A 56,910-nucleotide genomic window follows, 5' to 3' on the forward strand; every position below is an offset into this window, starting at 1 on the left:
CCTGTCGCTGGGCATGCAAAAGGCACAGAGTGAAAGCCAGAGTGACCAGATGACCTCGGCGGGCAGTGCGATTCAGGCCGCCCAGAATCTGAATATCTTTGCTAACGGCAGTGATGGTTCAACCCAGGATGGCGATATCGTCGTGCAGGGCAGCCAGCTTCAGGCCGGTGATGAGATGCTGCTGTCAGCCTCGCGCGATATCAGCCTGCTGTCGGCGGAAAATACCCAGATTTCCAGCAGCAGTAAAAGCAGCGGCGGCGGTGCCGTTGGTGCCAGTATCGGGGTCGGCTCTGGCGGCTGGGGCATCAGTATTTTTGCCAATGGTAATAAAGGGAAAGGTAGCGAAAATGGCGATGGTCTGACGCATAACGAAACTACCCTGGATGCCGGTAACAAGGTGACCTTGCTCAGTGGGCGCGATACCACGCTGACCGGGGCACAGATCAGTGCCGATCGGATTGTGGCTGATGTCGGGCGCGATCTGACGATCACCAGCGAACAGGACAGCAATAACTACAAGTCAAAAGATCAGAATATCAGCGGTGGCCTGAGCTTCACCTTTGGCTCGATGACCGCCAGCGGCAGCCTGTCGATCAGCAATGACAAGATCAACAGTAACTACGATAGCGTGCAGGAACAAAGTGGCCTGTTCGCCGGGGACGGCGGCTACGATGTCACGGTCGGTAACCACACCCAGCTTAATGGTGCGGTGATTGGCAGCACCGCAGAGGCGGCGAAGAACCGCCTGGATACCGGTACGCTCGGTTTCAGCGATATTCAAAATCAGGCCGATTATGCCACCTCGGGCGTCAGCCTCGGTCTGACCACGGAGTTCACCACCAAAGATAAAAAAGATGACTCGCTCCCGGCCGATCAGCAGCCGGTGAAACGCACGGTGACGGAGCAACTGGGCGATAATCTGGCGCCGAAGTCGATGTCGGCATCGCGCTCCAGCGGCAGCGGCGAGAGCACCACATACTCGGCGGTGTCGGATGGGACGCTGATTGTGCGCAACGGCGATGCGCAGCAGCAGGATGTCAGTACCCTGAGCCGCGACGTAGAACATGCGAATCAGACACTCAGTCCGATTTTTGATAAGGCAAAAGAGCAGAAGCGCCTGCAGAAAGTGCAGTTGATTGGTCAGGTTGCCAGCCAGACCGTCAGTGCGGCGATCGCCGAGCGCGAATACTGGGCGCTGGAAGCCGGTATTAAAGACGCGGGTGAAGCACCGGGTGCGGATGCCACAATAAAAGATCGCGAGGCTTACTGGAATCGGGTGCGTGGCACCGACACCTACAAAGAGATGATGGCCGACTACCAGGGTGACGGCAAAATCAAGATGGCCGCAGACGCAGCGGTGACGGCGATTACTGCGCTGGCGGGAGGCGATGCCAGTAAAGCGCTGGCCCAAGCCTCTGCACCTTATATGGCCGGGGTGATTAAAGATCTGACGCTTTCCGATCCGAAAAATCCGACGGCAGATGAGATCGCTACCAATGCCTTTGCGCATGCGATCCTCGGCGGTGTGGTGGCGGAAATGAGTGGACAGAATGTGGCTGCTGGTGCGTTGGGCGCAGGGGGCGGTGAACTGGCGATCCGCACTATTCATAACGCGCTGTATCCTGAAGTCGCTACCAGCGATCTTAACGATCAGCAGAAGGGCACGATTAAAAACCTGGCACTGATTGCGTCCAGCATCGCCGGTGCCATCGGTAGTGGCGACAGCGAAGGAGCCGCAGAAGGCTACGCGAACGGCAATAATGCGATAGAGCATAATTACCTCAGTGCCGGAGAAGCAGAGCGCAAAGCCGTACTGGAGCGTAAAGAGCGGCTGGGGACGTTGACGGCTGCTGAGTCTAATGAACTAAACGCCACCCGTACGGTAGATAAAGCCCGCGATCAGGCGATCAAAGACGTTTGTACCAACGGAAATAAGGGTGGGCCGGCGTGTACTGCGCTGGTGAGTAAGGCACAGCAGGCGCTGGACACCTACGGAGAAAGTGTCAGCGTACGTATGCTGTATGGCGAGCTGTACCCACAGGACGCTGCTAATGCCAGTGCAATTATGTCGGGAGTCGATGCCGGCAGCGTCACGCGTGACAGGGCGATTACCGCCATCGCCAGGGATTCGGGGAAAAGCTGGGATGAGATTGCTGAGCGCTACGATACGGTGATGCAGCTGCATGCTATTACGGTATCGCTGGCCAGCGTTTATATGCCGGGTAGCATGAAAACACCTGCCGTATCGACAAAAACCTCCACCAACGCGAATATCATGGAAGAGGCGGCGGCGCTGAAGCGTATTGCCGACAACAATAAGACAGCGACCGATCTCAGTACCAAAACTACCGGAATGGTGTTCCAGCAGCAGGCGCAAAATAAGATCAATGATCTGGCAGCAATGTATAATGACGCCTCACTGCCACCGAAAGACTTCACACTGTCGATGAACGGGAAAACGTTAATGGCTGATCCAACGACCAGTATCGGTGCGCCAGTATTTAAAGGCGCCTCTGAGGCTGAGGTGAAAACTTACTTCCAGCAGATTTCCGGCGCTGAAGTGTTGCCTGCGGCGAAAGCCATCCCTGGTAAAGGCACGCTGTACTCCGTTAAGGTGACCAGTGGAGCTAATGCAGGCAGTACCATGACCCTGAGAGATTTCTCCAATTCCACCGGACAGACCGGGGCGAAATGGACCATTGATGTGATTACGCCGTCGATCAATAAAGGGAAAAAAGTGGAGATGAAATTCCAGTGAACAAAGAAAGTATTTACTCGTCCGTGATCGCCAGCGCCCGTGGATTGTCACTCGGCGCCCTCTGGCAACATCTTGAGGTTGAGTGCCGCAGCATTGCGGATAACAGCGCCCTGAGAAAAGAGCTTTTCTTTGATCTGTTGCAGCAACTGATGAAGAGCGGTCAGGTCCGGCTGGCGTGCGACGGTACCTGGCTGACGGGCACGGTTGAGGAACAGCTTAAGTGTCTGAATGAGGCCTGGCCGCAGCCCGACTCTGACGATGAGTTAGACGATCTTGATGATACTGGCTTCTGGTTTCTGGCAAAAGCGCCCGCCGGGCTGGTGTGGATCACCGCTGACGGGCAGGAAGTCTGGACCTGATACTGTGGAGTAAGTCGATGCATTATCAACGGATATTACCGCTGGCGGTGCTGCTGCTCAGCGGCTGTAGCCTGCTGCCACAGCAGGAATTCTTCACCCCCCCACCTGCGGGGGCTGAGGTTGCCGGGCTGCGCATTATGGGCAGCACCGAGAGTAATGCCCTGTATCAAATGGAGAACGGTAAACTGCGCGGCGGGCTGATTCGTGAAAGCAACTGGGTGTTGCGCAATACGCAGGATCAGGGCATGCCAAAGGTCAGCGGTAAGGAAGCCACTTACACCAGTGATTATTTCGAAACGCCGATTTATGCGGGCCGAAAAACCACGGTATATCACAGCTATAATCGCGGTAAGAACCGCTGCATGAACATCGTCAGTTTTGTTCCGGAAAAGGGCCACTACTATCAGTTGAGCCAGGCGGTTGATCTGAAAATGTATCGGTGCCGTGCCTGGCCGAATGAGCTGGTCAAAAACGCAGATGGTCAGTGGGTGCTGAAACCTATTGCTAACGTCACTTACGGTAATAAATATCTGCCACAGGATGGCGGCTGGCAGAAGATGGTGCGACTTGTCACTGAAGGGTAAGTCAGACTCTGGTGGGTGGTTGACGATGACGGGTGTGCAGGCCAGTGAAAACCTCTTCTGCTGGGCCCGCTTTGTCGCTGATAGCGAGTTGTTGTGGCAGGACAGTGCGTTGGTATCGGATACCGACGCCTGGCAACGCCTGTGGTTTGAGCTGGAGATCGTCAATGGTCTGGCGCTGGCGGAGTGGGATGAGGAGGGGTGTCCGGCAGAAGGGTTGGCAAGCTGGCGTGAAAACTATCAGCAGGAGGCCAGGGCGCTGGCGAATGAACTACTGGCACTGATCTCGTCTGATAACGACAAGAAGAAGCGTTGATGTATCGCCAGATGACGCTGTCCCTACTGCTGACGTATGCCAGTGGCTGTAGCCAGTTTCCACACCATGCATTTTTCACGCCGCCTGCCGCAGGGCCGCATACGGCCTCGGTGCGGATTGTTGGCGGCACCGAACTGGCCTCCATTGAGCAGGAGGTCAATGGCCTGCCTACCGGTGGCCTGGTGCGCAGCAGTGAGTTTATCCTGACGAATACCCAGGATCGCGGGATGCCGGTAGCCCGCGAGCAGGACAAATCGTCCTGGCGCGATTATTACGAAACCCCGGTGATCGCTGGCAGACAAACCCATATCGGGCTGGTTTATAAGGGGGCCAATAGCCAGTGCAGCAGCAGCATGAGCTTTGTGCCTCAGAAAGGACACGACTATCAGTTTGGCCTACAGGTTGATCTGCGCCTGCGTCAGTGCCGTGGTTTGCCGTACGAGCTGACTAAAGATGCACAGGGAAACTGGGTCCTCCAGCGCATTAAGGATGTCATCTGGGGCGGGAAATATGGGCATGAAGACGCCAACTGGCAAAAGATGCCAGACTCGCTGGTACCCCCCAAAGTCCTGGCACCGTGAATGCGGGGAATATAGCGCTTTCCGTGCTCTCCTCGTTTTGTCCCGCACTGACGATCACTTGCTCTGCCCGGCACACGCCATGATAAACCCATCTGATGATACGAGAAGGAGCGGGCGATGAGTGCTCACGATGTGGGATTCACCCATGTAGCGTTTGAAGTGCAGGACTTACAAAAGAGTATCGATTTCTATCAGCGTTATGCCGGTATGCAGGTGGTGCATCAGCGCCAGCCGGGTATACCAGAAGCACAAGAGGTTGCCTGGCTTTCTGACCTCTCCCGCCCGTTTGCGTTGGTACTGGTGCAGACGGCTGTCAGAAGAGACACGCCGCTTGGCCCCTTCGGCCATCTTGGTGTGGCCTGCGCCACGCGTGAAGAGATTGACGCTAAAGTCGTGATGGCTGAGAAAGAAGGGGTACTGCGTAAAGCCCCGGTTGCGTCTCCCGCTCCTGTTGGGTACTGGGCGTTTTTTGCGGACCCGGATGGCAACACCCTGGAACTGTCATACGGCCAGCAGGTTGGGCTTCAGGCTATGATAGCCCGCGATATTTAGTGGTGAAATGTTAATTAACAGGCTAATTATTAGCCTGTTAACATAATGACATCGCCTTTTACAGTCTGAAGAGAACCCTGACAAAAGCGCCGTAATCTACGTCTGTCTTACATGCTATAAACAAATAATTAACATTCTTTGTGTGCCTTTAAGACAGGACTCTCTCCTATGTTTAACTGGACTTCGACTCAGCGCAACGTGGCGTTCGCCAGCTTTGGCAGTTGGACGCTGGATGCGTTTGACTTCTTTATTCTGGTGTTTGTCCTCAGCGATATTGCGGCGAATTTTCATGTCAGCATTACCGATGTGTCACTGGCGATTATGCTGACGCTGGCCGTGCGGCCTGTGGGGGCGCTACTGTTCGGCCGCCTGGCAGAAAAGTATGGTCGCCGTCCGATTCTGATGCTCAATATCATTGCGTTCACTATCTTTGAGCTGCTCTCCGCCTGGTCGCCCACGCTGATATGGTTTCTGGTATTCCGTGTCATTTATGGCGTGGCGATGGGCGGCGTGTGGGGCGTGGCTTCCTCGCTGGCGATGGAAACCATTCCTGACCGTTCGCGTGGGCTGATGTCCGGCGTGTTTCAGGCGGGCTATCCCTGCGGGTATTTGCTGGCATCGATCGTCTTTGGATTGTGCTACGGCCTGGTAGGCTGGCGCGGCATGTTTTTGATTGGTGCCGTGCCGGTTCTGCTGCTGCCGTTTATCTATTTTAAGGTGCCGGAGTCGCCGGTTTGGCTGGCTGCCCGTGAGCGTAAAGATACGGTGGCATTGCTGCCGGTACTGAAAAGTCACTGGAAGTTGTGCGTTTATCTGGTGCTGCTGATGGCCTGCTTTAACTTTTTCAGCCACGGTACGCAGGACCTCTATCCGACTTACCTGAAAGTGCAGCACGGTTTTGATCCCCACACGGTCAGCATTATTGCCATCTTCTACAATATTGCGGCGATCCTCGGTGGCATTTTCTTTGGTTCACTGTCGGAAAAAATTGGCCGTAAGAAAGCCATTATGATCGCGGCTTTCCTTGCGCTGCCTGTGCTGCCACTGTGGGCGTTTTCCAGCGGTTCATGGATGGTGGGTATCGGCGCATTTCTGATGCAGTTTATGGTGCAGGGCGCGTGGGGCGTGGTACCGGGCTGGCTAACCGAACTGGTGCCAGCCACTGCGCGAGCGGTGTTGCCGGGGTTTGTCTATCAACTGGGTAATCTGGTGGCGTCGGTGAATGCCACACTGCAATCGAAGATTGCCGTGGCCAACGGGAATAACTACGGGATGGCGATGGCGGTGGTTGCCGGAACGGTGGCGGTGCTGATCTGCCTGATTGTGGCGTTTGGTCGCGAAACGCGTGGGGTGAAGATCTCCGACAGCGCGTAGGGCCAGGCATGCCTGACCCTGTGTGCTTACAGGGCCGGGGGCTGGCAAACATCAACCCATTTGGCATCGGTCAGCTGTGCCATATACTCTGGCGAAATGCGTACTGCACTGTGGATGGCACCTGCGGCGGGCAGGACTTCCTGATAGTCCCTGAGCGAGATATCGCAATACACCGTCAGCGGATTTTCCAGACCAAACGGGCAGACGCCGCCCACCGGGTGCCCGGTGAGGCTTACCACTTCATCGGTGTTCAGCATTCGGGCTTTGGCACCCAGCGCCTCTTTCAGTTTGCGGTTATCCAACCGGGCGTCGCCACGGGTCACGATCAATACCACCTGGTCTTTCACTTTGAGTGACAGCGTTTTTGCAATCTGCCCCGGTTCAACCCGGTGGGCGGCGGCGGCAAGGGCAACGGTGGCAGTGCTTTCTGACAGTTCAATGATGTCAATTTCGGGTGCGCGATCGGCAAAAAACTGCCGTACAGACTCCAGACTCATGCTTATCTCCTGCTTTTTAAGGAGATAAAATTGCCATATTGTCAGCGGTCTGTAAAACGGAAAAACAGGTATTCACTGGTAAAGAATAAACTGAGATATTAATCATTAAAAAACTTAATTCGCGCTAATACCTTAATGGTAGGCTGTTTGGCGGGAGTTTGTATTAAAAAAAAGGTTAAGTTTTTAAAATGAATTGGCCCTAAAAAAGGCCAATTTCATTTTTAAAGTGCATCGGCGGGCTGGTTAAGCGGTTTTTTTATCATATCCTGATGAGAGAGGATGGTATTACGGCCCTGATTTTTTGCCAGATATAACGCACGGTCAGCATTGGCCAGGGCATTATCAAAGTCATCTTCAATCAACGGGGCAATCCCGGCGCTAATGGTGACATGTGTCGCTACCCGATCATTAAAACGATGAGGAATTTCCAGATCCAGTACGTATTGGCGAATACGCTCTGCCAGCTTCATCGCAATCGATTCATTAACATTCGTCAATAATACCAGGAACTCTTCACCGCCGTAGCGTGTGACGATATCGCGTGATCGCACCGCGTCACGGATAGCCACTGAAACGCGAGCCAGCGCCTGATCTCCCATCGCATGGCCATAGTTGTCGTTATAAGCTTTGAAATGATCAATATCCAGCAGCAGGACGAAGTGGCTGCCGGCATGATTATCGAGAATATTTTCCAGACGGTTTTTGAGTCCGCGTCGGTTATACAGCCCGGTGAGCGGGTCCAACATGCTCAGGTCACTGTAGGTCTCTTTCTCTTCATACAACTGGCTGACAAGGCGCCGGGTAAAGTTATCGCGCCGCCGTTGCATCAGATGGTGCAGGGTAAAGCCAAACAGCGGCAGGATGATGGTAAAGAGGATAACCAACGTATTCTGGCCGTGATCCAGCACCAGTACCGCCACAGACGCCGGGAGGGTGTGCAGACAGAAGGCGAACAGGTGATCGCCCAGCGCAATCGCACTGATAAAGAATACGCTGACCAGAGCGATCAGCAGATAGCTGCCATCAAAATAAAAGCTCTGGTGATACTTCAATACGATTTGCCATGCCCAAAGTAATCCTGTCAGCAGTGCGGCAATATTTAATAGCGGAAATTGACCTAAAGGTTTTAAAACCATCCATATTAACAACGTAATGCTCAATATTATGATGGCTGCCGTTGGTACAGTAACCATGGATGTGGCAATGCTATTAACATTAAACAGACAAAAGATGGCGGTAGCTGTGTTTAAAAAAAGAAATAGCATCAGCGATAGCCGATGCTTGCTGTGAAGCAATTCATCGTAGCTTTGTAATTTCATTATAGTTACTCGTGACTGCCCTGAAATATCAAAGTGCTGGCACGCAGACTCGACTGATATCTCGTAATTGGAATAGTTTAGAGCCGTTATTATTAGATTTTTCTGAATGGTAATCGTTGCCAATTTACCACTTAAACCTGGGGCTGTCATCCGCAGGGACAAAGTTTCAACAATGTTGCTGCAAAGTGATAAAAACTATCATATGCTATTGGTAATCATTATCATTTGAGATTGTGTGGGGTTAGCGGGATGATCGGTAAAAGACTGGACAGTGGGTGGGGTGTACTGATTCCTTGCGCCATGATGCCGCTGGTGGCGTTAATGGAGTTGTCATTCAGTGAGTGGCGTGTGCTGATGGTCGTGGCATTTCTGGCAACCGTGGTGATGCTGTTTCACAAGCGTCTGCGCCACTATATGCTGCTGCCTTCCTGCATCGCACTGGCTGGCGGTCTTGCGGCGATTTCAGTGAATTTTACGACGATCTGACCAGCGGAGATCATCCGGGCTGATAAACAAATAGCAGGGAGCGTTTTGGCGTCAGAAGTACGGTATGGATAAAGATAAGGCGGATGAATAATGAAATCAGAAGGGTATCGTGGGAGTCACTGCAGAGGGATTCAACATGGTGCGAAGAGAGGGACTTGAACCCTCACGTCCGTTAAGACACTAACACCTGAAGCTAGCGCGTCTACCAATTCCGCCACCTTCGCGTCCTGTTGAACTTTCTATTCATATCACCGCATTTGGTGCGAAGAGAGGGACTTGAACCCTCACGTCCGTTAAGACACTAACACCTGAAGCTAGCGCGTCTACCAATTCCGCCACCTTCGCGCAGATGCTGCGTAATATGAACAACGTGGTTTTTGGTGCGAAGAGAGGGACTTGAACCCTCACGTCCGTTAGGACACTAACACCTGAAGCTAGCGCGTCTACCAATTCCGCCACCTTCGCATACCCGCAACATAACAACGTTATATCGCAACCACGGAGGCGCATTCTAGAGATTTTATGAAGTACGTCAACAGTTATTTCTTATTGTCGAAACAATCGCCTGGAAAACCAACGGAAGCGGCTCATGCGGCCCTGACCCCTACGGATTCTGAGTTGAAATCCCAGGGGCGAGGCAAGCCTCGCCCGGTGCCATCATCCGACACGTCACAGAGGATTATTTCTTCGGTGGACGGCCTTTCACGGCACGGTAAACCTTGAAGCGTCCGTTCTGCAACAGCACTTCATGGCTGCCAAAGGTTTCGTCCAGCACCTGTGGGTAAGGCAGGAAGGCGTTCGCCACGATCCTAAGTTCACCGCCGGTGTTAAGGTGAGTAATGGCCCCCCGGATCAGCGTCTGTGCAGCATCCAGACTGGTCTGCACGCCGTCATGGAACGGTGGGTTGGAGAGGATCATGTCAAAGCGGCCCGGAATGTCGGAGTAGACATTACTGGCGAACACTTCACCTTCGAGCTGGTTCGCCGCCAGCGTGGCTTTACTGGCTTCAATTGCCGCCGCATTCACGTCGGTCAGCGTCAGGCGCACTTTCGGCGAGTGACTGGCCAGCAGGGCAGCAATCACCCCCGCGCCGCAGCCCATATCCAGCACTTTACCTTTGGTGTGCGGTTTAAGGGTGGAGAGCAGCAGCTGGCTGCCAATATCCAGTGCATCGCGGCTGAACACGCCAGGCAACGTTTTAATCGTGAGATCGCCGAGCGGGTATTCATCCCAGAAACTGTCAACGTCGAAGGTCGGTTGCTTGTCCAGGCGGCCATGATAGAGACCACAGCGGCGAGCGCTGTCGATCTTAGTGACCGTTGCCCAGCCTTCCAGCATCTGCTCCGCACTGCGAACGCCGCTGCGGTTTTCGCCGATAACGAAAATATCGCAGCCCACGGGCAGCAGTGACAGCAGATTCTGTAACTGGAACTGTGCTTCTGGTTTGTTCTTTGGCCAGTAATAGACCAGAGTGTTGCAGTCGGCGACCACCTCAGCGGTGGCAACCAGGCCATAATGGGCGCTTTCCCCAAGGGCACGGCTGAGGATCTGCCAGTGATGGTATTGCTGGGTATGTACCCGGCTCAGTGCCGTTTCCAACTGGGCGGGCAGGTCATCCTGCAGGTCACCAGCAAACAGCACGCGGCGTTCAGTAAACTCATCACTATGGCGCAGTATCACTTCACTGGCCGGGGTAAATGCGGACATCGATGGCTCCTTATAAATCAGAGCGGCGATTATAGTCGTTTGTTGGCGCAGTTTCGACGAATTTGCTAGCATGGCGACGCAATCAGGCGACCAGACAGGAAAAAAAGATGTCTTCCAGACGTGACTGGTTATTACAGCAAATGGGCATAACGCAGTATACGCTGCGGCGTCCGCGTGCCTTGCAGGGGGAAATTGCGGTGACCTTGCCCGCAGAAATTCGCCTGGTGATTGTGGCAGAAACGCCCCCGGTGCTGAACGATCCGTTAGTGATGGACGTTCTGCGCGCACTGAACCTGCATGAGCCGCAGGTGCAGATATTTACCCCTGACCAACTTATGATGCTGCCGGATGACGCCCGCTGTGCCAGCTGGTGTTTAGGGCTCGATGCTCCGGTGCCACTGGCCGGAACCCAACTGGCTTCGCCTTTGCTGGCGGAGCTTTATCACAATGCCGACGCCAAACGGGCGCTCTGGCTGCAGATTTGCCAACATGAATCAGATTTCTTTACTCACCCCGAACGATCTTGAACAGGCGTTTGCCATTGAGCAGCGCAGCCACGCTTTTCCCTGGTCAGAAAAAACCTTCTCCAGCAATCAGGGCGAACGTTACCTGAACTTTCGCCTGGAGGTGGACGGCGTGCTGGCCGCCTTTGCCATTACGCAGGTCGTGCTGGATGAAGCTACGCTGTTTAACCTGGCCGTTGATCCGGCGTTTCAGCGCCGTGGCCTCGGACGCCAGCTGTTACAGCATCTGATTAGCGAGCTGGAACAGCGCGGCGTACTGACGCTGTGGCTGGAGGTGCGCGCGTCTAACACGGCGGCTATCGCGCTTTATGAGCAGTTGGATTTCAATGAAGTCTCAATACGCCGCAACTATTATCCGACGATAGACGGTAAAGAAGACGCGATCATGATGGCTTTAACTATTTAACAGGGAACCTCACTGATGCTAAAAGACTGGGACTGGATTTTATTCGACGCTGACGACACGTTATTCCACTTCGATGCGTTTGCCGGTTTGCAGCGTCTGTTTCAGCAGTACGACGTGCAGTTTAGCCGTGCCGATTACGATGATTATCAGGCGATTAATAAGCCGCTGTGGGTGGATTATCAGAACGGGGCGATCAGCGCCTTGCAGTTACAGCATCAGCGTTTTGAGAGCTGGGCCGCGAAGCTGGATGTCACCGCTCAGGACCTGAACAGTGGCTTTTTGAGCGCAATGGCTGAGATTTGCACGCCGCTGGTCGGTGCCGTCGACCTGCTGAATGCGCTGAAGGGCAGGGTGAAAATAGGCATCATCACCAACGGTTTTACGGCCCTTCAACAGGCGCGTCTGGAACGTACCGGCTTCCTGGGCGTGTTTGATCTGCTGGTGATTTCTGAGCAGGTGGGCTATGCCAAGCCGCATCCGGCGATCTTTGATTATGCGCTGACCCGCATGGGCAATCCTGCGCGTGAGCGGGTGTTGATGGTCGGGGATAACCCGGATTCAGATATTCTGGGGGGGATTAATGCGGGTCTGGCCACCTGCTGGCTGAATGCTGATGGTCGGGCGCAGCCGGAAGGGATCAACCCGACCTGGCAGGTCACATCGCTGAAAGAACTCCAGGGTAAATTAGTGTAAGGGCGGACCGAAAAAAAGGCCCGCCCCCGACGTGTAGAGGCCGAACATTGTTTTCGATCGGCCCGTTTACGTTGCCCGGTCAGGTGTTTTACCGCCCCAGTTTGTCGAAATCTGATGCGTCGTGACGTTCAGGCAACTGCTCTTCCGGCGCACCCCATGTCCGGTTGACGATGCGGCCGCGTTTGACGGCCGGGCGCTGTGCGACTTCTTCGGTCCAGCGCACCAGATTTTTGTATGAGGCGGCATCAATAAACTCTGCGGCTTCATACATCAATCCCTGCACCAGCGCGCCATACCACGGCCAGATAGCGATATCGGCAATGCTGTATTCGTTTCCGGCAATGTAGCGATGCTCTGCCAGTTGCTTATCCAGCAGGTCGAGCTGACGCTTGGCTTCCATCGTGAACCGGTCAATGGCGTATTCAATTTTGACCGGGGCATAGTGATAGAAATGCCCGAAGCCGCCACCAAGATAAGGTGCCGCGCCCTGTAGCCAGAATAACCAGTTCAGCACTTCAGTACGTCCCGCCGCATCTTTTGGCAGGAAATGCCCGAATTTCTCCGCCAGATACAGCAGGATTGCACCAGACTCAAACACGCGAGTGCCCGGAACCGTGGTGGTGTCGAGCAGCGCCGGGATTTTTGAATTCGGGTTAACCGCAACAAAACCGGACGTGAACTGCTCACTTTCACCAATGCGGATCAGATGCGCGTCATATTCCGCGCCCTGCACGTTCAGTGCCAGCAACTCCTCCAGCAGGATGGTCACTTTCTGGCCGTTTGGTGTGCCCATGGAGTAGAGCTGCAACGGGTGTTTCCCGACGGGCAGGCTGGCTTCAGAACGTGCACCCGCGGTTGGGCGGTTAATGCTGCCCCAGGTGCCACCCAGACCTTTATTCTCGCTCCAGACTTTGGCTGGTTGATAGTCGTTGTTACTCATAGCAGTAATGGTCCTTTCTTAGGGGAACGGGATCGCGATGGCCTGAAAGTATGGACCATGCCGATAAATACAGTTCACATATAGCATTCTCTGCAACCCCAGGTTTATCCTCAATGAGCACTGTTGATCAAAAGGAGAGGAAAAATGGCGGCATCTGACAACGCGCATCTTGAGCAGGAGGGGCTGATAACAACCCTGGATGGACGGCGCTGCTGCGCCTGGCAGGTGACAATGCCTGACTATCATGATCGCGAATGGGGCAGGCCTGTGGTGAGCGATCGCCTGCTGTTTGAAAAAGTCTGCCTGGAAAGTTTTCACTCTGGCATGTCGTGGCAGATGATTTATAACAAGCGCGAAAACTTTCGCCGTGCGTTCGACGGTTTCGATTTCTCTCTCGTCGCGCAGTATGACGAGCAGGATGTGACGCGACTGATGGCAGATAAAAGCATTGTCAGAAACCGCGCCAAGATCCTCTCCGCGATTAACAATGCCCGCTGTGCGCAGAGACTGGTGGCAGAAGCCGGGTCACTGGCAGCCTGGTTCTGGCAGTTTGAACCGACAGCAGCCGATCGCCCACAGCGCATTGACCTGCATTACTGGCAAACGCAAAACACCTCACCGGAAGCGACAGCGATGTCGAAAGCATTGAAAAAACGGGGCTGGACGTGGGTGGGACCGGTGACCACTTACTCGCTGATGCAGGCGCTGGGGCTGGTGAACGATCACCTTGAGGGCTGCGGCTGCCGGGCCGAGTGTGAAGCTGAACGGGCGGCATTGCACAGGCCGTACTGAAGAGCAGTAAGCCTGCGCGCACGCTTTCGGTTGAATAAGCGCCGGTCAGTCATTGTGTCTGACGCCGGGATAGGCGAAAATGCCGACCATTATTGATTAATCGGCTGTGAAAACCGTCGCACGCGCTCTGCCGTGCACTGGCACAGCGCCAAACCAGAAGAAGCTTCATGTCAAATGCACCGTTTATGCAAGAGGTGGCTCGTCGCCGCACTTTTGCCATCATTTCTCACCCGGATGCCGGTAAAACCACCATCACTGAAAAAGTGCTGCTGTTCGGACAGGCTATTCAGACCGCCGGTACGGTAAAAGGCCGTGGCTCTAACCAGCATGCAAAATCTGACTGGATGGAGATGGAAAAACAGCGTGGGATCTCGATCACCACCTCGGTGATGCAGTTCCCTTATCGCGGTAGCCTGGTCAACCTGCTGGACACCCCAGGGCACGAAGACTTCTCCGAAGATACCTACCGTACGCTGACGGCGGTTGACTGCTGTCTGATGGTGATTGACACCGCAAAAGGCGTCGAAGATCGTACCCGTAAGCTGATGGAAGTTACCCGTCTGCGTGATACGCCGATCCTGACGTTTATGAACAAACTTGACCGTGACATCCGCGACCCGATGGAAGTGATGGACGAAGTTGAGAGCGAGCTGAAAATCGCCTGTGCGCCAATCACCTGGCCTATCGGCTGTGGCAAACTGTTCAAGGGCGTTTACCACCTGTACAAAGATGAAATCTACCTTTATCAGAGCGGTAAAGGCCATACCATTCAGGAAGTGCGCATCGTCAAAGGGCTGGATAATCCGGAGCTTGACGCGGCGATTGGTGAAGACCTGGCGGCACAGCTGCGTGATGAGCTGGAGCTGGTGCAGGGGGCTTCGCATGAGTTCGACCGCGATGCCTTCCTGGCAGGTAAATTAAGCCCGGTATTCTTTGGTACGGCGCTGGGTAACTTCGGCGTTGACCATATGCTGGACGGGTTGGTGGAGTGGGCACCCTCACCGATGCCGCGTGACACTGACGTACGTACCGTCAGCGCCACGGACGAGAAATTTACCGGCTTCGTGTTTAAGATCCAGGCCAATATGGACCCGAAACACCGTGACCGCGTGGCCTTTATGCGTGTGGTCTCCGGTAAATATGAAAAAGGCATGAAACTGCGTCAGGTCCGTACCGGGAAAGATGTGGTGATCGCCGATGCGCTAACGTTTATGGCGGGTGACCGTTCGCACGTTGAAGAAGCGTATCCGGGCGATATTATCGGCCTGCATAACCACGGTACCATCCAGATTGGCGACACCTTTACCCAGGGTGAGAACATGAAGTTCACCGGTATTCCGAACTTCGCCCCGGAACTTTTCCGTCGTATTCGTCTGCGCGACCCGCTGAAGCAGAAACAGCTGCTGAAAGGGCTGGTACAGCTGTCAGAAGAGGGGGCAGTGCAGGTGTTCCGCCCGGTGCACAACAACGATCTGATCGTTGGCGCTGTTGGGGTGCTGCAGTTCGATGTGGTGGTTGCGCGTCTGAAAAGCGAATACAACGTGGAAGCGATCTACGAAGCGATCAACGTCTCAACCGCCCGCTGGGTGGAGTGCAGTGACGCGAAGAAGTTCGATGAATTCCAGCGTAAAAATGAGGTCAACCTGGCGCTTGATGGCGGTGACAACCTCACTTATATCGCACCGACCATGGTGAACCTGAATATCACCCAGGAGCGTTATCCTGACGTGGTGTTCCGCAAAACCCGCGAGCATTAATCCCGCAGAGGGGCGGACCTTCTTTACCGGTCCGCCCTGAATCACCTTTACAGACTCCTCCTAAAACCCCTCTTTTTTGCTGCTTTATCCATCAAATCAACCACCATTCCCGGTGAAATCCTCATTACCGACTATATTCATGTCTACAGGACGAAAAATATGCGGCGCGATGGCTGCAACGTTCAATGGCAAAAGCAGCACGAATTGCCGACAACTACAGTCACGCCGTTTGTGACTGAAAAGCTCACCGTTGTGAGTGGTAAAAGACAAAAGGAACGAATCGATGATGAAGACTAAGATGACAAAAACCCTGATGGCGTTAGTGGTAGGTTCTGCTCTGGTAAGCGGTTCTGCTCTGGCAGAAGGCACCTTGATGAACAAAACAGAGTCTACGGCGGATAGCGCGGGTTCGAAAATCGATAGCTCTATGAAAAAAGTCGGTGGCTACATGGATGACAGCGGCGTTACCGCTAAGGTAAAAGCCGCATTGGTGGATAACGATGCGATTAAAAGCACCGATATTTCCGTTGAAACACACAGTGGTGTGGTGACACTTAACGGTTTCGTGACCTCGCAGGAGCAGGCTGAACTGGCCGTGGCCGCTGCGAAGAAAGTGGAAGGTGTGAAATCCGTTAGTGACAAACTGCACGTAAAAGACAGCACAAAACAGACAGTTAGCGGTTATGCCGGTGATGCAGCAACGACCAGCGAAATTAAAGCTAAACTGTTAGCTGATGACATCGTTCCTTCGCGCAATGTGAAAGTGGAAACCACCAATGGTGTGGTACAGCTTTCCGGTACGGTGAAAACCCAGGCGCAGTCTGAACGCGCTGAAGGCATTGCCAAAGCGATTGAAGGTGTTAAGAGCGTTAAAAACGATTTGACCGTTAAATCGTAATAAACCAGCGGCCCTGGTTTACCGGGGCCGCCAGTTGATTCATCTGCACAGAACAAACATTCCCCCTGCCTGGCAGGAGATGTGAATGATAAAAAATAGTTAGACTTCACTACTGGTAAGGAGAGACATATGTTTCGATGGGGTATTATTTTTCTGATTATTGCGCTGATTGCCGCAGTGCTGGGCTTCGGTAATTTAGTGGGTGCGGCTACAGGCGCAGCTAAGATTGTGTTTTTCGTCGGTATTATTATTTTCCTTGTCAGCCTGTTTACCGGGCGTAAAAAACTTTAGTCCCTGGCCTGAGTCGCTGAATAAGCAATAAGCGCCTCACGCACCTGACCAAGAACAGGTATCCTCTTTCTCTTTACCTTGAGAGGATACCTGGCTTGGGCACACGCATTCCGATAACCCTTGGCAATATTGAGCCACTGGCGTTAACACCCTTCCGGCCAGGCAAACTCGCTCTGGTATGCGAAGGCGGTGGGCAGCGCGGTATCTTCACCGCCGGTGTTCTGGACGCTTTCCAGCAGGCCCGCTTCAACCCCTTTGATCTGATGCTCGGCACCTCTGCCGGGGCGCAAAATCTCTCTGCTTTTGTCTGCGGCCAACCGGGCTACGCTCGCCGTGTCATCACCCGTTACACCACCCGTAAACAGTTCTTTGATCCGCTGCGTTTTGTGCGTGGAGGTCATTTGATCGATCTCGACTGGCTGATCGATGTGACCCGCAAAGAGTTCCCACTGGCCGTTGATGCCGGGGAGAAACTGTTCTCCAGCGGTCGCGAATTCTATATGTGTGCCTGCAGAAGCGACGATTATACGCCGGATTATTTTTCACCGACCGCCGATACCTGGCATGACATTATCAAGGCTTCCAGCGCCATTCCGGGTTTTTACCGGCCGGGTGTTGATCTCTCCGGCGTCAGCTATCTTGATGGCGGCATCCGCGATGCCATTCCGGTGCGCGAAGCCGCACGGCGCGGCGCGGAAACCATAGTGGTGATCCGCACGGTACCCTCGCAGATGACCTATACTCCTTTGTGGTTGAAACGCGTTGAACGCTGGCTGAGTGAGGGCGCACTGCAACCGCTGATCAACGTTTTGCAGGTGCATGAAGAGAGCTATCGCGAGATCCAGCGCTTTATCGACAACCCGCCGGATTCGCTGCGCATTATTGAAATCTATCCGCCGCGCCCACTGGCCAGCAACGCGCTCGGCAGTCGGATTGCTGCGCTCAATCAGGATTATCACCTTGGCCGCCGCTGTGGGCGTTATTTTCTTGCCACGCTCGGTCAGTGGCTAAACGACGGCAACCGTCTTATCCGGCGGCCGGTGGTGCCATTGCTGCCCGTTGCCAATGAACCGCATCGGCAGGGGATTAACCTGCCATCGTTGCCGGGTAATGATGAAGATTTTGATAAAGGATCGCTGGCATGACGCTGCGCTTTGTAGACACCCACTGCCATTTTGATTTTCCGCCGTTTGTGGGGGATGAAACGGCCAGCCTGCAACGGGCGGCTGCCGCAGGCGTTGAGCGAATTATTGCTGTTGGCGTCTCCGCAGAGCGCTTTGATGGGGTGATTGCGCTGGCTGAGTGCCATGATGCGGTTTATGCCGCGCTCGGCGTGCATCCAATGGCGATTGCAGAGCATCGGCCTGAGGATTTGCAGGTGCTGGAGCAGCATCTGCAACGGCGGCACCCGAAGCTGGTGGCGATTGGGGAAATTGGCCTCGATCTCTACATCGACAATCCGCAGTTCGAACGACAGCAGGCGCTGCTGGATGCGCAGCTTAGGCTGGCGCGTGATTATGACCTGCCGGTGATCCTGCATTCACGCCGCACTCATGACAAGCTGGCGATGCATCTGCGCCGTATCAGCCTGCCACGTTGTGGTGTGGTACATGGTTTTGCCGGCAGCGAACAGCAGGCGCTGGCCTTTATCCGTGCGGGCTATGCGATTGGCGTAGGCGGTACCATTACCTATGAACGCGCCAGTAAAACTCGGCAGACTCTTTCCCGGCTGCCGCTGACTTCGTTGCTGCTGGAAACCGACGCACCCGACATGCCATTACAGGGGTATCAGGGGCAGCCCAACCGTCCGGAGCGGGTCAGGGAAGTCTGGGAAACGTTGTGTGCCCTCCGGCCCGAATCCCCGCAACATATTGCTGATACTCTGCGAGAAAACACCCGTACGCTATTTGGCGTGTGAGCTGACTATACTTTTATCCTTCCACATAACGAAAAACAGAATGTTATAATTATAACATTTCCTTATGATGTCGCTGAACGCTGTTATTTGCCTCAGTGGCGCCTTGTTGCGTGATGAGCATCAAATTTCTTGCGAAAATGATGAAACAAGAATCCTTTTATTGTGAAATCACCCACAAAATAGTCTAATGCTGACTGTTATAATTTTAACATTACAGGGCGTCGCGGGTTGAGTATATGTCGACCCCGCCCTCATAAAACCTGTCTGGAGAGAACGATGTCCGATGTGAAATCTCAGGCGCTGCGTGCGCTGCAACTGATGGATTTAACCACGCTCAATGAGGATGATACTGACGCTAAAGTGATCGCGTTATGTCACCAGGCGAAATCTCCGGGTGGTAACACGGCAGCCATCTGTATCTACCCGCGTTTTATTCCGATTGCCCGCAAGACGCTGCGTGAGCAGGGGACCCCAGACATTCGCATCGCTACGGTGACCAACTTCCCGCACGGCAACGATGATATTGATATTGCACTGGCGGAAACCCGTGCAGCGATCGCCTACGGTGCGGATGAAGTGGATGTGGTATTCCCGTATCGCGCATTGATTGCGGGTAACGAAACCGTCGGATTTGAGCTGGTAAAAGCCTGTAAAACTGCGTGTTCAGACGCTAACGTGCTGTTAAAAGTAATTATTGAAACGGGTGAGCTGAAAGAGGAAGCACTGATCCGCAAAGCATCCGAAATTGCCATCGATGCAGGCGCTGACTTTATCAAAACCTCAACGGGCAAAGTGCCGGTTAACGCCACCCCTGCAGTGGCGGAAATCATGATGCGTGTGATTGCCGAAAAAGGGGTCAAGCAGCAGGTCGGCTTTAAGCCTGCCGGTGGCGTGCGCACCGCCGATGATGCTGCACTGTATCTGAAACTGGCAGATGACATTCTGGGCAGCGACTGGGCCGATGCCCGCCATTTCCGTTTTGGCGCTTCCAGCCTGCTGGCCAGTCTGTTAAATGCGGCGGGCTTCTCAGGCGCAACCAGCGACAGCAAATACTAACAGCTGACGGGTCAGGTCTGCCTGACCGCTGTGACGGCGGGTATCACCATCCTGTTTACCCGTAGGGGTAGGGCATGCCCTACCCGTTGAACCATTTTCGCTATTAATACCGGGGGTTACCGTGTTTCTGCCACAAGAAATTATTCGAAAAAAACGTGATGGACAGGCGCTAAGTGAAGAAGAGATCCGTTTCTTTATCAATGGTGTGCGTGATAACACGGTCTCTGAAGGGCAGATTGCTGCACTGGCAATGACGATTTACTTTCACGATATGTCGCTGCCTGAGCGCGTGGCGTTAACCATGGCCATGCGTGACTCCGGTTCGGTACTCAACTGGAAGGCGCTTAATCTCAATGGCCCGGTGGTGGATAAACACTCCACGGGGGGCGTTGGCGATGTGACCTCCCTGATGCTGGGGCCAATGGTCGCGGCCTGCGGCGGCTATGTACCGATGATCTCTGGCCGTGGCCTTGGTCATACCGGCGGCACGCTGGATAAGCTTGAGGCGATCCCCGGCTTTGATATTTTTCCGCAGGACGATCGTTTCCGCCAGATCATTAAAGAAGTGGGTGTGGCGATCATTGGCCAGACCAACTCACTGGCACCGGCAGATAAACGTTTCTATGCCACACGTGATATTACCGCCACAGTTGACTCGATTCCGCTGATTACGGCGTCGATCCTCGCCAAAAAACTGGCTGAAGGCCTGGATGCGCTGGTGATGGATGTGAAAGTGGGGTCAGGTGCGTTTATGCCGACGTTTGAAAAATCAGAGGCGCTGGCGCAGGCGATTGTTGGCGTGGCGAACGGCGCGGGATGCAAGACCACCGCGTTGCTGACGGACATGAATCAGGTGCTGGCATCCAGTGCAGGAAATGCGCTGGAAGTGCGCGAAGCGGTGCAGTTCCTCACCGGTGAATACCGCAATCCGCGACTGCTGGAAGTGACGATGGCGCTGTGCAGCGAGATGCTGCTCTCCGGTGGCCTGGCAACGTCGGCAGATGATGCGCGCAGCAAGCTTCAGGCTGTGCTGGATAATGGCCGTGCGGCTGAAATATTTGCCCGTATGGTGGCAGCACAGAAAGGACCGACAGACTTTATTGAACGGATGGACAGTTATTTGCCTGCACCGATGTTGAGCAAAGCGGTGTTTGCCGACAGGCCTGGCATCGTTAATGCCATGGACACGCGTGCACTTGGCATGGCGGTAGTATCGCTGGGTGGCGGCCGTCGTCGCGCCAGTGACAGTATTGATTACAGCGTAGGTTTCAGCGATGTGGCGCAACTGGGTGATGCGGTGGACGGTCAGCGTCCGCTGGCCGTGATCCACGCGTCTGATGAAGCCAGCTGGCAGGAAGCGGCCAGCGCGGTAAAACGCGCCGTTGCCGTTGGGGAGGGCGTACCCGCCTCAACGCCAGTTATTTATCGCAGAATATCCTGAGAAGGAGTATTCTGTTCTGATCGCATTTTTTTAACGCTCATCGCGACTATCGCGCAGGAGATCAGGATGAAACGTGCATTTATCATGGTGCTTGATTCCTTTGGGATCGGGTACAGCAAAGACGCCGACAAGTTTGGCGATAAAGGCTCGGATACCCTCGGACATATTGCTGAGGCGTGCTTCAAGGGTGAAGCAGACAAAGGGCGTAAAGGCCCACTCCATCTGCCCAACCTCACGGCACTGGGTTTAGGTAAAGCGGCGGAAGCCTCCAGCGGTAAATTCCCGCTGGGGCTGGATAAAGACGCCGAGATTATTGGCGCTTACGCATACGCCAGCGAGCTCTCCTCCGGGAAGGACACGCCGTCTGGTCACTGGGAAATCGCCGGTGTACCTGTGCTGTTTGACTGGGGGTACTTCAGCGATCTGGAAAATAGCTTCCCGCAGGAGCTGCTCGATCTGTTGGTGGAAAAAGCCAATTTGCCGGGTTATCTCGGCAACTGCCACTCTTCCGGCACGGTGATCCTCGACCAACTGGGCGAAGAACATATGAAAACCGGTAAGCCGATTTTCTATACCTCTGCCGACTCGGTGTTCCAGATTGCCTGCCACGAAGAGACCTTCGGCCTTGATCGCCTCTACGAACTTTGTGAGATTGCCCGTGAAGCGCTTACCGAAGGGGGGTACAATATTGGCCGCGTGATTGCGCGTCCGTTTATTGGCGACAAAGCAGGAAACTTCGAGCGTACCGGGAATCGTCACGACCTGGCGGTAGAGCCGCCTGCGCCAACCGTCCTTAAAAAGCTGGTTGACGAGCAGGGCGGTGAAGTGATTTCAGTGGGTAAAATTGCGGATATCTATGCGCATGTCGGCATCACCAAAAAGGTGAAGGCGACCGGCCTGGATGCGCTGTTTGATGCCACTGTCGCTGAAATGAAAACAGCGCCGGACAACAGTATTGTGTTCACTAACTTTGTTGATTTTGACTCAACCTGGGGACACCGCCGCGATATTCCTGGCTATGCCGGTGGGCTGGAGTTATTCGACCGCCGTTTGCCTGAGCTGATGGCACAGGTGAAAGAAGGGGATATCCTGATCCTCACCGCTGACCACGGCTGTGACCCAAGCTGGCAGGGCACCGAGCATACCCGCGAGCATATTCCTGTGCTGATTTACGGGCCGGGCGTTAAGCCGGGTGATTACGGTTATCGCGATACCTTCGCCGATATCGGTCAGACGGTCGCTCACTATTTTGGTCTTTCACCCATGGAATACGGTAAGCCGTTATTCTGAAGGTTGAAGTAACACTCTATTTTTTGAGATAAGGATGAAACATGGCTACGCCACACATTAACGCTGAGATGGGTGATTTCGCTGACGTTGTGCTGATGCCGGGCGATCCGCTGCGTGCAAAGCACATTGCTGAGACCTTCCTGCAGGACGCCGTGGAAGTGAATAACGTGCGCGGTATGCTGGGCTACACCGGGACTTACAAAGGCCGTAAGATCTCCGTCATGGGTCACGGCATGGGCATCCCGTCTTGCTCTATCTATGCGAAAGAGCTGATCACCGAATTCGGCGTGAAAAAAATCATCCGTGTGGGCTCCTGCGGTGCGGTACGTGCCGATGTGAAACTGCGTGACGTGGTGATTGGTATGGGTGCCTGCACCGATTCCAAAGTGAACCGCATGCGTTTTAAAGACCACGATTTCTCAGCGATTGCTGATTTTGACATGGTCCGTAACGCGGTTGATGCAGCGAAAGCGCTGGGTGTGAAAGCGCGTGTGGGCAACATCTTCTCTGCTGACCTGTTCTATACGCCAGACCCACAGATGTTCGACGTGATGGAAAAGTACGGCATTCTGGGTGTGGAAATGGAAGCTGCAGGCATCTACGGCGTGGCCGCAGAGTTTGGCGCCAAAGCGCTGACCATCTGCACCGTATCTGACCATATCCGTACCCATGAGCAGACCACCGCCGCAGAGCGTCAGACCACCTTCAGCGAGATGATTGAAATCGCGCTGGAATCTGTGTTGCTGGGCGATAAAGAGTAATTTCTCCCGCGAGGCTGGCATTCAGCCAGCCTCCGTTTATCAGCGTTCCTTTCAAAAAATCACGCGAAATGCCGCGCGCAGCCGACCTTCATTAACGACATTTGTCCGTAATCTTCACCCGGTTGATATCAAACACACTGTCGTCAGCGGCAGAGAAAATCACCGGCCCTGTGACTTTGCCCTGAGGTTTTAATTTCCCGCGCGCCAGATGCTCATCAACACGGTCAACCGGGAATTCCCGGCCATCACGCGAATACCCTTTCAGGCAAAACATCTGCAAGTCGATATTTTTCGCTGTGGTATTTTTCAGCGTAACGTTAAACGTTTTCCCGTAATTATCCAGGCCATCTGACGACAGGGATTTCAACTCTTTTTGAGTGGAATAAACAGCGATCCCGGATTGATCTGCGGCAACAGCAGCAGCAGAAAAACACAGGCCCACAGTGGTCATCGTGATGATAATAAAGCTCCGTTTCATCGTTGTACTCCTTAGTTTTCAGGCATCAAGAACGCATAAGCGCTCGGGAGTGTTTAAGATGCAGCTGAGGTGAAAAGGAGTACAGAACACGAAAAGCTATTTCAACGGAATAGCTTTATTTGCTGTTAGATAAGGAAGACGTCGCTTTATTTTCTGTATCGGAAGCCGGAGGGCTACCGACTGTTTCAGCGTCTGTTTCACTCTCGTCATCATCCTCTTTCACCGGATTGTTTGCGGTGAGCAGGAACGGCGACTGCTGCCAGCGGGTACGACGATCGCGCAGCAGAGTACGGGAGAGAATAATGCCGATGGCCAACGCCAGGATCATCATTAAGCGCAGTATATTGGTGGTGTTATCCACCTGCTTAGCTTCGGTGACCAGTACATGGGTATCCAGCGTGACGCGCAGAAATCCGCGCGGGCCGTCTTTGCTCGCCAGCGGCTGGACAATCTGATGGTTAAAGTAACTACCGGCACGCTGGCCATCCAGTGCCAGGCGGTCGCGTACGTTAATGCTTTCACCGCTGTGTGCGATCAAACTTCCCTCGCTGTCATACAGTGAAGCATCAAGAATGCGGCTTTCATGGGTCATCTGGTCGAGTGAATCGATAATTTTTTGATGATTATCATCCGGATTGTCCATCAGCGGCGTCAGCGTCCAGGCGACCTGGCGTGTCAGCGTATGGGCCAGTTCTTCAACCTGTTCAGAACGCGCCATCTGGTGCCCCAGACTGAACCACGAGGCGCCCTGCATCAGCACGACCAGGAGTGTCAGGCAAATCAGGACGATCACCGTACGGTGAAGACGAAACTTCAGTTTGGCTTTTGCCATCTCAACCCTTCAATCCTGGAGAAAGAACCGCTTTCCGGTCATTAGCTTTATGTTGCCAGAAGGCGGGCTTACAGGGTAGCCTCTTGCGTGGTTTTAATGCTCTGCCTATGTTGAGCAACAATAGTGATAATTAAGTCCTTACAGGAGCTGTGATGCCAAATAGCCTCACCTGGTGCGACCTGCCTGCCGAAGTCTCTCTCTGGCCGGGGTTACCTCTATCTTTGAGCGGTGATGAAGTGATGCCGTTGGATTACCGTGCTGGCCGTACCGGCTGGTTGCTGTATGGGCGCCAACTCGATAAGGCCCGACTGACAGAATATCAGCGCCAGTTAGGCGCTGCGATGGTGATCGTCAGTGCCTGGGTGGTGGAGGATTATCAGGTGGTACGCCTGGCCGGTTCCCTGACACCGCGTGCGATGAAGCTGGCCCACGATGCGGGCATGGATGTTGCTCCGTTAGGGCGCATTCCCCACCTGAAAACGCCAGGTCTGCTGGTGATGGATATGGACTCCACGGCGATTGAAATCGAATGCATCGACGAGATCGCCAAACTGGCGGGCAGCGGCGAGCTGGTGGCGGAAGTCACCGAGCGTGCGATGCGCGGTGAACTGGACTTCGCCGCCAGCCTGCGTCAGCGTGTGGCCACGTTGAAAGATGCCGATGCCAACATTCTGAAAACCGTGCGTGACCAGCTACCGTTGATGCCGGGCCTGACTTCGCTGGTTGCTAAGCTGCAGGCGCTGGGCTGGCATGTAGCGATTGCTTCCGGCGGCTTCACGTACTTTGCTGAATACCTGCGCGATACGCTGCACTTGTCGGCGATTGCCGCCAACGTGCTGGAAATCCGCGATGGCAAGCTGACCGGCGAAGTGCTGGGCGACATCGTTGATGCACAATATAAGGCAGACACGTTGCGTAAGCTGGCTGCCCGGTTTGAGATTGCTCCAGAGCAGACGGTGGCCGTCGGTGATGGCGCCAATGATCTGCCGATGATCAAAGCCTCAGCGCTGGGCATCGCCTATCATGCCAAACCGAAAGTGAACGAGCAGACCGAAGTGATTATTCGTCATGCTGACCTGATGGGCGTCTTCTGTATTCTCAGCGGCAGCCTGATCCACGAAGAGCGTTAAGGGGTAGATTTGGCCAAAGCGGTAAAGCGCGCCTTTGTCTGTAACGAGTGCGGCGCAGATTATCCTCGCTGGCAGGGCCAATGTAGCGCCTGCCATGCATGGAATACGATTACTGAGGTGCGTCTGGCGGCATCGCCTGTTGTTGCGCGCAATGAGCGCCTGACAGGTTACGCCGGTAGCGCCGGGCCAAGCCGCGTGCAGAAACTGTCGGACATCAGTCTCGACGAACTCCCGCGGTTTTCCACCGGTTTTAAAGAGTTTGACCGTGTGCTGGGCGGTGGTGTGGTCCCGGGCAGTGCGATTCTGATCGGGGGTAACCCCGGCGCGGGGAAAAGTACCCTGCTGTTGCAAACCCTGTGCAAGCTGTCAGAAGGGATGAAAACCCTGTATGTCACCGGGGAAGAGTCGCTGCAACAGGTGGCGATGCGCGCCCATCGTCTGGGATTACCCACTGAAAATCTGAATATGCTGTCGGAAACCAGCATCGAGCAAATCTGCCTGATCGCCGAGCAGGAGCAGCCGAAACTGATGGTGATCGACTCGATACAGGTGATGCATATGGCCGATATCCAGTCCTCTCCCGGTAGTGTCGCGCAGGTGCGTGAAACCGCAGCCTATCTGACCCGTTTCGCCAAAACCAAAGGTGTCGCCATCGTGATGGTGGGCCACGTGACGAAAGACGGTTCCCTGGCAGGGCCGAAGGTGCTGGAACACTGTATTGACTGTTCGGTACTGCTGGATGGTGATGCGGACTCGCGTTTCCGTACCCTGCGCAGCCATAAAAACCGCTTTGGTGCGGTGAATGAGCTGGGCGTGTTTGCCATGACCGAGCAGGGGCTGCGTGAAGTGAGCAACCCATCGGCGATATTCTTAAGCCGTGGCGACGAAGTCACCTCCGGCAGTTCAGTGATGGTGCTGTGGGAAGGAACACGTCCGCTGCTGGTGGAGATTCAGGCGCTGGTGGATCACTCGATGATGGGTAATCCGCGGCGCGTTGCGGTGGGCCTGGAGCAGAACCGTCTGGCGATCCTGCTGGCCGTATTGCACCGCCACGGCGGCCTGCAAATGGCCGATCAGGATGTGTTCGTCAACGTCGTGGGTGGGGTGAAAGTGACGGAAACCAGTGCCGACCTGGCCCTGATGCTGTCGATGGTTTCCAGTCTGCGTGACCGCCCGTTACCGCACGATCTGGTGGTGTTTGGTGAAGTGGGGCTTGCGGGGGAGATCCGCCCGGTGCCAAGTGGTCAGGAGCGTATTTCCGAGGCGGCTAAACATGGTTTCCGCCGTGCCATTGTGCCGATAGCGAATGTGCCGAAGAAGCCACCGGAAAATATGAAAGTGTACGGTGTGAAGAAGCTGGCTGACGCGTTGTCTATACTTGACGAATTATAATGGAGTGAGTCCATGTCATCGTTTGACTACCTTAAAACCGCCATTCGCCAGCAGGGCTGCACCTTACAGCAGGTATCTGATGCCAGCGGTATGACCAAGGGGTACCTCAGTCAGCTGCTGAATGCGAAAATCAAAAGCCCCAGCGCGCAGAAGCTGGAGTCGCTGCACCGTTTTCTCGGGCTGGAGTTTCCGCGTCGCGAGAAAACCATTGGCGTGGTGTTTGGTAAATTCTACCCGCTTCATACCGGTCATATTTATCTGATCCAGCGCGCCTGTAGCCAGGTGGACGAGCTGCATATCATCATGGGTTTCGATGAGCCGCGCGATCGCCAGCTGTTTGAAGCCAGCGCCATGTCACAGCAGCCCACGGTCAGCGACCGTCTGCGCTGGCTGCTCCAGACCTTTAAATACCAGAAAAACATTCGTATTCACTCATTCAATGAAGAGGGAATGGAGCCGTATCCGTACGGTTGGGACGTCTGGAGCCACGGCGTGCAGTCGTTTATGGACGATCACGGCATTGTGCCGAACTGTATCTACACCAGTGAAGAGGGGGATGCCGAGCAGTTCAGTACCCACCTCGGTGTCGAGACCATTGTTATTGATCCAAAACGTTCATTTATGAACATTAGCGGCGGGCAGATTCGTCAGGATCCGTTCCGCTACTGGGAATATATTCCCACTGAAGTGAAGCCCTTCTTCGTGCGCACTGTGGCGATACTCGGCGGTGAATCGAGCGGGAAATCCACACTGGTCAATAAGCTGGCGAATATCTTCAATACCACCAGTGCCTGGGAGTTTGGCCGCGATTACGTCTTCTCGCATCTGGGCGGCGACGAGATGGCGTTACAGTATTCTGACTACGATAAGATCGCCCTCGGCCAGGCGCAGTACATCGACTTTGCGGTCAAATACGCCAATAAAGTGGCGTTTATCGACACTGACTTTGTGACCACGCAGGCATTCTGTAAAAAGTATGAAGGCCGTGAGCATCCGTTTGTTCAGGCGCTGATTGACGAGTATCGTTTCGATCTGGTGATCCTGGTGGAAAACAACGTGCCCTGGGTGGCCGATGGGCTGCGCAGCCTGGGCAGCTCGGTGGATCGCAAAGAGTTCCAGTCACTGCTGATCGCCATGCTTGGCGAGAATAACATCAACTATGTTCACGTTGAGCAGGACAACTACGACGAGCGCTTCCTGCGCTGCGTCGAACTGGTGAAAGAGATGCTGGGCGCTTAAATATCGCTGCCCCGCCGCAGGGGCCGATCCTTTTTTCCGATCGGCCCGCCACGGTGAAACTTAATACACCATCACCACTTTGCCACGCATATGGCCGTCCAGCACTAGCTGGTGGGCTTCTGTCAGTGTTTCTACGCTCAGCCCATGCAGGGTTTTGCTCAGTGAACCTGCCAGCTTACCGTCATCCAGCAGCGCGGCAGTGGCATCCAGAATCTCTCCCTGACGGGCGATATCCGGCGTGGTGAACATGCTTCGTGTGTACATAAACTCAAAATGCAGCGCGGCACTTTTCAGCTTCAGCTGATCCATGTTTAACGGTTTCTCGTTTTCAACGATGGTACAGATATGCCCTTGTGGTGCGATCAGTGTGCTCATCGCTTCCCAGTGACCATCGGTATCGTTCAGGCAGAAAATGTAGTCCACCTGTTTGATATCATGCTTCGCGAGCTCTCCAGCCATATCACGGTAGTCGATCACCAGGTCGGCGCCACGATCCTGACACCACTGTGCTGAATCAGGGCGTGATGCCGTGGCGATCACCGTCACTTTGCTGCGCAGTTTGGCCAGAGGGATCGCCAGCGAACCGACGCCGCCTGCGCCGCCTACAATCAGCAGCGTTTTGCCTGCTGTGGCACTTTCGAGTTGCAGACGATCAAACAGGCCTTCCCACGCTGTCAGTGCAGTCAGCGGGATGGCGGCAGATTCTGCCCAATCCAGTGAGCGAGGCTTGTGGCCGGTAATCCGCGCATCAATCAACTGCTGGCTGGCATTGCTACCTGGCCGGGTAATGTCGCCTGCGTAATAGACTTCATCGCCCGCTTTAAAACCACTGACCTTGCTGCCCACGGCCAGCACGATACCGCTGGCATCCCAGCCGAGCACGCGTGGCTGTTGCAGGCCATTTTTCTGTGCGCCTTTATGGACTTTGGTATCCACCGGGTTGACTGATGCGGCTTTGACGTCGACCAGCAGATCGTATTCACCCGGCGTTGGCTGGGGTTGCTGGATTTCAATAAACTGCTGCGGGTTTTCCGGGCTGATGGCAATGGCTTTAATGGTCATAGTGTTTCTCCTGAATACCTGAATAATTGTCTCTCAGTGTAGGTAATCAGCAAACGAATGATAAGATGGACAATGATGCACGCAGTGTTCGTTTGAGGTGAACAATCATGTTTAAACAGTTGCAGGATATGGCGCTGTTTGCGCTGGTGGCCGAGTGCGGGAGTTTTACCGCTGCGGCGAATCGTGCGGGTTTACCGAAATCCAGCGTCAGCCAGCGCGTCAGCCAGCTGGAGCAGGCGCTGGGGTTGCGGCTGATTAACCGTACCACGCGCCAGCTCAACCTGACCTTTGCGGGCGAGCGCTATCTGGTGCACTGCCAGGAGATGCTGCAGGCCAGTGAACGCGCCGGTATGGCGATTGAGCGACTGCGCGATAATCCCAGCGGGCGGCTGCGCATTACCTCTCCTGCCGGCATTGGTGCCACGCTGCTGGCGCGTTTCAATACGGCCTTTCAGCAGGAATATCCCGATGTGACACTGGATGTGTCAGTTTCCGATGAAATCCGCGATTTGGTGCAGGATGGCTTTGATGTGGCGCTGCGCACCGGAAGGCCGCAGGATTCGTCGCTGATTGGCCGCCGTATTGGCTACTGCCAGCGCCTGCTGGTGGCATCGCCAGAGTATCTGGCGTCGTTACCGCCGCTGACCCATCCCGGCCAGCTCTCCGCACACCGCTGCATTGCGCACCGCGCCTGGACCGAATGGGTGCTTAAACGTGATGAGGAATATTATCGCTGGCTGCTGCCGCCCACGCATATGACCGATAATCTGGTGTATGCGCGCGAGTGTGCGCTGGGCAAAGCGGGTATTACGCTGTTGCCGCGTTTTTTAACCGATGAGGTGTTGTCGCAGGGCGATCTGGTGCAGGTGCTGCCGGAGTGGGAAGTGGAGGGGAATGAGCTGTGGCTGGTGTACCCAAGCCGTAAGTTGAACTCGCCTGCGCTGTCGCGGTTTATTGATTTTGCGATGCAGTCGCCGGTGTTTCGGGAGTTTTATACGTAGGGGGGCGACCTTTTTTTGGTCGCCCCGTAAGCCCGGCCGCTTACTTGATCATACGCTTGTACTTAATACGTTTTGGCTCAAGCGCTTCCGCACCCAGCGTACGTTTCTTGTACTCTTCGTATTCAGTAAAGTTACCTTCGAAGAACTCGATCTTGCCTTCATCCTGGTAATCCAGAATGTGGGTGGCAATACGGTCCAGGAACCAACGGTCATGCGAGATCACCATGGCACAGCCCGGGAACTCCAGCAGGGCGTTTTCCAGCGCGCGCAGGGTTTCAATATCCAGGTCGTTGGTCGGTTCATCCAGCAGCAGCATGTTGCCGCCAACCTGTAACAGTTTAGCCAGATGCAGACGACCACGCTCACCACCGGACAGCTCGCCAACGCGTTTACCCTGATCAACCCCTTTAAAGTTAAAGCGGCCAACGTAGGCACGGCTGGGCATCTCGGTGTTGCCGATACGCATGATGTCCTGACCGCCGGACACTTCTTCCCATACGGTTTTAGACCCATCCATGCTGTCGCGGAACTGATCCACTGACGCCAGCTTCACGGTCTCACCCAGTACGATGCTGCCGGAATCAGGCTGTTCCTGACCGGACATCATGCGGAACAGGGTCGATTTACCCGCGCCGTTCGGACCGATGATGCCAACAATCGCACCTTTCGGAACAGAGAAGGAGAGATCGTCAATCAGCAGACGGTCACCGTAAGATTTGCGCAGGTTATTGACCTCAACCACTTTATCGCCCAGGCGTGCGCCAGGTGGAATAAACAGTTCGTTGGTCTCGTTACGCTTCTGGTATTCGGCGTTGTTCAGCTCTTCAAAGCGGTTCAGACGCGCCTTGCCTTTAGATTGCTGGCCTTTAGCGCCTTTACGCACCCACTCCAGCTCTTTCTCAATCGATTTACGACGAGCCGCTTCGGAGGAGGCTTCCTGCGCCAGACGCGCATCTTTTTGCTCCAGCCATGAAGAGTAGTTACCTTCCCATGGAATCCCTTCACCACGGTCCAGCTCCAGAATCCAACCGGCCACGTTATCGAGGAAGTAACGGTCGTGCGTAATCGCCACAACGGTCCCTTCGAAGTCGTGCAGGAAGCGTTCCAGCCAGGCTACGGATTCCGCATCCAGGTGGTTCGTTGGTTCGTCGAGCAGCAGCATGTCTGGCTTTTCCAGCAGCAGACGGCACAGCGCAACGCGGCGGCGTTCACCCCCGGAAAGAGTGCCAATCTTCGCATCCCAGTCCGGCAGACGCAGCGCATCAGCGGCACGTTCGAGCTGGGTGTTCAGATTGTGGCCGTCGTGCGCCTGGATGATTTCTTCAAACTTGCCCTGTTGCGCGGCAAGTTTGTCGAAGTCTGCATCCGGCTCTGCGTACTTAGCGTACACCTCGTCCAGACCTTTCAGCGCGTTGACCACTTCGGAAACGGCTTCTTCTACCGACTCACGAACGGTGTGTTCCAGGTTAAGCTTCGGTTCCTGCTCCAGATAGCCAATTTTCAGGCCCGGCTGCGGACGCGCTTCCCCTTCGATGTCTTTATCGATGCCCGCCATGATGCGCAGCAGCGTAGATTTACCTGCCCCGTTCAGACCCAGTACGCCGATCTTGGCGCCAGGGAAGAAGCTGAGGGAGATGTTTTTCAAAATATGACGCTTCGGCGGAACGACTTTGCCGACGCGATGCATGCTATAGACGAATTGAGCCACGTTAGTTTGAGCCTCTTAATTAGCAGGGGCATAAGGGTGCCCACTCAGATAGCGGAGTTTAGCTGGTTTCCCCCCTTATTCACAGCCGGAACGCAGAGGATTATCCCGATATCAACGGATCTGCCTGATTTCTGTTTGATTTATGACCGTAGCCGTCTAAGCTCATTTTTTGCCTTATAAATGATGGAGATATCGATGAAAGTTCTGATCGCGGCGGAAGAAAATGCCTGGGGTGGGATGATCCAGCAGTTCCGTCAGAGACTCCCCGATGTCGAATTTGTTGCTTCTGCCGGGCATGCGGCAGAGAGCCTGGCGGGTTTTGATGCGCTGATCCCCGGCATGGCGAAGGTCAATCAACGTCTCTTACAGACAGCCGATCGCCTGAAGCTGATCCAGCAGGCGGGAGCCGGGCTGGAAGGGGTGGATATTGAGACGGCTCGCCAGCGCGGTATTACCGTGGCCAATGTGCCATCGGACCGATCCGGCAATGCAGATTCCGTTGCGGAACTGGGGATCTGGATGATGATCGGCCTGGCACGTAAGGCCAGCGAAGTGCCGCAGATGCTGGCTACCCGTCAGCTGGGCCTGCCGGTCGGCATGGGGCTGAAAGGCAAGACCGTCGGATTGGTGGGGCTGGGCGGCATCGGTAAAGCGCTGGCGCAGCGGCTCGCCGCGTTTGATATGCGCATGATTGGCGTGAAACGTCAGGCGTCTGATGATTTTGCCCGTCAGCATCGCCTGGACTGGGTTGGCGGCATGGAGCGTTTACCGCACCTGCTGCGCGAGGCGGATTTTGTGGTGCTGAGTTTACCGGACAACCCGGAAACGCATCATATTATTGATGAGCCTGCGCTGGCGAAGATGAAGCAGGGCAGCTTCCTGATTAACCTTGGGCGCGGCGGTCTGATTGAGAAACCGGCGCTGCTGGCGGCGCTGGAGAATGGGCCGCTGGTCGGTGCCGGGCTGGATGTCTTCTGGCAGGAACCACCCGACCCGCAGGATGTGCTGTTCCGCCACAATGTGATCGCCACACCGCACATTGGCGGCGTGACGGATATTTCACTGGAGGGCAATGTGGCGGGGGTGTGTGAAAACCTGCGGCGTCTGCGTGATGGTGAGGCGATTTTGAATCGCTGGTGAGGAGGGTTGCGGGTCGGGCATGCCCGACCCCTACGATATCCGGCGCCCGATACTTACGAGGCGATAACCTCAATGCCGATATCTTCACCGGGCGCGGCATCGCTGATCAGGCCGTCGAACGCACTGAGATCGGCAATGCGAGCAGGTAGCACTTTGCCAAATTTGCTGCTGTCTGCCACCAGCAGGCGCGAACGTGCACGCTGTAATGCCAGATGCTTCATCGGCAATTCACTCAGGTTGTAGCAACTGGCACCCTGCCGGATATCGATGCCAGCGGCGGAAATAAAGGCTTTATCGGGGCACAGGCTGTCCATCACTGACTGCGTGCCCAGCGGTGTGAAAATGGCGTTGTCTGGATGGAATTCGCCACCGCACAAGATCACCCGGCAGGCGGTTTTTTCTTTCAGGGCCAGAAAAGTGTTCATGGCGCAGCAAACCGCGGTAAACGGCAGGTCTTCGTCGATGGCATCGATGATCCACGGCACCGTGGTGCCGCAATCGAAATACACCGTCTCTTCCGGCTGGATCAACGCGGCGGCACGCTGCCCCAACAGACGTTTGCGATCGACATTCTGCTCCTGCTGATCGGAAAAAAAATAATGGTTCTGATGACGCATCGGATCGCTGACGATATATCCCCCCAGCAGAACCACAACGCCCGGACCGCTACTCAGATCGCGACGAATGGTCATCTCAGACACGCCAAGCAGATGAGCCGCTTCTTTCAGATGGATTTTATCGGTGCGTTTCAGCGCCTGGGCCAGCTTATTGATACGCTCGTCGCGCCGGATTTCCATGAGTCTTTTTTCCATTATCGCGGAGAGAAATGAGGGTGAACGAAAACGATTGCCTGCTGCGTTTTACCTGTTTTGCAGTTTACCTTCAATAGGATAGTGCTGCAAACAAGCTCGGGATGGTGGCAGGGACGTGGCGCTATTTAGCTACGCTAAGCAGGCGACGAACGGATGCTTCCAGTGTTTGCACCAATTCCGTCCTGTCTGTTTTTTCCGCCAGGACGACCCGGCGGCGTATTCGGCTCAGATGGGTATCGAAACGACGGTCAAATTTTTGCAGAGACTCGCGTAACTCCTCGCCTTCGGCTTCGGAATTCGCACTGTTGACGTCAAGCACTAGCGCCAGATCGTATTTCGTCTGAGTATGATCCGAGTAACGGATTCTGAAAAATACCGGCCAGTAGAGTTCCTCGCCAGTATATTTCTCCCATCCAGGGGGGCGCACATCAATCCGGGTCCGCGTGGTGTAAATATTGTCACGGTGCAGCAGGGGAATTTTTGTCGCGAGCGTCTCTTTTAGTGAGGCCATGCCCTGAGTCTGACGCAACAGGGAGAATACGGCTTTGTTTTGCAGCAGAAACAGCGTTTCGGGGGCTGTGTGAGTGTTAAACCAGTTTCTTTCCAGCCGTCCGGTCGAGTTTCCCAGTAAAGACTTGAGGGCATTCGCGTGCGTTTCATGTAACCCGGCGGCGAGTGCAATAGCACGCTTCTCCACGGGGCTTTCCCAGTTGCTTTGCCGGGTGCAATAACTGACGACCAGCCGGGCTGCGAGGTTGCCGCGCTCCAGCTGTAACACGGCCCGATCCGCTGAGGGTTTTAACCAGTCATATCCCATATGTAACCAGTAGCCATTTGAGGGATGATCCTCGACATCAGTCTCAAATGCGCGATCAAGCGCAATCAACACGCAGCTGTAATCTTTCAAATGGGCCTTTTTAGCCACGCTTTCCTGCCAGCTTTTCCGATAGCCGTCGAGTTGCTTATCGCTATGGGCGGTCCCGGCTTTATTCTCGATCAGCAGCACGAATTTATGGGTGGGATCGATCACGAAAAGATCCACACGCTCCGAGGCGTTCATCCCTAATTCACGCGCGGTGAACACACTGCCAAAGCTTGCCGTGCGGATCCTCGATGGTGTCCATTCAGTAAAGAAACGCGAGGTGGTGCTGCGGCCATCAAGCGGATAGCCTGCGGTGATCGTGTTGCTAGCGGCCAGCAGCAGGTCACGGATGATCTGGTCTCCCTGGCCATGACCTTCACGCGGGTCGAACATCCAGGCCAGCAGGTCGGAGTGCTGATTTTCGCTGAGATTGATCACATCCAGCAGGTCATCGCCAATCTTTACTACTTCACAGAGTTCAGAGAGTTTATTATCACCCAGAAAGGTTTCGACGGCTTCTTGAGTCGTTGCATCCATACGTAAATATCCCGTTGCTGAGTATTGAAAACCTGAGAGAAGCCACTCGCTAATCGAATGGCTTTTTGTCAGAGTTTACAAAATAACAGGAAAGGTGAACAGCGTCTGGAGGTCACCGCGCTGAGAGAATGTTAAATCGTTACCAGCCCCCGGACGCCTTCGGCTTCCATCGCTTCGCCGCGCCCACGCAGGACGATCTCCCCCCGTGACATCACCAGATAATTGTCGGCCAGCCCGGCGGCGAAATCGTAAAACTGTTCGACCAGCAGGATCGCCATATCCCCGCGTGCGGCCAGCTGGCGGATCACCGCCCCGATCTCTTTGATCACCGAAGGCTGGATCCCTTCGGTGGGTTCATCGAGGATCAGCAGTTGCGGTTTACAGGCCAGCGCCCGGCCGATCGCCAGCTGTTGCTGCTGACCACCGGACAGATCGCCGCCGCGCCGCTGTTTCATCTGCCACAGAACCGGAAAGAGTTGCCAGATCTCCTCCGGCACCTGCGTGGCCTGGCTGCCTGAAAAGCGTGCCAGTCCCATCAGCAAATTCTCTTCCACCGTCAGACGCGGGAAGATCTCCCGACCCTGGGGCACATAGGCGATCCCGGCCTGCACCCGCTGGTGCGGTTTGCGCTGGTTGATCGTTTGCCCCTGCCAGTTGATGCTGCCAGATTTCGCCGGGATCAGCCCCATCAGGCATTTCAGCAACGTAGTTTTCCCCACGCCGTTACGCCCCAGCAGACAAGTGATCTCGCCGGGTTTGGTTTCAAATGACAGTCCACGCAGAATGTGGCTGCCGCCATAATATTGATGTAGTTCAGAGACCTGTAACATATTATCGCCCCAGATAGACTTCAATCACCTGATCGTTTGCCTGCACATCGCGCAGCGATCCTTCGGCCAGCACCTGGCCCTGATGCAGCACCGTGACATGGTCCGCAATGGTTTCAACAAAGCCCATATCGTGTTCCACCACCATCAGCGAATGTTTACCGGCAAGAGTGCGGAACAGTTCGGCGGTGTAGTCGGTTTCTGCATCGGTCATGCCAGCGGCTGGCTCATCCAGTAACAGCAGATGCGGGTCCTGCACCAGTAACATGCCAATCTCCAGAAACTGTTTCTGCCCGTGGGACAGCAGGCCCGCCGGGCGCTGGCGTTCACTGCCAAGGCGCAGCAGTTTCAACACCTCGGTAATGCGATCCTGTTGTTCACTGTTCAGTCTGGCACGCAGACTGGCCCAGACCGATTTATCGGTTTTTAAGGCAATTTCCAGATTTTCAAATACCGTCAGCGCTTCAAACACCGTCGGTTTCTGGAATTTACGCCCAATGCCGATGCGGGCGATTTCCACCGGGGAAAGGGTGGTCAGGTCGATGCTCTGGTCGTAGATCACCCGGCCGCTATCCGGGCGGGTTTTGCCGGTAATCACATCCATCAGCGTGGTTTTTCCCGCGCCGTTAGGGCCGATCACGCAGCGCAGTTCGCCAACGCCAATCTGTAAGGAGAGGTCAGTCAGCGCTTTGAAACCGTCAAACGACACATTGATATTCTCCAGCTGTAACACCGGATCCGTCTGTTCACGGTGACGGTCGGCGCGGTGGGGCTGGGTAAACAGGTGCTCAGTCATGTTTCCTCCTGCGCAGCAGGCCAATCACGCCGCGCGGCAGGAACAGCGTGACGAGGATAAACATCAGGCCTAAGAAAAATAGCCAGTATTCAGGGAATGCAACGGTGAACCAACTCTTGGCGCCGTTGACGATCCCGGCACCAAGCAGCGGCCCAATCAGCGTGCCGCGCCCGCCAAGCGCGACCCAGATGGCGGCCTCAATCGAGTTAGTGGGCGACATTTCACCAGGGTTGATAATGCCCACCTGCGGCACATACAGCGCCCCGGCCAATCCGCACAACACGGCAGACAGCGTCCAGACAAACAGCTTAAAGCCCCGGGGATCATAGCCGCAGAACATCAGGCGGTTTTCCGCATCGCGCACCGCCGTCAGCACCCGGCCAAATTTGCTACGCGCCAGCAACAGACCTATTGCCAGACTGGCCGCCAGCAGTAGCACCGTGGCCATAAACAACCCGATGCGCGTGCCGGTTGCCGTCACCGGAAAGCCGAGCAGGGTGGTGAATCCGGTAAAGCCGTTGTTACCGCCAAAGCCGGTTTCATTGCGAAAGAACAGTAACATCCCGGCATAGGTCAGCGCCTGGGTCATAATCGAGAAGTAGACGCCTTTGATTTTTGAACGGAAGGCGAACCAGCCAAAGACCAGCGCCAGCAGGCCTGGCACCAGCACAATCAGGCACAGTGCCCAGGCGAAATGCTGCGTGCCTGCCCAGAACCATGGCATCTCGGTCCAGGACAGGAAGGACATGAATGCAGGCAGCCCCTCACCGGAGGCCTGGCGCATCAGGTACATGCCCATGGCATAGCCGCCGAGAGCGAAGAACAGTCCGTGGCCGAGGGATAGCAGCCCGGCGTAGCCCCACACCAGGTCCAGCGCCACCGCCACAATGGCGTAGCAGAGGATTTTCCCCACCAGCGTCAGGGTGTAAGTCGACATAAATAGCGGGTGGTCGGCGGGCAGCAGCGCGAGGAACGGCAATAGCAGCAAGAGCAGCAGTACCACCGCACCCAGCGCGGTCGTCAGGCGCGGGGCTTTTCGTGCCAGGGTCAGCGTTATGGGTTGCGTCATCAGTCAATCACCCTCCCTTTAAAGGCGAACAGTCCCTGCGGTCGTTTCTGAATAAACAGCACGATCAACACCAGGATCAGGATCTTACCGAGCACCGCGCCGATCTGCGGCTCCAGCACTTTGTTCAGGATGCCGAGGCCGAGTGCGGCCACCACCGTGCCTGCCAACTGCCCAACGCCACCGGTCACCACCACCAGGAAGGAGTCGATGATGTAGCCCTGGCCCAGCTCCGGGCCGACATTGCCCAGCTGCGACAGCGCCACGCCGCCCAGCCCGGCAATGCCGGAACCGAGGCCAAACGCCAGCATGTCGACGCGCCCGGTAGGCACACCGCAGCAGTCGGCCATCGCCCGGTTTTGTGTCACCGCACGCACGTTCATGCCAAGGCGGGTTTTATTCAGCAGCAGCCAGGTGAGAACCAGCACGCCGATGACAAACAGGATCACCGCCAGGCGGTTGTACGGCAGCACGAGATTAGGCAGCACCTGCAAACCACCGGACAGCCACGGCGGGTTCGCCACTTCCAGGTTTTGCGCGCCAAACAGGATGCGCACCAGTTGGATCAGCATCAGGCTGATGCCCCAGGTGGCAAGCAGGGTTTCCAGCGGGCGGCCGTACAGATGGCGGATGATGGTGCGTTCCAGCGCCATGCCGATGGCGGCGGTGATAAAGAAGGCGGCCGGCAGGGCCAGCAGCGGATAAAAGGCCAGCCACTCCGGGGCGAAGCGCTGGAACAGGTTTTGCACAATCCAGGTGGCATAAGCGCCGATCATCAGCATTTCACCGTGGGCCATATTGATGACCCCCAGCAGGCCGTAGGTGATCGCCAGTCCAAGGGCGGCCAGCAGCAGCACCGAGCCCAGCGACAGGCCGGTAAAAGCCTGACCTAAAATATCGCCGGGCAGCAGGCGATAACGAATCTGTTTCAGGCTATCGGCTGCCGCCGCACGCACGCGGGCATCGGCTTCATTCTGGGGTTGCAGCAGGTGTTCCAGGCTGGCCTGCGTTTGCGGATCGCTGGTTTCTCCCAGCCGTTTTACCGCGTCCAGACGCACCAGCGGGTTAGGATCCGCCAGCTGTAATCCGGCAACAGCCTGGGCCAGCACCGCATGAACGGTAGCATCTTCCTCGGCGGCCAGACGCTGTTTCAGCAGCGGTAGCTGGTCGATATTGGCTTCATTCTGCAAGGCGCGCGCGGCGTGCAGGCGAATGGGGGTAATCGGGCTGACCAACTGGTGTGCGGCGAGCGCAGAGGTAATCATCACGCGCAGTCGGTTGTTCATAAACAGTTTTTTGGTTGCCCCCACGGGGGCCGCGTTGCCTTCCAGCGGTACCAGTTGGTCTTTGGTTCGGGTAAAGGGCTGTTTGTGTTCATCCAGCACCACGTTTTCGCTGTGCAGCGCCTGCAATAAAGGCAGGCGGTTGGCATTCGGTGCGGCGGCCCACTGCTGTAAGAGTGTCAGTTGATCGCTGCGGCTGGCGGCGGCAAAGTCGGCGGCCGGGCCTGCCTGGGCCAGAAGCGGCAGGCTGAACAGCAGTAACACCAGGAATCGCATCATTATGGCTCCGGAGAAATAACGGGTCGGGCATGCCCGACCCCTACAACATTGTTAGGCGTAGGGGCCAGGCATGCCGACCCGTACAGCATTGTTCGGCGTAGGGCCAGGCATGCCCGACCCGTACAACATTGTTCGGCGTAGAGGCCAGGCTGCCCGACCCGTACAACATTGTTCGGCGTAGGGGCCAGGCGTGCCCGACCCGTACAACATTGTTCGGTGTAGGGGCCAGGCATGCCTGGCCCTGGGGTTACACGGGATTAATTGCTGGTTTTCACCGGATGATCGGGCTTCTTGTCGTTGCCGGCGATATATGGGCTCCATGGCTGGGCACGCACCGGTTTGTCGGTCTGCCAGACGACGTTGAACTGACCGTTATCTTCGATTTCGCCAATCATCACCGGCTTGTGCAGATGGTGGTTGGTCTGGTCCATCGTCAGGGTAAAACCATCCGGCGCGGCAAAGGTCTGTCCGGCCATCGCTGCACGCACTTTATCCACATCGGTGGTACCCGCTTTCTCTACCGCCTGCGCCCACATATGGATGCCGACATAGGTGGCTTCCATCGGGTCGTTGGTCACCACGGTATCGGCGTTCGGCAATTTGTGGGCTTTGGCATAGGCGCGATAAGCTGCCACGAACTTAGCGTTGGTCGGGTTATCCACTGATTCGAAGTAGTTCCACGCCGCCAGGTTACCCACCAGCGGTTTGGTGTCGATGCCGCGCAACTCTTCTTCACCGACCGAGAAGGCCACTACCGGGACGTCGGTGGCTTTCAGCCCCTGGTTCGCCAGCTCTTTATAGAAAGGAACGTTGGAATCGCCGTTGATGGTTGAGACTACGGCCGTTTTGCCCCCGGCAGAGAATTTTTTGATATTAGAAACAATGGTCTGGTAATCGCTGTAGCCAAACGGCGTGTAGACCTCTTCGATGTCGCTGTCTTTCACCCCTTTTGAGTGCAGGAAGGCGCGCAGGATCTTATTGGTGGTACGCGGATAGACATAGTCGGTGCCCAGCAGGAAGAAGCGTTTGGCGCTGCCGCCGTCTTCACTCATGAGGTATTCCACCGCCGGAATCGCCTGCTGATTTGGTGCTGCCCCGGTGTAGAAGACGTTTGGAGACATCTCCTCGCCTTCATACTGCACCGGGTAGAACAGCAGTCCGTTCAGCTCCTCGAAAACCGGCAGCACGGATTTACGCGAAACCGAGGTCCAGCAGCCAAATACCACGGCGGCTTTATCCTGAGTCAGCAGCTGACGGGCTTTTTCCGCAAACAGCGGCCAGTTGGAGGCCGGGTCAACCACCACCGGTTCCAGCTTTTTACCCAGCACGCCGCCTTTAGCATTGATCTCTTCAATGGTCATCAACGCCACGTCTTTCAGTGGTGTTTCAGAAATCGCCATCGTACCGGACAGCGAATGCATGATGCCCACTTTGATGGTATCGGCGGCCTGAGCGCTCCAGGACAATCCCATGCTGACTACGGTGGCAGAAAGCGCGAAGGCCTTGAGCAGTGAACGTCTCTTCATCGGTAAACCCCTAAATGTATTGAAAGATTAGTTGGATGAAACGGTGTGTAACCTTGCCTGCTGGAGCATATGAATGGTGATTTTCCTGACTTCGGCGCGACTGACGGCAATATGGTCGGTCAGAATGCGCTGGGCCTCCTCTGTGTGCTGATGCAATACCGCGCGCAGAATGCGGGCGTGTTCGTTATAGGTCGCGTTGATCCGGTCTTCGCGGGTGAAGTCGAGACGGCGGATAATGCGGATCTTCTCGGTTAATTCGCCGTGGATGCGGGCGATTTCGCTGTTGCCTGCCGCGGCGACCAGGGCGATATGGAAGGCTTCATCGTGTAACGAAACGGCTATGCCATCTTCCAGACGCGGCTCATCGATCCAGAAGCAGGTCAGGCGCGTCAGCAGTGCCGCACAATCATCTGCGGGCAGGCGACACAGGCGTTTGACTGCCTCGCACTCCAGCACGGTGCGCAGGTCATACAGCTCTTCGAAATATTCGAAGTCAAACTGACGCACCTGCCAGCCGCTGCGAAACCACACTTCGACATAGCCCTCACGCTCAAGACGAAACAGGGCCTGACGCACCGGGGTGCGGCTGACGTCCATACGTTCCGCGACTTCGCTTTCGCTGAAGCGGTCGCCCGGCATCAGACGAAAATCAAAGATGTCATTTTTTAGCTGGTGGTAGACGCGATCGGCCAGGGCTTCCGGCCGATCTTTGCTGCGTTTGCTGTCCATGTTCATTCCAGCCACAGCAGGGCATCGCCAGGGCTGACCGGGCGGCCTGGCTGGCAACTGATACGTTTGACGCGTCCTGCCTGTGGGGCGTTGATCGCCAGTTCCATTTTCATCGCCTCGACGATAATCAGCGGCTGACCGGCTTCCACCTCGTCACCGGGCTGCACCAGCACTTTCCAGATATTGCCGTTCATATCGGCGCTGACCTGCAACGCACCGTCATCCTCTTCGGGGGGCCGCAGCGTCTCTTCGCTGGTCAGCGGTGCACCTTCGTCTTCCTGCGCCCACAGCGCCACTTCGGCATCAAAGGCGCTGGCCTGCTTCTGGCGGAAGTCAGCGATAGAGGCTGCGTGATCGCTGAGGAACTGCGTATGTTCGGCAAAATCAAACACTGACTGCTCAATGCGAACGGTGGCGCGGCCTTCACGGAAGTCATCACGCAGCACGTCCAGCTCGGCTTCGCTTACCGGGTAGAAACGCACCTGGTCAAAGAAGTGCAGCAGCCAGGGTTCGTTTGCCGCGAACTGGTCGTTTTTCAGGAACTTGTTCCAGATGGGCAGCGTACGCCCCACCAGTTGGTAACCGCCGGGGGAGTCCATGCCGTAAATGCACATATACATGCCGCCAATGCCGACGGTGCCTTCCGCCGTAAAGGTGCGTGCCGGATTGTACTTAGAACTGAGCAGGCGGTGGCGTGGGTCGATCGGCACCGCGCAGGGCGCGCCGAGATAGACATCGCCCAGACCGAGGATCAGGTAGCTGGCATCAAACAGCGTCTGGCTGACGGCTTCACGGCTGCTGAGTCCGTTAATGCGCTGGATAAAATCGACGTTATTCGGCAGCCAGGGGGCGCTGGCGCGCACGGTTTCGGCATAGCGTTCTACGGCACTGAGGGTGGCGCTGTCTTCAAAGGCCATCGGCAGGTGGACAATGCGCGATGGCACGGTCATGCGCGTGACATCGCCGAGATTCTTCTCCAGCTGTAGCAGCAGGGTCATCAGCTGTTTCTGGCTGAGGATCTGACTGTCATAGCGGATTTGCAGCGAGCGAACGCCCGGTGACAGCTCCTCCACGCCCGGCTGGCCGCTCTCATGCAGGGCGGTCATCAGCAGGTGGACGCGCAGGCGCAGCGCCAGATCCAGCACGTTGTCGCCGTACTCCAGCAGGATGTAGTTATCCCCGGCTTGACGATAAATAGCGGTCGGCGTGGTGCTGGTGGCTTTGATGGCGGCCAGTACCGTTGCGGAACCGTGATCGGTTTCGGCCAGCGAAGGCACGGTAAATTCCGTGGTATGCAAGGCGTTGAGACGCGTCACGCTGTGCGTCTGCGCCTGTTCCAGCGCGTGGGCTTCTTCGAAGCTGATCGGATGAAAACGAATGCGGTCGCCGGGTTTCACCTGACCGACTTTCCACAGTTCCGCTTTGGCGATGGTCACCGGGCAGACGAACCCGCCGAGGCTGGGTCCATCGCGGGTGAGGATTACCGGGAAATCGCCGGTGAAATTAACGGCGCCAATGGCGTATTCGCAATCATGGACGTTGGACGGGTGCAGCCCCGCTTCACCGCCGTTGGCGCGGGTCCAGCCGGGTTTTGGCCCTACGAGGCGTACGCCGAGGCGGTTAGAGTTGTAATGCACCTGCCACTCGCTGGCAAAAAACTCATCGATAGACTGCTGGGTAAAGAAATCCGGGGCGCCGTGCGGGCCGTACAGCACGCCGATGCGCCATTCGTCAGCGTATACGGGCTGCGCGGCGACAGGTAAGGCAGCGGGTTCGCAGACCGGAGCAGGAGTGGTACAGGCGGCGAGTGCGGGCTGCGATATCGCCAGCATATCGGCCACGCGCAGGGTGCGCCCGGCGTGACCGCCAAACTGCCCCAGAGCGAAGGTGGAACGGCTGCCGAGATATTCCGGTACGTCAAAACCGTTGCGTACCGCCAGATAGGTGCGGCAGCCCTGTTGGGCGCGGCCCAGCGTCAGGATCTGCCCGGCTTTCACTGCCAGCGGTTGCCAGTACGCCACCTCTTCGCCATCCAGTGTGGCCGGGCAGGCGGCTCCAGTCAGCGCGATCAGGGCATCGCTGTGAAAACGCAGGGTGGGCCCTTGCAGGGTAAATTCCAGCCCGGCGGCTTCTTCCGCGTTGCCGACAATGCGGTTAGCGAGGCGGAAGGCATAATCATCCATCGGACCGGACGGCGGTACGCCAATATCCCAGTAGCCGAGGCGGCCCGGATAATCCTGAATGCTGCTCCAGGTGCCGGGCTGGAGAACCTCCACCACCGGAGAAAGCGGGGTGAAGCTGTCGAGCAGTCGCGTCCACACCTGGCCGCTGCGGAATGCCTCAGTGGCGACAATCTGACGCAGGTAATCGAGGTTGGTGGCGATGCCGTGCAGACGGGTTTCATTTAGCGCCGTCTGCATTTTTTCCAGCGCATCCGCACGGTTTTTGCCCTGTACGATGAGCTTGGCGATCATCGGATCGTAAAATGCAGAGACCTCGGTGCCCGTGCTGATCCAGCTGTCGACGCGCACCCCTTCCGGGAAGCAGACTTCGGTCAGTACGCCTGGGCTGGGCTGGAAGTTTTTCAGCGGATCTTCGGCGTAAATACGCACTTCGATGGAGGCGCCCTGCGGTGCCTGTGCCATACGCGCCCAGTCCGGCTGCTCTCCGGCGGCGACCTGCAACATACACTCCACCAGATCCAGCCCGGTGACGCACTCGGTAACCGGATGCTCCACCTGTAAACGGGTATTCACTTCGAGGAAGAAGAACTCATCGCGTGCGGCATCGTAGATATATTCCACGGTGCCCGCGCTGCGATAGTTGACCAGTTCACCGAGTTTCACCGCCGAGTCGAGCAGGGCGGTGCGGGTGGCGGCAGGGAGGTTCGGTGCCGGCGTCTCTTCCACCACTTTCTGATTGCGGCGTTGCAGTGAACAATCGCGCTCGCCGAGGGCCACGACCTTGCCCTGGCCATCGCCGAAGATTTGCACTTCTACATGGCGGGCCTGATCGATACAGCGCTCCAGGAATACCCCGGCATCGCTAAAGAACTGTTCGCCGAGGCGGCGTACGCTCTCCCAGGCGGCGATCAGCGTGGTCTCGTCGGCACAGCGCGTCAGGCCGATCCCGCCCCCCCCGGCGGTGCTTTTCAGCATCACCGGGTAGCCGATTCGGCCTGCGGCGCTTAATGCCTCTTCCAGTGAATCCAGTAAGGGTGTGCCCGGTGTCATCGGCACGCCTGCGGCAGCGGCCAGTTCACGGGCGCGGTGCTTGAGGCCAAATTCACCGATTTGGTGTGCCGTTGGGCCGATAAAGACGATCCCGGCCGCTTCGCAGGCGGCGGCAAACGGCAGGCTTTCTGACAGGAAGCCGTAGCCTGGCCAGATGGCTTGCGCACCGCTCTCGCGGGCGGCGTTAAGGATCTTATCGATGACCAGGTAGCTGTCGCTGGCTTTATCGCCGCCGAGGGCGAGAGCGATATCAGCATCTTTGACATGCTGCGCGTTTTTGTCGGCGTCGGAGTAAACCGCCACGCTGGTGATCCCCAGTCGTTTCAGAGTACGGATGGCGCGACAGGCGATTTCGCCCCGGTTAGCGATGAGTACGGTATTAAACATGTGAAGATACCTCGCGGGTCAGCCAGCGGCGCCAGCCGCCAAATTCGGTGATGTCGGTAGCCTGCGCCAGGGCGGCAGGTTCACAGATAAACCCTTTCACACTGCGACCGTCGGCCAGTTCCAGGGTGCCAATCCCCAGCGGGGCGGGGATCTCCGCCACGAACTCGCCAAAACGTGCCAGTGGGATATCCCACAGTTCGACGATAATGGCGGCGCCCGTCGCATCTCTAACCAGCCCCGGTTTGGCGGGGACGGTGTTAGCCAGCGCATACAGGCGATAGCTGGCGGCGGTCTGCGTCTCTTCTACCAGTACGGCATCGCGGCGCGTGAGCTGGTGGTTGAGCGGCATGCCGGTCAGGTGCGCACCGACCACCGCCACACGCACGTGCAGCGGTGAGGCGGGCAGGGAGGCGGGGACAGGCTGAGGTTTGCCGGTGGCACCAAGACTCAGGGCTTGCTGCTGTTGCCAGCGGGTGCCAAAGGTCGCCAGCGCACGGTCATACCAGGCCGGGGCGATCAGAGTGATCCCGGCAGGCAGGCCATCGGCGCGGAACGGGGCCGGAAGGGCCAGGGCGGCCAGGTCGGCGAGGTTAGTGAAGTTGGTGTAAGTGCCGAACTGCGAATTGTAACGCACCGGTTCCTGTTTCATTTCTTCCAGCGTATGAATGGTCGGAGAGGTGGGGACCACCAGCGCATCGAACTGGCTGAGGGTCTGCTGGATCTGGCGCGTCAGTTCGGCGCGCAGATATTCCGCTTTGTAAGCGTCCACGGCGCTGTAGTGGTTGCCACTGGCGACGATGCCATACACCACCGGGTCCATCTCTTCCGGGCGGCTCAGCATGTCACCCACGGCAACGGTACGCTCCGCGACCCAGGGACCGTAATAGAGCTGCTCAGCCAGCTGTGAGAACGGGGTAAAGTCGATGGGTTGTAAGCTGGCGCCTCCCGCAATCAGGTCGGTACAGGCCGCTTCCCAGGCCGCCTGTGCTTGTGTATCGCCAAAGAACGCCGGGCTGGCAGGGATGGCAAATCGTGGTGAGGTGGGCATCGCTGCCGGGGCGAGGCCCGGATTTGCGCGAGAGTAAGCATCCAGGCTGTCGTAGCCTGCGGCACAGTGTGCGACGAGGAAGGCATCTTCCACCGTCAGCGCAAACACGGAAATGGTGTCGTTCAGGCGACAGGCAGGGACAACGCCAGTGGCAGAGAGCCAGCCTTTGGTCGGCTTCAGGCCGACGATATTGTTAAATCCTGCCGGCACGCGACCGGAACCGGCGGTATCCGTGCCGAGGGCAAAGCAGACCAGGCCGCGAGCGGTGACGGAGGCAGAACCGGAGCTGGAGCCGCCGCTGACATACTCAGGATTAAAGGTGTTGCAGACCGCGCCGAACGGCGAGCGGGTGCCGACCAGCCCGGTGGCGTACTGGTCAAGGTTGGTTTTGCCAATAACAATCGCCCCTTTGCCCTTCAGGTTGGCGACAGCGACGGCATCGCTTTCAGCCGTGTAGGTAAAGGCCGGGCAGGCCGCGCTGGTGGGCCAGCCCGCGATGTCAATATTGTCTTTTACCGCAAAGGGAACGCCAAACAGCGGCAGCAATGCCGGGTCCTGCTGCCAGGCGGCCAGTAACGGTTCCACCTGAGCACGCAGCTGGGCGGGCGTGGCGAGATACAGCCACGCATTATCGTCGGTGGAGAGATCCGCCAGCAGGGCGTCCAGCGTGGACAGTACGTCCTGCGGATGCTGCTGATAATGGTGCTGCCAGTCCTGTAACGTAAACCCTGTGGTAAAAGCCATAAGTTGAATTCCATCTGGTATACAAGATGGAATTCAATAGAGCAAACAGCGTGCCAGATTTTATTTTGTTGATTTTAAAGATGTTATGTAAAGAGGTGCACAGAGGGTGCACAATCAGCGAGCAGGGTTTGTACAATTGTGGGGCACGGAAGACAAGTCTGAGGCCAGTTTGAGCACGTCGGACCGGCAAAAGACGCATCCATGCGGGCCTCGACTCGCGCCATCCCTGGTGCGTGACGTCCGGCTTACCTCAAACTGGCCCCATCCCCTTCATGACGGTGGTTGCGGTGTGGGTATTCCGTAAATATTTGTTGAGTACATGGCATGAAGGGCTGCTCCTGGTTAGCATGAAGGGGGAATATTTCGCAGTTCAGGATAAGACGAGGCAATAACGTGGGGAAAGTCATGGTGGACAAGTGGCAGTGGTGGGTGGTGGCAGCCTGTTTAACAGCGGTAACCGGCAGTGCCCGTGCAGACTCATTGGATGAACAGCGTACCCGTTATCTGCAAATCAAGCAGGCGTGGGATAATAAACAGATGGATATCGTGGGGCAGTTGATGCCCACGCTGCGTGACTACCCACTCTATCCCTATCTGGAGTATCGCCAGCTTGCGCAGAGCCTGGATCAGGAAACCGGGCTGGCAGTGAAAGACTTTATCCAGCGTTATCCTACGCTGCCGCCGGTGCGCTCGCTCTCTTCGCGTTTTGTGAATGAGCTGGCCCGGCGTGAAGACTGGCGTGGGTTGCTGGTTTTCAGCCCTGACGCGCCGAAGCCGGTTGCGGCTCGCTGTAACTGGTATTACGCCAAATGGGCTACCGGCCAGGAGCAGGTGGCATGGGAAGGGGCGAAATCTATCTGGCTGACCGGAAGTTCCCTGCCGGGCACCTGCGATAAACTGTTCAGCGCCTGGCAAATGGCCGGACAGCAGAATCCGATTACCACGCTGGAACGTATACGTCTGGCGATGAAAGCGGGTAACACCAATCTGGTGAACTTCCTGGCGAAGCAACTCCCGCAGGATTACCAGACCATTGCCAATGCGGTGATGGATTTACAGAACAATCCCGGCACGGTAGAAAACTTTGCACGTAATGTCGGGGCAACCGACTTTACCCGCCAGGCCACGGCAATTGCCTTTGCCAGCCTGGCGCGCACGGATGTGGAACGCGCACGCCAGCTGATACCCACGCTGGTGCAGCTGCAAAAAATGGACGATCAGCAGACGCAGGAACTGAAAGATGCGGTTGCCTGGCGTCTGATGGGCAATGATACCACCAGTGAGCAGGCACGCTGGCGCGACGATGTGGTGATGCGCAGTGATTCAACCTCGCTGATTGAGCGCCGGGTGCGGATGGCGCTGGGGAACAACGATCGCCGGGGTATGAATACCTGGATTGCGCGTTTGCCGGTCGAAGACAAGGCAAAAGATGAGTGGCAGTACTGGCAGGCTGACCTGCTGATGGAGCAGGGGCGCAAAGAAGAGGCGGAAGGCATTCTGCGTAAGTTGATGCGTGAGCGTGGCTTCTATCCAATGGTCGCCGCCCAGAAACTGGGGGTGGAGTATCCGTTGCAGGTCGACAAAGCCCCGGCGGTGGACGGCAGCCTGACCCGCGGCCCTGAAATTGCCCGTGTTCGCGAACTGATGTACTGGGGAATGGATAATCTGGCGCGCAGCGAATGGAGCTATCTGGTGTCCAGCCGCACCACTTCGCAGCAGCAGATGCTGGCCAGCTACGCACGTCAGCAAAACTGGTGGGATCTCAGCGTGCAGGCAACGATTACCGGTAAACTGTGGAACAGTTTGCAGGAGCGCTTCCCACTGGCGTGGCAGCCGCAGTTTGAACGCAATATCAGCGGTAAGAGCATCCCGATCAGCTATGCGATGGCGATTGCCCGGCAGGAGAGTGCGTGGAACCCGAAAGCACGCTCCCCGGTTGGCGCATCCGGTCTGATGCAGGTGATGCCCGCCACGGCACAGCATACTGTGACCAAATTCAGCATTCCGGGCTACAGCAACAGCAGCCAGCTGCTGGATGCAGAAACCAATATCCAGATTGGTACGCAGTATCTGGAGTCGGTTTACCAACAGTTCGGTCAGAACCGCATTTTTGCCTCGGCTGCGTATAATGCCGGGCCGTCGCGCGTGCGCACCTGGCAGGGTAACAGCGCAGGGAAACTGGATGCGGTGGCGTTTATCGAAACCATTCCCTTCTCGGAAACCCGCGGCTATGTGAAGAACGTACTGGCTTATGATGCCTACTACCGCTACTTCCTTAACCAGTCGGATAAACTGTTTGCCGACAGCGAGTGGCAGCAGCGTTATTGATTGCGTGTCATCGCCGGAATACGTGAAGAGACAGCCAACACCGCTGTGGCTTCTCGTATGACGGCGATGATGATATGCTACTGTACTAGTTAAATAGTATGGCGGAATATCATGACCAACCCAACTCCTGTTCCCATCACGACTGACCCGGCGAGCGAAGACTGGCTGCGTTTTGTCACGCTGCTGCAACGTGCCTATCAGGGCGAACTGCACCTTCCGCTATTACAATTGATGCTGACGCCGGACGAGCGTGAGGCGTTGGGTACCCGACTGCGTATTGTTGAAGAGTTGATGCGCGGGACAATGAGCCAGCGGGAGCTGAAAAACGAGTTGGGAGCCGGGATTGCGACGATTACGCGGGGGTCAAACAGCCTGAAAAGTGCGCCTCCTGCCCTGAAAACATGGCTGGAGACACAGCTTCTCAGTGGATCAGATAAGGTCTGAGCTCTCTTCGTCGTCTTTGCGCTGATAGATGTCGTTATGAAACGGGCACAGTGCGAGGATGAGCGCCTGGTGATAAACGCTGGTACGCGTCAGTCGACCGGCAGTAAAAGCACCAATTGCACCGCCTTTATGTTTGATATCGTTAACGCCGGTCAGGCGGGCCATCTCTTCGCCCAGTTCACGTCCGGCATGGATACCTTTCATCACGATGGCAGGCAGAGTGAAGCTGGCAGAACGCGATTCGCCGCGTAGTTTGTGATTCTCCACCACCATCCATGCGAAGGCAGTGTTATCTTCAATACCGGCTTCAATGGCCACCCAAAAATTGGCTTCCGGTCTGACCTGGCGAGCATTCATCACGCGCTGACGTGCGCCAGTTCGCGTTTCTGTGTTTGTGATCGGTTGTGCAGCAACGCCGCTGTCGACCTCGACACCCTCAATATGGCAGGATCCTTCCCCGAAGATATCGCTGAACGCTTGAGAAATTGCCTTAATTTTGGCTGGATTGATGGTAGCAGCGACAACATGGTACATAATTGTTTGAACCCTCTACGCAAATTTGTCGCAGTATAACGGAAAATCGCATGTTACAGGTCTATCTTGTTCGCCACGGAGAAACGCTATGGAATGCGGCACGTCGCATTCAGGGGCAGTCAGACAGCGCGCTGACTGAGAAAGGAGAGCAGCAGGCTCATCAGGTAGGAGATCGCGTCAAAAAGCTGGGCATTACCCATGTCATTGCCAGCGATCTGGGCCGTACCCGCCGTACCGCCGAGATCATTGCCGATGCCTGTGGTTGTTCGGTCGTGCTGGACTCTCGTTTGCGTGAATTGAATATGGGGGTGCTGGAAGAGCGCCTGCTGGATTCACTGAATGCTGAAGAAGAGGGCTGGCGTAAGACGCTGGTGGATGGCACGGAGAACGGCCGCATCCCGCAGGGTGAGTCTATGAGTGAAATGGCGCAGCGCATGCATCAGGCGCTGGATGCCTGTCTGGCATTGCCTGAGGGTAGCCGTCCACTGATTGTCAGCCACGGGATGGCGTTGGGGGTACTGCTCAGTACGATCCTGGGTTTACCGGCGAATGCGGAACGCCGCCTGCGCTTGCGTAATTGCTCAATTTCCCGCGTGGATCACCAACACAGCGCCTGGCTGGCTTCTGGCTGGGTGGTGGAGACTGCAGGCGATATTGCGCATCTGGAGGATACTTCCCTCGACGAACTGCAGCGCTAACCCTGAAAAAGGGCCGATATTCTCGGCCCTTTTTGTATCATCTGCTGACTACGACTGGCGTCGTATCGGGATCAGATATTCACAATGGATGTCGACCGGTGGCTCTGGACGTTTCTTACCGCCGTGGGTATAGAAACGCTCAATGTCATGACCGTGACGACGTGTCAGATTCAGTGTTGGCATACAGGTGCCGTAAATCTGTAAGACAAAGTTCTGAAGTCCGTTACGCGGCCCTTCATAGGTGAACTGCACATAATCGCCTCCTTCCAGCACGACCGTCTGCGTTGAATGCAACTGGCTGGAAATGGACTCAGCGGTGACCGCTGTGGTGTAAAGAATCTCCTGCTCATCGTCTTTTTCCATGCTGGGGCGCGACTGGTGCAGACCATACAGCACTGGCGGAACGGTATCCGTCTCCGTCAGGAACTGGCGCCAGAAATGCATACGCATCTCATCACGGAAGCGTGAAATCTGCTCCAGTGTGCAGGTATAAGATTGGGTTTGCCCAATCAGCACGATTTCCGGCAGACTTACCCAGGTCGGTTCGGGTAATCTGACGTCGTCGAGGCGAATCGGTGGGCGCAGCCCATAGGCATTCCAGTCTGATGACCGGCGATACCAGGCTGGCGTCTGGGCAAATTGTTTCTTAAAGGCTCTGGTGAAAGTTTGTTGAGAGTCAAAACGATACTGCAAAGCAATATCGAGAATCGGGCGACTCGTCAAACGTAATGCTACGGCAGCTTTCGACAGACGGCGGGCGCGAATATAAGCGCCAATCGCATGACTTGTGACGTCTTTGAACATTCTTTGCAAATGCCATTTTGAATAACCTGCCTTCGCCGCGACATTATCCAGTGATAAAGGTTGGTCCAGGTGGCTCTCCAGCCAGACAAGCAAATCTCGAATGATACCGGCTTGGTCCATAAATCGTCCTCATGTTACTCATAATTGGTGCAAGGTAAGCAAAGTCGACGAATAGTAGCATTAATTGCTAATTGTTAGGTTGTAACTGAAAAATGTACCCATATCCGCGCTGATTTAAACAACATCGCGTGATAAATCGTAAAGGCATGAACTGTTGCTCATGTACCTTACAATGTCATCTATTTTCTTTGAAATGGTCACGTCATGACAATTAAAAAAGTGTTAATAGTCACTTCAATAGCGCTCTGCTCCGGCACGCTTCAGGCAGAACAGGTCGGTTCTGTAGATACTGTCTTTAAGATGTTCGGTCCCGATCATAAGATCGTGGTGGAAGCATTTGACGATCCGGACGTGAAAAATGTCACCTGTTATTTGAGCCGGGCGAAAACGGGAGGAATCAAAGGGGGCTTAGGTTTGGCAGAAGATACCTCGGATGCCGCTATTTCGTGTCAGCAGGTGGGGCCGGTAGAACTCAGTGAGAAAATTAAGCAGGGTAAAGCCGAAGGGGAAGTGGTGTTTCGTAAACGGACATCGCTGGTGTTCAAGAAACTCCAGGTGGTACGTTTCTACGACAAAAATCGTAATGCGTTAATTTATTTGAGCTATTCCGATAAGGTCGTCGATGGTTCGCCGAAAAATGCGCTGAGTGCGGTGCCGATAATCCCCTGGGGCAAGGGATAATAAGTTGGGGCGAGGCATACCTCGCCCTCAAAACTTAATCCTGCAGATCGCCGCAGAAGCGGTAACCTTCGCCGTGGATCGTGGCGATGATTTCTGGTGTATCCGGTGTGGATTCAAAATGCTTACGGATGCGGCGAATGGTCACGTCGACGGTGCGATCGTGTGGTTTCAGTTCACGTCCGGTCATTTTTTTCAGCAAATCAGCACGGGTCTGAATCTTGCCTGGATTCTCACAGAAGTGCAGCATGGCGCGGAATTCGCTGCGCGGCAGCTTATACTGTTCGCCCTGCGGGCTGACCAGTGAACGACTGTTGATGTCCAGTTCCCAGCCGTTAAAGCGGTAGGATTCAACCAGCTTACGCTCTTCGCTGACCGCGGCCAGATTCATGGTGCGGGACAGCAGATTGCGTGCGCGAATGGTCAGCTCACGCGGATTAAACGGTTTGGTTATGTAGTCATCGGCGCCGATTTCAAGACCGAGGATCTTATCGACCTCGTTATCACGGCCGGTGAGGAACATCAGTGCCACGTTTGCCTGCTCACGCAGTTCACGTGCCAGTAACAGGCCATTTTTGCCTGGCAGATTGATGTCCATAATGACCAGATTGACGTCATTTTCCGTCAGTATCTGGTGCATTTCAGCGCCGTCTGTAGCTTCATAAACCATGTAGCCTTCGGCTTCAAAAATACTTTTGAGCGTATTACGAGTAACTAATTCGTCTTCAACGATAAGTATGTGCGGGGTCTGCATGTGTTCGCTACCTAAAATTGCCAACAAAATCGAAAACAGGACATACGGCTGTTGGCGCTGGCTACACCTGGTGTTCAGAGCCAGTAGCAAAACAACAGCAGTACAGAATGATGTTCTTGATACACAATCCATGTACCGTCAACAACGCGGCCAACCCTTAATGATTTTTGGGTTTTGCGCAGCCATTAGGATGTATCCTGCATGCCCCGGCAGTGCCAAAACGGCGTATATCCTAACTGTATTAACAGCAACATAACAGCACAGGCAACAACCATCACGCAATAAAACAACGCTTAGTTGACTTATATCAAACCAATTGTAGCACGTTAACACTTTTGTGAAAAACTCTTCCCAGATTGGCAGGTTAGCTCACAAATACCCCCTAAAATGCGCTATTTAATGCAGAGGGTTAACAGTCGGGTTACGGCACACATTAATAAATGTTAATTAGTTGATAATATGAGTGTTATTGTAATGAAGCCTGTTTTTCGGTGGGTTATCAAGAAAAAATAGGTTTATCATTCGATTACGGCGATTTAAATCAACCCACCAGGGTGTTGATAATATGTTAAATATTGCCGGATGTTTTTTCCACTGTGGGGAAGGCATCATCAACATTGTGAATTTATCTCTATATGAAGGTGGTTATGCGTTTTCCTTTTATCCTTGTCTCTCCTGCGCGTGCTGAAAATGTCGGTGCGGCGGCCCGTGCCATGAAAACCATGGGATTTAGCGAACTGCGTATTGTTGACAGCCAGGCGCACCTTGATCCGGCAGCGAGACGCGTTGCACACGGGGCGGGTGACATTCTGGATAATGCCAGCCACTGGGCATCACTTGAGGCAGCATTAGCCGATATTGATTTTAGTATTGCCACCACGGCACGTTCTCGCGCGAAATTCCGTTACTATGCCACGCCGCAGGAGGTGCAGCAGGTACTGGAAGAGAAGCAACGCTGGACAGGCAGTGTGGCGATGATCTTTGGGCGCGAAGACAGCGGCTTAACGAATGAAGAACTGGCGCAGGCCGATTTGTTGACGGGGATTCCGATGGCGGGTGATTATCCGTCGCTGAACCTGGGGCAGGCGGTGATGGTCTATTGCTATCAACTCTCGGCATTGCGCCAGGTGAGCGCGCAGACGGAACCTGCTGCGGACGTTGAACAACTTGCGGCGCTCCGCCTGCGTGCGCAATTTTTGTTGCAGCGGCTGGACGTCGCCGGGGATGAAAAGCTGGCAGACTGGTTGCAGCAACGTATCGGTTTGCTTCAGCAGCGAGATACCGCCATGTTGCATCGACTGCTGCATGACATAGAAAAAAAGCTGTAGAGAAAAACGCTGGATGAAGCATGAAAAATGGTGTGATTTACTGCCATTTTTTCATAGCGTAACAGAACAGATCGGCAAGGAAGACGAAAAGGGTCTGACGACATCGCCGGGAAAAAGAGGCCATTCGATAAAAAAATTGACTTGGCTGGCACTTTGCTTTAATTCTGAAAGCCGACAGATTTAACAGACAGATAAAAGATAAATCTCAATGCGTAAAAACAGCCTGATTACCACAATCATTATTACCACCACCATTACCACAGGTAACGGTGCGGGCTGACGCATACAGGAAAAATCAAAAAAAAGCCCGCACCTCAACAGTGCGGGCTTTTTTTTCGGCAAAAATTCAGGAGAGCTTGAACATGCGAGTGCTGAAATTCGGTGGAACCTCGGTAGCCAATGCGGAACGTTTTCTGCGTGTGGCTGACATTCTGGAAAGTAATGCAAAGCAGGGACAGGTTGCTACCGTATTGTCCGCGCCAGCGAAGATTACCAATCACCTGGTGGCGATGATTGAAAAAACCATCAGCGGGCAGGATGCATTGCCTAACATCAGTGACGCTGAGCGAATCTTCGCCGAGCTGTTACAGGGGCTGGCTGAAGCACAGCCTGGCTTTGCTTTTGACAAGCTTAAAGGCGTCGTTGATCAGGAGTTCGCTCAACTGAAGCAGGTATTGCACGGTATTGCACTACTGGGGCAGTGCCCGGATAGCGTCAATGCCGCCATCATTTGCCGGGGGGAAAAGCTCTCTATCGCCATTATGGAAGGGCTGCTCCAGGCACGCGGCTATGGCGTCAGCGTGATCAACCCGGTGGAACAGCTACTGGCCGTAGGTCATTATCTCGAATCCACTGTCGATATTCCTGAGTCTACTCGCCGCATTGCCGCCAGCCAGATTCCCGCAGACAACATGGTGCTGATGGCAGGCTTCACCGCCGGCAACGAACGGGGTGAGCTGGTGGTGTTGGGCCGTAATGGTTCCGACTACTCAGCGGCCGTGCTGGCTGCCTGCCTGCGCGCTGATTGTTGTGAAATCTGGACTGACGTCGATGGCGTATATACCTGCGACCCGCGCCAGGTGCCGGACGCGCGACTGCTGAAGTCGATGTCCTATCAGGAAGCGATGGAGCTTTCTTACTTCGGCGCCAAAGTGCTTCATCCGCGTACCATTGCCCCGATTGCCCAGTTCCAAATCCCTTGCCTGATTAAAAATACCGCCAACCCGCAAGCACCCGGCACCCTGATTGGTGGCGATGGCAGCGATGAGGACAACCCGGTGAAAGGCATCACCAACCTGAATAATATGGCGATGTTTAACGTCTCTGGCCCGGGAATGAAAGGCATGGTGGGCATGGCCGCCCGCGTGTTTGCGGCCATGTCACGCAGCGGTATCTCTGTCGTGCTGATCACCCAGTCCTCTTCGGAATACAGCATCAGCTTCTGTGTGTCACAGAACGATCTGGCCCGTGCGCGCCGCGTGCTGGAAGATGAATTCCATCTGGAATTGAAAGACGGCCTGCTGGAGCCGCTGGACGTGATGGAGCATCTGGCTGTGATCTCCGTCGTGGGTGACGGCATGCGCACATTGCGTGGTATCTCTGCGAAATTCTTCTCTGCACTGGCGCGCGCTAACATCAATATTGTGGCGATTGCCCAGGGGTCGTCCGAACGTTCGATCTCTGTGGTGGTGGATAACGATGAAGCGACCACCGGCGTGCGCGTGGTACATCAGATGCTGTTTGCCACTGACCAGGTGATCGAAGTTTTTGTCATCGGTGTTGGTGGCGTGGGGGCGGCATTGATCGAGCAGTT

General features: G+C 55.6%; 55 protein-coding genes, 3 tRNA genes and 1 other annotated feature (2 of these 59 cut by a window edge). Of the genes, 34 read left to right on the plus strand and 24 right to left on the minus strand.

Features of this window, described 5'->3' with window-relative positions:
• From WH277_RS24865 to WH277_RS24895, 7 genes are all read left to right on the plus strand, one after another.
• Positions 1-2,758, plus strand: partial view of a hemagglutinin repeat-containing protein gene (locus tag WH277_RS24865; RefSeq protein WP_339507296.1) — the 3' end only. 5,213 nt of this gene lie to the left of the window's left edge; 2,758 of the gene's 7,971 nt are visible here — the last part of the coding sequence; its start codon lies beyond the left edge, outside the window; the stop codon is at positions 2,756-2,758.
• Positions 2,755-3,117, plus strand: coding sequence for a DUF596 domain-containing protein (locus WH277_RS24870; RefSeq protein ID WP_133842421.1), 363 nt, complete (start codon positions 2,755-2,757; stop codon positions 3,115-3,117). The genes WH277_RS24865 and WH277_RS24870 overlap by 4 nt, the downstream gene beginning before the upstream one ends.
• 17 nt (positions 3,118-3,134) lie before the next feature.
• Positions 3,135-3,701 (plus strand): hypothetical protein, encoded by a 567-nt coding sequence (locus tag WH277_RS24875; protein ID WP_133842420.1) that lies wholly within the window; start codon positions 3,135-3,137, stop codon positions 3,699-3,701.
• Between the two features lie 19 nt (positions 3,702-3,720).
• Entirely contained in the window at positions 3,721-4,014 is a 294-nt protein-coding gene (locus WH277_RS24880; protein WP_197931252.1) for a hypothetical protein, read from the plus strand.
• Positions 4,014-4,595: a hypothetical protein gene (locus WH277_RS24885; protein WP_133842418.1), complete on the plus strand. Its 582-nt coding sequence runs from the start codon at positions 4,014-4,016 to the stop codon at positions 4,593-4,595. The genes WH277_RS24880 and WH277_RS24885 overlap by 1 nt, the downstream gene beginning before the upstream one ends.
• Before the next feature lie 117 nt (positions 4,596-4,712).
• Complete coding sequence (locus WH277_RS24890; protein ID WP_133842417.1) at positions 4,713-5,147, plus strand: VOC family protein; 435 nt, start codon at positions 4,713-4,715, stop codon at positions 5,145-5,147.
• 168 nt (positions 5,148-5,315) lie between these two features.
• On the plus strand, positions 5,316-6,521 hold the full coding sequence (locus WH277_RS24895; protein WP_339507297.1) for an MFS transporter: 1,206 nt from the start codon (positions 5,316-5,318) through the stop codon (positions 6,519-6,521).
• A gap of 26 nt (positions 6,522-6,547) precedes the next feature.
• Here the strand turns inward: WH277_RS24895 and WH277_RS24900 are convergent, their stop codons facing one another.
• Complete coding sequence (locus WH277_RS24900) at positions 6,548-7,018, minus strand: YbaK/EbsC family protein (protein WP_133842415.1); 471 nt, start codon at positions 7,016-7,018, stop codon at positions 6,548-6,550.
• A gap of 221 nt (positions 7,019-7,239) precedes the next feature.
• Entirely contained in the window at positions 7,240-8,337 is a 1,098-nt protein-coding gene (locus WH277_RS24905) for a GGDEF domain-containing protein (protein ID WP_133842414.1), read from the minus strand.
• A gap of 249 nt (positions 8,338-8,586) precedes the next feature.
• Here WH277_RS24905 and WH277_RS24910 point away from each other — a divergent pair, with 249 nt between their 5' ends.
• Positions 8,587-8,823 (plus strand): DUF1435 domain-containing protein, encoded by a 237-nt coding sequence (locus tag WH277_RS24910; RefSeq protein ID WP_133842413.1) that lies wholly within the window; start codon positions 8,587-8,589, stop codon positions 8,821-8,823.
• 137 nt (positions 8,824-8,960) lie between these two features.
• On the opposite strand, the gene WH277_RS24915 is transcribed toward WH277_RS24910, so the two are convergent.
• The 4 genes from WH277_RS24915 to rsmC all read right to left on the minus strand — a co-directional run bounded on the left by WH277_RS24915 (position 8,961) and on the right by rsmC (position 10,531).
• Positions 8,961-9,047: transfer RNA gene (locus tag WH277_RS24915), tRNA-Leu, on the minus strand.
• A gap of 34 nt (positions 9,048-9,081) precedes the next feature.
• A tRNA-Leu gene (locus tag WH277_RS24920) sits at positions 9,082-9,168 on the minus strand.
• Between the two features lie 33 nt (positions 9,169-9,201).
• Positions 9,202-9,288, minus strand: a tRNA-Leu gene (locus WH277_RS24925).
• Between the two features lie 214 nt (positions 9,289-9,502).
• Positions 9,503-10,531, minus strand: coding sequence for a 16S rRNA (guanine(1207)-N(2))-methyltransferase RsmC (gene rsmC, locus WH277_RS24930; protein WP_133842412.1), 1,029 nt, complete (start codon positions 10,529-10,531; stop codon positions 9,503-9,505).
• Between the two features lie 107 nt (positions 10,532-10,638).
• Between rsmC and WH277_RS24935 the strand changes: the two genes are divergently transcribed.
• The 3 genes from WH277_RS24935 to yjjG are packed head-to-tail and all read left to right on the plus strand — an operon-like array spanning position 10,639 to position 12,154.
• Entirely contained in the window at positions 10,639-11,058 is a 420-nt protein-coding gene (locus tag WH277_RS24935) for a DNA polymerase III subunit psi (RefSeq protein WP_133842411.1), read from the plus strand.
• Positions 11,021-11,461 (plus strand): ribosomal protein S18-alanine N-acetyltransferase, encoded by a 441-nt coding sequence (gene rimI, locus WH277_RS24940; protein ID WP_133842410.1) that lies wholly within the window; start codon positions 11,021-11,023, stop codon positions 11,459-11,461. The genes WH277_RS24935 and rimI overlap by 38 nt, the downstream gene beginning before the upstream one ends.
• 15 nt (positions 11,462-11,476) lie before the next feature.
• On the plus strand, positions 11,477-12,154 hold the full coding sequence (gene yjjG, locus WH277_RS24945; protein WP_159336853.1) for a pyrimidine 5'-nucleotidase: 678 nt from the start codon (positions 11,477-11,479) through the stop codon (positions 12,152-12,154).
• 88 nt (positions 12,155-12,242) lie between these two features.
• On the opposite strand, the gene yghU is transcribed toward yjjG, so the two are convergent.
• Positions 12,243-13,094: a glutathione-dependent disulfide-bond oxidoreductase gene (gene yghU, locus WH277_RS24950; protein WP_133842408.1), complete on the minus strand. Its 852-nt coding sequence runs from the start codon at positions 13,092-13,094 to the stop codon at positions 12,243-12,245.
• 144 nt (positions 13,095-13,238) lie between these two features.
• Here yghU and WH277_RS24955 point away from each other — a divergent pair, with 144 nt between their 5' ends.
• The 10 genes from WH277_RS24955 (at position 13,239) to deoD (ending at position 23,298) form a co-directional block, all read left to right on the plus strand.
• Positions 13,239-13,886 carry a DNA-3-methyladenine glycosylase I gene (locus WH277_RS24955; protein WP_339507298.1) on the plus strand — a complete coding sequence of 216 codons (648 nt, stop codon included), beginning with the start codon at positions 13,239-13,241 and terminating at the stop codon, positions 13,884-13,886.
• Between the two features lie 167 nt (positions 13,887-14,053).
• Complete coding sequence (gene prfC, locus WH277_RS24960) at positions 14,054-15,643, plus strand: peptide chain release factor 3 (protein WP_133842406.1); 1,590 nt, start codon at positions 14,054-14,056, stop codon at positions 15,641-15,643.
• 283 nt (positions 15,644-15,926) lie between these two features.
• Positions 15,927-16,541 (plus strand): molecular chaperone OsmY, encoded by a 615-nt coding sequence (gene osmY / locus WH277_RS24965; RefSeq protein ID WP_133842405.1) that lies wholly within the window; start codon positions 15,927-15,929, stop codon positions 16,539-16,541.
• 129 nt (positions 16,542-16,670) lie between these two features.
• A complete protein-coding gene (locus WH277_RS24970; RefSeq protein ID WP_133842404.1) occupies positions 16,671-16,832 on the plus strand; it encodes a DUF1328 domain-containing protein in 162 nt (53 codons plus the stop codon).
• Positions 16,833-16,927: 95 nt separating this feature from the next.
• Positions 16,928-17,977 carry a patatin-like phospholipase family protein gene (locus WH277_RS24975; protein ID WP_159336854.1) on the plus strand — a complete coding sequence of 350 codons (1,050 nt, stop codon included), beginning with the start codon at positions 16,928-16,930 and terminating at the stop codon, positions 17,975-17,977.
• Entirely contained in the window at positions 17,974-18,750 is a 777-nt protein-coding gene (locus WH277_RS24980; protein WP_171149245.1) for a TatD family hydrolase, read from the plus strand. The genes WH277_RS24975 and WH277_RS24980 overlap by 4 nt, the downstream gene beginning before the upstream one ends.
• A 276-nt stretch (positions 18,751-19,026) precedes the next feature.
• Positions 19,027-19,806, plus strand: a complete 780-nt coding sequence (gene deoC, locus WH277_RS24985; RefSeq protein ID WP_171149244.1) for a deoxyribose-phosphate aldolase — start codon at positions 19,027-19,029, stop codon at positions 19,804-19,806.
• Positions 19,807-19,927: 121 nt separating this feature from the next.
• Positions 19,928-21,247: a thymidine phosphorylase gene (gene deoA / locus WH277_RS24990; RefSeq protein ID WP_133842400.1), complete on the plus strand. Its 1,320-nt coding sequence runs from the start codon at positions 19,928-19,930 to the stop codon at positions 21,245-21,247.
• Between the two features lie 66 nt (positions 21,248-21,313).
• Positions 21,314-22,537, plus strand: coding sequence for a phosphopentomutase (gene deoB, locus WH277_RS24995; protein WP_167863341.1), 1,224 nt, complete (start codon positions 21,314-21,316; stop codon positions 22,535-22,537).
• 41 nt (positions 22,538-22,578) lie between these two features.
• The gene (gene deoD / locus WH277_RS25000; RefSeq protein WP_133842398.1) at positions 22,579-23,298 is read left to right on the plus strand and encodes a purine-nucleoside phosphorylase; all 720 of its coding nucleotides are present in this window, start codon (positions 22,579-22,581) and stop codon (positions 23,296-23,298) included.
• 91 nt (positions 23,299-23,389) lie between these two features.
• Here deoD and WH277_RS25005 read toward each other — a convergent pair whose 3' ends face one another.
• A complete protein-coding gene (locus tag WH277_RS25005; protein ID WP_159336856.1) occupies positions 23,390-23,776 on the minus strand; it encodes a DUF4354 family protein in 387 nt (128 codons plus the stop codon).
• 115 nt (positions 23,777-23,891) lie between these two features.
• Complete coding sequence (locus tag WH277_RS25010; RefSeq protein ID WP_133842396.1) at positions 23,892-24,608, minus strand: YtjB family periplasmic protein; 717 nt, start codon at positions 24,606-24,608, stop codon at positions 23,892-23,894.
• Between the two features lie 152 nt (positions 24,609-24,760).
• Here WH277_RS25010 and serB point away from each other — a divergent pair, with 152 nt between their 5' ends.
• From serB to nadR, 3 genes are read left to right on the plus strand one after another with little or no spacing between them, the layout of a single operon-like run.
• Positions 24,761-25,738, plus strand: coding sequence for a phosphoserine phosphatase (gene serB / locus WH277_RS25015; protein ID WP_133842395.1), 978 nt, complete (start codon positions 24,761-24,763; stop codon positions 25,736-25,738).
• 9 nt (positions 25,739-25,747) lie between these two features.
• Positions 25,748-27,130 (plus strand): DNA repair protein RadA, encoded by a 1,383-nt coding sequence (radA, locus tag WH277_RS25020; RefSeq protein WP_133842394.1) that lies wholly within the window; start codon positions 25,748-25,750, stop codon positions 27,128-27,130.
• A 12-nt stretch (positions 27,131-27,142) separates the two neighbouring features.
• Positions 27,143-28,369 carry a multifunctional transcriptional regulator/nicotinamide-nucleotide adenylyltransferase/ribosylnicotinamide kinase NadR gene (gene nadR / locus WH277_RS25025; RefSeq protein WP_339507299.1) on the plus strand — a complete coding sequence of 409 codons (1,227 nt, stop codon included), beginning with the start codon at positions 27,143-27,145 and terminating at the stop codon, positions 28,367-28,369.
• A gap of 60 nt (positions 28,370-28,429) precedes the next feature.
• Here nadR and WH277_RS25030 read toward each other — a convergent pair whose 3' ends face one another.
• Positions 28,430-29,431 carry a zinc-binding alcohol dehydrogenase family protein gene (locus WH277_RS25030; RefSeq protein ID WP_159336858.1) on the minus strand — a complete coding sequence of 334 codons (1,002 nt, stop codon included), beginning with the start codon at positions 29,429-29,431 and terminating at the stop codon, positions 28,430-28,432.
• Positions 29,432-29,535: 104 nt separating this feature from the next.
• Here WH277_RS25030 and WH277_RS25035 point away from each other — a divergent pair, with 104 nt between their 5' ends.
• Complete coding sequence (locus WH277_RS25035) at positions 29,536-30,432, plus strand: LysR family transcriptional regulator (protein WP_133842391.1); 897 nt, start codon at positions 29,536-29,538, stop codon at positions 30,430-30,432.
• Positions 30,433-30,472: 40 nt separating this feature from the next.
• On the opposite strand, the gene ettA is transcribed toward WH277_RS25035, so the two are convergent.
• Positions 30,473-32,140, minus strand: a complete 1,668-nt coding sequence (gene ettA, locus WH277_RS25040; protein ID WP_133842390.1) for an energy-dependent translational throttle protein EttA — start codon at positions 32,138-32,140, stop codon at positions 30,473-30,475.
• Between the two features lie 195 nt (positions 32,141-32,335).
• On the opposite strand from ettA, the gene WH277_RS25045 reads away from it, so the two are divergent.
• Positions 32,336-33,280, plus strand: coding sequence for a 2-hydroxyacid dehydrogenase (locus WH277_RS25045; protein WP_339507300.1), 945 nt, complete (start codon positions 32,336-32,338; stop codon positions 33,278-33,280).
• Between the two features lie 53 nt (positions 33,281-33,333).
• Here the strand turns inward: WH277_RS25045 and deoR are convergent, their stop codons facing one another.
• The 10 genes from deoR to atzF form a co-directional block, all read right to left on the minus strand.
• The gene (deoR, locus tag WH277_RS25050; RefSeq protein WP_339507301.1) at positions 33,334-34,077 is read right to left on the minus strand and encodes a DNA-binding transcriptional repressor DeoR; all 744 of its coding nucleotides are present in this window, start codon (positions 34,075-34,077) and stop codon (positions 33,334-33,336) included.
• Between the two features lie 136 nt (positions 34,078-34,213).
• The gene (locus tag WH277_RS25055; RefSeq protein ID WP_339507302.1) at positions 34,214-35,491 is read right to left on the minus strand and encodes a PDDEXK-like family protein; all 1,278 of its coding nucleotides are present in this window, start codon (positions 35,489-35,491) and stop codon (positions 34,214-34,216) included.
• A 131-nt stretch (positions 35,492-35,622) separates the two neighbouring features.
• Positions 35,623-36,321: an urea ABC transporter ATP-binding subunit UrtE gene (urtE, locus tag WH277_RS25060; protein ID WP_339507303.1), complete on the minus strand. Its 699-nt coding sequence runs from the start codon at positions 36,319-36,321 to the stop codon at positions 35,623-35,625.
• Between the two features lies 1 nt (position 36,322).
• Positions 36,323-37,114 (minus strand): urea ABC transporter ATP-binding protein UrtD, encoded by a 792-nt coding sequence (urtD, locus tag WH277_RS25065; RefSeq protein WP_133842385.1) that lies wholly within the window; start codon positions 37,112-37,114, stop codon positions 36,323-36,325.
• On the minus strand, positions 37,107-38,183 hold the full coding sequence (gene urtC / locus WH277_RS25070; RefSeq protein WP_339507304.1) for an urea ABC transporter permease subunit UrtC: 1,077 nt from the start codon (positions 38,181-38,183) through the stop codon (positions 37,107-37,109). Before urtC ends, urtD begins: the two co-directional genes overlap by 8 nt.
• The gene (gene urtB, locus WH277_RS25075; RefSeq protein ID WP_374760143.1) at positions 38,183-39,742 is read right to left on the minus strand and encodes an urea ABC transporter permease subunit UrtB; all 1,560 of its coding nucleotides are present in this window, start codon (positions 39,740-39,742) and stop codon (positions 38,183-38,185) included. The genes urtC and urtB overlap by 1 nt, the downstream gene beginning before the upstream one ends.
• A 257-nt stretch (positions 39,743-39,999) precedes the next feature.
• Entirely contained in the window at positions 40,000-41,268 is a 1,269-nt protein-coding gene (urtA, locus tag WH277_RS25080) for an urea ABC transporter substrate-binding protein (protein ID WP_133842383.1), read from the minus strand.
• A gap of 27 nt (positions 41,269-41,295) precedes the next feature.
• Positions 41,296-41,997: a GntR family transcriptional regulator gene (locus tag WH277_RS25085; RefSeq protein WP_133842382.1), complete on the minus strand. Its 702-nt coding sequence runs from the start codon at positions 41,995-41,997 to the stop codon at positions 41,296-41,298.
• A 2-nt stretch (positions 41,998-41,999) separates the two neighbouring features.
• Positions 42,000-45,617 carry an urea carboxylase gene (uca, locus tag WH277_RS25090; RefSeq protein ID WP_339507305.1) on the minus strand — a complete coding sequence of 1,206 codons (3,618 nt, stop codon included), beginning with the start codon at positions 45,615-45,617 and terminating at the stop codon, positions 42,000-42,002.
• Complete coding sequence (gene atzF, locus WH277_RS25095; RefSeq protein WP_167863348.1) at positions 45,610-47,409, minus strand: allophanate hydrolase; 1,800 nt, start codon at positions 47,407-47,409, stop codon at positions 45,610-45,612. Before atzF ends, uca begins: the two co-directional genes overlap by 8 nt.
• 405 nt (positions 47,410-47,814) lie before the next feature.
• Between atzF and sltY the strand changes: the two genes are divergently transcribed.
• The gene (gene sltY / locus WH277_RS25100; protein ID WP_159336865.1) at positions 47,815-49,737 is read left to right on the plus strand and encodes a murein transglycosylase; all 1,923 of its coding nucleotides are present in this window, start codon (positions 47,815-47,817) and stop codon (positions 49,735-49,737) included.
• A gap of 111 nt (positions 49,738-49,848) precedes the next feature.
• The gene (gene trpR / locus WH277_RS25105) at positions 49,849-50,181 is read left to right on the plus strand and encodes a trp operon repressor (protein ID WP_133842378.1); all 333 of its coding nucleotides are present in this window, start codon (positions 49,849-49,851) and stop codon (positions 50,179-50,181) included.
• On the opposite strand, the gene yjjX is transcribed toward trpR, so the two are convergent.
• Positions 50,167-50,715, minus strand: coding sequence for an inosine/xanthosine triphosphatase (yjjX, locus tag WH277_RS25110; protein WP_133842377.1), 549 nt, complete (start codon positions 50,713-50,715; stop codon positions 50,167-50,169). The genes trpR and yjjX overlap by 15 nt on opposite strands.
• Positions 50,716-50,765: 50 nt before the next feature.
• Between yjjX and gpmB the strand changes: the two genes are divergently transcribed.
• Complete coding sequence (gene gpmB / locus WH277_RS25115; RefSeq protein WP_133842376.1) at positions 50,766-51,413, plus strand: 2,3-diphosphoglycerate-dependent phosphoglycerate mutase GpmB; 648 nt, start codon at positions 50,766-50,768, stop codon at positions 51,411-51,413.
• A 48-nt stretch (positions 51,414-51,461) separates the two neighbouring features.
• On the opposite strand, the gene robA is transcribed toward gpmB, so the two are convergent.
• Positions 51,462-52,337 (minus strand): MDR efflux pump AcrAB transcriptional activator RobA, encoded by an 876-nt coding sequence (gene robA / locus WH277_RS25120; protein ID WP_133842375.1) that lies wholly within the window; start codon positions 52,335-52,337, stop codon positions 51,462-51,464.
• Positions 52,338-52,541: 204 nt separating this feature from the next.
• Between robA and creA the strand changes: the two genes are divergently transcribed.
• Positions 52,542-53,018, plus strand: a complete 477-nt coding sequence (gene creA, locus WH277_RS25125) for a protein CreA (RefSeq protein WP_133842374.1) — start codon at positions 52,542-52,544, stop codon at positions 53,016-53,018.
• A 34-nt stretch (positions 53,019-53,052) separates the two neighbouring features.
• Here creA and arcA read toward each other — a convergent pair whose 3' ends face one another.
• Positions 53,053-53,769, minus strand: coding sequence for a two-component system response regulator ArcA (gene arcA / locus WH277_RS25130; RefSeq protein WP_133842373.1), 717 nt, complete (start codon positions 53,767-53,769; stop codon positions 53,053-53,055).
• A 647-nt stretch (positions 53,770-54,416) separates the two neighbouring features.
• Between arcA and WH277_RS25135 the strand changes: the two genes are divergently transcribed.
• From WH277_RS25135 to thrA, 4 genes are all read left to right on the plus strand, one after another.
• Positions 54,417-55,097: a tRNA/rRNA methyltransferase gene (locus tag WH277_RS25135; RefSeq protein ID WP_133842729.1), complete on the plus strand. Its 681-nt coding sequence runs from the start codon at positions 54,417-54,419 to the stop codon at positions 55,095-55,097.
• Between the two features lie 13 nt (positions 55,098-55,110).
• Positions 55,111-55,281 carry a hypothetical protein gene (locus tag WH277_RS25140; RefSeq protein WP_159336866.1) on the plus strand — a complete coding sequence of 57 codons (171 nt, stop codon included), beginning with the start codon at positions 55,111-55,113 and terminating at the stop codon, positions 55,279-55,281.
• 24 nt (positions 55,282-55,305) lie between these two features.
• Positions 55,306-55,377, plus strand: a complete 72-nt coding sequence (thrL, locus tag WH277_RS25145) for a thr operon leader peptide (RefSeq protein ID WP_105594825.1) — start codon at positions 55,306-55,308, stop codon at positions 55,375-55,377.
• Positions 55,313-55,434 (plus strand) — a sequence feature (Thr leader region). (Overlaps the previous gene by 65 nt.)
• 25 nt (positions 55,435-55,459) lie before the next feature.
• Positions 55,460-56,910, plus strand: the 5' portion of a protein-coding gene (gene thrA / locus WH277_RS25150) for a bifunctional aspartate kinase/homoserine dehydrogenase I (protein WP_133842372.1). 1,012 nt of this gene lie beyond the right edge of the window; 1,451 of the gene's 2,463 nt are visible here — the first part of the coding sequence; the start codon lies at positions 55,460-55,462; its stop codon lies beyond the right edge, outside the window.

It is taken from the genome of Erwinia sp. MYb416, assembly GCF_037479575.1.
GTDB classification, from domain to species: Bacteria; Pseudomonadota; Gammaproteobacteria; order Enterobacterales; family Enterobacteriaceae; genus Erwinia; species Erwinia rhapontici.

What these genes read in the sequence shown, in the direction of transcription:
- WH277_RS24875 (WP_133842420.1), top strand. Translation starts at nt 3,135, where the DNA reads ATGCATTATCAACGGATATTACCGCTGGCGGTGCTGCTGCTCAGCGGC.
- WH277_RS24885 (WP_133842418.1), top strand. Translation starts at nt 4,014, where the DNA reads ATGTATCGCCAGATGACGCTGTCCCTACTGCTGACGTATGCCAGTGGC.
- WH277_RS24890 (WP_133842417.1), top strand. Translation starts at nt 4,713, where the DNA reads ATGAGTGCTCACGATGTGGGATTCACCCATGTAGCGTTTGAAGTGCAG.
- WH277_RS24895 (WP_339507297.1), top strand. Translation starts at nt 5,316, where the DNA reads ATGTTTAACTGGACTTCGACTCAGCGCAACGTGGCGTTCGCCAGCTTT.
- WH277_RS24900 (WP_133842415.1), bottom strand. Translation starts at nt 7,018, where the DNA reads ATGAGTCTGGAGTCTGTACGGCAGTTTTTTGCCGATCGCGCACCCGAA.
- WH277_RS24905 (WP_133842414.1), bottom strand. Translation starts at nt 8,337, where the DNA reads ATGAAATTACAAAGCTACGATGAATTGCTTCACAGCAAGCATCGGCTA.
- WH277_RS24910 (WP_133842413.1), top strand. Translation starts at nt 8,587, where the DNA reads ATGATCGGTAAAAGACTGGACAGTGGGTGGGGTGTACTGATTCCTTGC.
- rsmC (WP_133842412.1), bottom strand. Translation starts at nt 10,531, where the DNA reads ATGTCCGCATTTACCCCGGCCAGTGAAGTGATACTGCGCCATAGTGAT.
- WH277_RS24935 (WP_133842411.1), top strand. Translation starts at nt 10,639, where the DNA reads ATGTCTTCCAGACGTGACTGGTTATTACAGCAAATGGGCATAACGCAG.
- rimI (WP_133842410.1), top strand. Translation starts at nt 11,021, where the DNA reads ATGAATCAGATTTCTTTACTCACCCCGAACGATCTTGAACAGGCGTTT.
- yjjG (WP_159336853.1), top strand. Translation starts at nt 11,477, where the DNA reads ATGCTAAAAGACTGGGACTGGATTTTATTCGACGCTGACGACACGTTA.
- yghU (WP_133842408.1), bottom strand. Translation starts at nt 13,094, where the DNA reads ATGAGTAACAACGACTATCAACCAGCCAAAGTCTGGAGCGAGAATAAA.
- WH277_RS24955 (WP_339507298.1), top strand. Translation starts at nt 13,239, where the DNA reads ATGGCGGCATCTGACAACGCGCATCTTGAGCAGGAGGGGCTGATAACA.
- prfC (WP_133842406.1), top strand. Translation starts at nt 14,054, where the DNA reads ATGTCAAATGCACCGTTTATGCAAGAGGTGGCTCGTCGCCGCACTTTT.
- osmY (WP_133842405.1), top strand. Translation starts at nt 15,927, where the DNA reads ATGATGAAGACTAAGATGACAAAAACCCTGATGGCGTTAGTGGTAGGT.
- WH277_RS24970 (WP_133842404.1), top strand. Translation starts at nt 16,671, where the DNA reads ATGTTTCGATGGGGTATTATTTTTCTGATTATTGCGCTGATTGCCGCA.
- WH277_RS24980 (WP_171149245.1), top strand. Translation starts at nt 17,974, where the DNA reads ATGACGCTGCGCTTTGTAGACACCCACTGCCATTTTGATTTTCCGCCG.
- deoC (WP_171149244.1), top strand. Translation starts at nt 19,027, where the DNA reads ATGTCCGATGTGAAATCTCAGGCGCTGCGTGCGCTGCAACTGATGGAT.
- deoB (WP_167863341.1), top strand. Translation starts at nt 21,314, where the DNA reads ATGAAACGTGCATTTATCATGGTGCTTGATTCCTTTGGGATCGGGTAC.
- deoD (WP_133842398.1), top strand. Translation starts at nt 22,579, where the DNA reads ATGGCTACGCCACACATTAACGCTGAGATGGGTGATTTCGCTGACGTT.
- WH277_RS25005 (WP_159336856.1), bottom strand. Translation starts at nt 23,776, where the DNA reads ATGAAACGGAGCTTTATTATCATCACGATGACCACTGTGGGCCTGTGT.
- WH277_RS25010 (WP_133842396.1), bottom strand. Translation starts at nt 24,608, where the DNA reads ATGGCAAAAGCCAAACTGAAGTTTCGTCTTCACCGTACGGTGATCGTC.
- serB (WP_133842395.1), top strand. Translation starts at nt 24,761, where the DNA reads ATGCCAAATAGCCTCACCTGGTGCGACCTGCCTGCCGAAGTCTCTCTC.
- nadR (WP_339507299.1), top strand. Translation starts at nt 27,143, where the DNA reads ATGTCATCGTTTGACTACCTTAAAACCGCCATTCGCCAGCAGGGCTGC.
- WH277_RS25030 (WP_159336858.1), bottom strand. Translation starts at nt 29,431, where the DNA reads ATGACCATTAAAGCCATTGCCATCAGCCCGGAAAACCCGCAGCAGTTT.
- WH277_RS25045 (WP_339507300.1), top strand. Translation starts at nt 32,336, where the DNA reads ATGAAAGTTCTGATCGCGGCGGAAGAAAATGCCTGGGGTGGGATGATC.
- deoR (WP_339507301.1), bottom strand. Translation starts at nt 34,077, where the DNA reads ATGGAAATCCGGCGCGACGAGCGTATCAATAAGCTGGCCCAGGCGCTG.
- WH277_RS25055 (WP_339507302.1), bottom strand. Translation starts at nt 35,491, where the DNA reads ATGGATGCAACGACTCAAGAAGCCGTCGAAACCTTTCTGGGTGATAAT.
- urtE (WP_339507303.1), bottom strand. Translation starts at nt 36,321, where the DNA reads ATGTTACAGGTCTCTGAACTACATCAATATTATGGCGGCAGCCACATT.
- urtD (WP_133842385.1), bottom strand. Translation starts at nt 37,114, where the DNA reads ATGACTGAGCACCTGTTTACCCAGCCCCACCGCGCCGACCGTCACCGT.
- urtC (WP_339507304.1), bottom strand. Translation starts at nt 38,183, where the DNA reads ATGACGCAACCCATAACGCTGACCCTGGCACGAAAAGCCCCGCGCCTG.
- urtB (WP_374760143.1), bottom strand. Translation starts at nt 39,742, where the DNA reads ATGATGCGATTCCTGGTGTTACTGCTGTTCAGCCTGCCGCTTCTGGCC.
- urtA (WP_133842383.1), bottom strand. Translation starts at nt 41,268, where the DNA reads ATGAAGAGACGTTCACTGCTCAAGGCCTTCGCGCTTTCTGCCACCGTA.
- WH277_RS25085 (WP_133842382.1), bottom strand. Translation starts at nt 41,997, where the DNA reads ATGGACAGCAAACGCAGCAAAGATCGGCCGGAAGCCCTGGCCGATCGC.
- uca (WP_339507305.1), bottom strand. Translation starts at nt 45,617, where the DNA reads ATGTTTAATACCGTACTCATCGCTAACCGGGGCGAAATCGCCTGTCGC.
- atzF (WP_167863348.1), bottom strand. Translation starts at nt 47,409, where the DNA reads ATGGCTTTTACCACAGGGTTTACGTTACAGGACTGGCAGCACCATTAT.
- sltY (WP_159336865.1), top strand. Translation starts at nt 47,815, where the DNA reads ATGGTGGACAAGTGGCAGTGGTGGGTGGTGGCAGCCTGTTTAACAGCG.
- trpR (WP_133842378.1), top strand. Translation starts at nt 49,849, where the DNA reads ATGACCAACCCAACTCCTGTTCCCATCACGACTGACCCGGCGAGCGAA.
- yjjX (WP_133842377.1), bottom strand. Translation starts at nt 50,715, where the DNA reads ATGTACCATGTTGTCGCTGCTACCATCAATCCAGCCAAAATTAAGGCA.
- gpmB (WP_133842376.1), top strand. Translation starts at nt 50,766, where the DNA reads ATGTTACAGGTCTATCTTGTTCGCCACGGAGAAACGCTATGGAATGCG.
- robA (WP_133842375.1), bottom strand. Translation starts at nt 52,337, where the DNA reads ATGGACCAAGCCGGTATCATTCGAGATTTGCTTGTCTGGCTGGAGAGC.
- creA (WP_133842374.1), top strand. Translation starts at nt 52,542, where the DNA reads ATGACAATTAAAAAAGTGTTAATAGTCACTTCAATAGCGCTCTGCTCC.
- arcA (WP_133842373.1), bottom strand. Translation starts at nt 53,769, where the DNA reads ATGCAGACCCCGCACATACTTATCGTTGAAGACGAATTAGTTACTCGT.
- WH277_RS25135 (WP_133842729.1), top strand. Translation starts at nt 54,417, where the DNA reads ATGCGTTTTCCTTTTATCCTTGTCTCTCCTGCGCGTGCTGAAAATGTC.
- WH277_RS25140 (WP_159336866.1), top strand. Translation starts at nt 55,111, where the DNA reads ATGAAGCATGAAAAATGGTGTGATTTACTGCCATTTTTTCATAGCGTA.